Here is a 43,709-nt window from a genome sequence, read left to right as displayed (position 1 = left end):
CGGGAAAGGCTGGTCAGCCTCCTGAAAGACGAACGGCCCGGCCGCAAATGCGACCGGGCCGTCAAGGCAGCGCCGAAGCGCTATGCCGTTCGAAAGGTCAAGAAGCTACCTTAACTGAACGGCATTACCCCGCGCAGGGGCGTTGTCGTATCCATGCCGGCGCCGTCAGATCGCCGCGGTTTCGATCCTGCGCGCCAGTTCCGGCTTGTCCGGACGCAGCGCATCGGTCAGTTCGGACAGGGCGGTGCCGCAGCCGAACACCAGCACGTCTCCCGGCCGGCACAGCGACAGCCCGTGGCGGATCGCAGCGTGCGAGGGCAGCACCACGCTCAGGGAATCGTCGGCCAGCTTGCCCAGCTTGGCGCCGCGCACCAGCAGCGAGGCGGTCTCGCCGCTGGCTCGGCCGCGGTTCTCGGTCTCGTACACCACCAGGTCGTCGAAGCCGGCGGCGCAGGTGCGGCCGATGTCGATCAGGTCGGCGTCGCGGCGGTCGCCCGGCGCCGCCACCACGCCCACCAGGCGGCCCGCGCTCAATGCGCGCGCGCTGTCGGCCAGCGCGGCGTAGGCGGCGCAGTTGTGGGCGTAGTCGACGATCACGGTCACGCCGTCCACGTCGAACAGGTTCGAGCGCATCGGGTTGTGCTTGGCGTCGGACACGAAGCTGCGCAGGCCGTCGGCGATCTCGGCGAGGCCGAAGCCGTGCGCGGTCAGGGCCGCGGCCGCGGCCAGCGCGTTGGCGATGTTGTAGCGCGCGGCGCCGCCCAGCGAGACCGGCATCTGGCGTGCATCCAGCAGTGCTTCGTGACGCGCGCCGGTGGCCAGCACCAGGGTCTGGTCCTGCAGGTAGACCGCGCGCCCGCCATTCTCGAGGTGGCGCAGCAGCACGGTGTTTTCCGGGTCGAGCGAGAAGTAGATCACTTCCACGCCCTCGCGCAGCCTGGCGGCCATTGCCACGCAATAGTCGTCCTCGGCGTTGAGCACCACCACGCGCGTGGCGCGCTGGGCCACCACTGCCTTGACCCTGGCCAGGTCGTCGAGGGTCTCGACGCCGTCCAGGCCCAGGTGGTCGCTGGAGACGTTCAGCACCACCGACACGTCGACGCGGTCGTAGGCCAGCCCGCGTTTCAGGATGCCGCCGCGCGCCGTTTCCAGCACCGCGAAGTCGACGCCCGGATCGGACAGGATGCTGCGCGCCGAGTGGTAACCGGTGCAGTCGCCCTTCCTGGTCAGGACACCGTCGACGTACACGCCCTCGGTGGTGGTGACGCCGGTGCGCAGGCCGGCCAGCCGGGTGGCGTGGGCGATCAGCAGCGAGGTGGTGGTCTTGCCGTTGGTGCCGGTGACGGCCACCGTCGGGATGCGGCCGTCGCACTCGCCGAACAGGGCGTCGACGATGGCGGCGCCGGCATCGACCGGGGCGCCGCGGCTCGGGTACTGGTGCATGCGGATGCCGGGCGCCGCGTTGACCTCGATGATGCCGCCGCGCTGTTCGCGCAGCGGCTTGGCGATGTCCTGGCACACGATGTCGATGCCAGCGATATCCAGGCCGATGGTGCGCGCGGCGCGGATGCAGATGTCGCGGGTTTCCTGCGGCAGCAGGTCGGTCACGTCCTCGGCGGTGCCGCCGGTGGACAGGTTGGCGTTGCCGCGCAGGTCGGCGCTCACGCCGCTGGCCAGCACGGTATCGAAGTCGTAGCCCTGCTTGGCCAGGGTTTCCTCGGCCAGCGCATCCAGCGGAATCCTGGTCAGGATATTCGTGTGGCCTTCGCCGCGCGCCGGGTTGCGGTTCTCGATCTCGACCAGCTCGCGGATGCGCGAGCGGCCGTCGCCGGTGACGCAGGGCGGGCGGCGCCAGGAGGCGGCGGCGACCTTGCGGCCGGTGACCAGCACGCGGTAGTCGCGGCCCTCCAGGTGCTCCTCGACGATGACCTTGCGGCCGTACGTGCGGGCATGGGCGAAGGCGCGCGCCACCTCTTCCGGAGTGGCGCAGTTGGTGGTCACGCCCTTGCCCTGGTTGCCGTCGAGCGGCTTGACGGTGGCCGGACCGGACAGGCGGCGCGCGGCGCGCAGGGCTTCTTCTTCGGTCGCGACCACGCTGCCGGCCGGGACCGGCACGCCGGCCACGTCCAGCAGCGCCTTGGTCAGCTGCTTGTCGCTGGCGATGCCGACCGCGATCGAATTGGTGGCGCCGGTGATGGTGGCCTGCAGGCGTTTCTGGCGGCTGCCCCAGCCGAGCTGGAACAGGTTGGCCTCATCGGTCAGGCGCAGTGCCGGAATGCCGCGCCGCAGGGCCGCCTGCACCACCGCGTTGGTGCTGGTGCCGATCGCGTAGTCCTCGGCGGTTTCGCGCAGGCCGGCCAGGGCCGCGGCCAGGTCGAACGGACGTTCTGCGGCGGCGGCATGGACCAGCTCGAGGGCGACCCGCAGGGCGCGGTCGGCCACCTGTTCGGTGCTGTAGCCGCACACCACGCGGCGGGTGCGGGCGCTGCCTGGCACCGCCAGGGTGGCGCCGAAGCCGCCGGGGGCGCCGGCCAGGCGCTGGAGTTCCATCACGACCGGCTCGACCGCCTCGACCAGCAGGGCGTCGTCGGCCAGGCGCACCGCGGCGTCCGGCGGCAGTTCCGGCAGCAGGGCGAACAGGCGCGCGGCGAAGCCGGGCGACTTGCTTGCGCCATCGTCGATGACGGCCATCAGGCAGGGGCTGCCGGCATACAGATTCGGGCCGCGCAACAGGCGTTTTTCCTTGATCTTCATGAAAGTGGGTTCCGTTTCGTTACGTTTTCCAAAAAATCCAGCAGGGGCAGCGGCAGGCTCTTGGACGGATCGCTGCCGGAGGCGGGCAGGCGGTAGCTGCTGCCGGCCGGGAGCAGGTGCAGGCGCACGTCGATCAGTTCCGGGGTGTCGCGGTCCTTGATGTCGGCCACGTTGGTGATCATGGTGCGGCCGTCGACGATGGTGACCGCGCCCTGGCCCAGCACCTCGATGCCGGAGCCGATGTCGACCACCAGCGCGGTGTCCTCGTCGATGCCGATGCCCTGCAGGTAGGGGTTCTGCGCCACCACGCTGAGCAGGCGCGACAGGCGCTGGCGCTCCGAGAAGTGCTGGTCGACCACCACGCGATGCAGGAAGCCGAGGCCGGCGCCCAGGCTCACCGAGCCTTTCTCGGGATGCAGTTCGACGCGGCCGGTGGCCAGCATGTGGCCCGACATCGCCGAGGCGCCGGCGCTGGTGCCGCCGATGGTCGCGCCACGCAGCTTGAGCGCCACGTGCATCGCGGCGTCGAGGGCGCTGCCGCCGATCAGGGCCAGCAGGCGCTTCTGGTCGCCGCCGGTCATGAAGATGCCGGTGGCCTGGTCGACCCGGCGCACGAAGTCCTCGCTGTTGGCGTCCTGGCGGCTGGTGACCTCGAGGTGGCTGCGCCGTTCCACGCCCAGGCTGCCGAAAGCCTCGTCGTACATGCTCCACATCTCGTCGGCGACGGTGCTGGCCGCGGTGATCACCACGATGTTCGCATCCTCGCCGCCGGACAGATCGACGAAGCGGGTCAGGATCTCCATCTCGCGCTTGCGGTCCTCGTGGCCGCCGATGATCACGAGGTGGCCGTTCTTGTGGGGCTGGTCGCTCATCGTTTCCTTCATCGTTGGGTCATTTTCGAATAGGGCATGCCCTGGTTGCCGTAGGCCGCGGCCTCGGTGCGGGTGACGCCGACCAGGCCGACGGCGACGTCCTGGTCGAACAGCGCGACGCCGCGCTTGAGCGCCTCGTCGAGCGCCATGCCGTGCTCGATCCAGCCGTACACGGTGCGCGCCAGCAGGTGGCGCACGATGTGCTCGCCGATGCCGGTGGCGGCGATCGCGCCCAGCGGGCCGGCATAGAAGCCGCTGCCGATGATCGGGCTGTCGCCCACCCGGCCCAGCAGCCTGGGCGCCGAGCCGCCGGTGGAGCAAGCCACCGCGAAGTGGCCGTCGGGGCCGCGCACCACCGCGCCGACGGTGTCGCAGGCGCTCGACTTGGGCAGCTGCAGCGGCGTCTTGTAGTTCCAGAAGCGCTCGAACAGGCGGTTGTCGATGCCCGGCATGACCGGCACCGAGCCGGCCAGTTCCTGCATCAGCTGGCGGTGCTCGCTACGCTGGCGCTCGGACACCGGCGCGCTGCCGGGCATGCCGATCGAATGCGCGAAGCGCTGCGCGCCTTCGCCGGCCAGCATCACGTGCGGAGTGTCGGCGACGGCGCGCGCCAGCTTGACCGGGTTGCGCACGTCGCGCACGCAGGCCACGGCGCCGAGGCGTCCGCGCGTGTCCATGATCGAGGCGTCCATTTCGATGGTGGCGCCGTCCAGGCCGAGCGAGGAGCCGCTGCCGGCATTGAAGCGGCCGTCGTCCTCGAGGGTGGCGACGGCCAGGATCGCGGCGTCGAGGGCGTCGCGGTTGGCTTCTAGCTGGGCCAGCGCGCGGCGCGCGGCCAGCACGCAGCCGTCTTCGTTCTCCTTCGGCGCGCCGATGCCGCCGTGCACGACGACGGCGCCGGCTTGTTGGGTGTTGCTCATGTGGTCGGTGATTCCTGGTGATGGTCGTTGCTTGTTGTGCGTTGCAATATGGCTGCGTTCGTTATCACGTAGTCAAGACCAGCATTATCCCGAAGCAAGGGCGTGCGCCACATCGGTACAGTTGCCGTGCTTGTGTAAGAGCTTGCTTACAGGAGAGGCTTGCCGGCGGGGTAGAGGAGGGAGGCGCCGCGCAGGGCGGCCCGCAGGGCGCGTACCAGCTCGAGGCGCGCCGCGGGCGTCAGGTAGCGTCCGATCTCGACCCGCACGCCGCGGGCCTCGATCAGCACCAGGGACCGCATGCCGCGGCCCGGCAGGCTGACCCGGGCATGGCCGGGATCGAGCCTGACCGCGGTGCGGCGCGCGCCGTCGGCGTGCTCGACCAGCAGGCAGCCTTCGGCCAGCCGGATCCGTTCGTGGTCGAGCGCGTGGCGGCTGTAGTGGAGCAGGGCGGCGCCGACCGCCGTGGTTTCGACGATGGCGAAGGCCAGCACCATCCAGGCGCCGCGCAGCGTGAACACCAGGGCGATGCCGAGCGTGGCCGTGCACAGCAGCGCATACACGAGCAGCGCCTGGCGCGGCGTCAGCGAGCAGTTGCGCTTCATGAGCCAGTCGAGCGGCGGGGTGTCCATGGTCGCCTTCGGGTTCGGACGCGGTGTCAATACCAATGTGTACGAGTTTGCCACACACCGGAAAAAGGCATCGCCCGCCCGTTTCTTGCAGTCCGTAATCTGTTACCATACCGCCCCCTTCCATTGATAAGCTCCCTATGGCAATCGCATGCGGCCTTGATTTCGGCACATCCAATTCCACCGTCGGCTGGCTGTCCGGCGCCGCCGCGCCGGCCGGCGGCAACGCCCTGCTCGCGCTGGAGGACGGCAAGGAAACCCTGCCGTCGGTCGTGTTCTTCAATGCCGACGACGAGCAGGTGAGCTATGGGCGCGCGGCGCTGGCCGACTACCTGGAAGGCTACGACGGCCGCCTGATGCGCTCCCTGAAAAGCCTGCTGGGCACCAGCCTGATCGACGGCCAGACCGAAGTGGCGGGGCGCGCGCTGCCCTTCAAGGCCCTGCTGGGCCAGTTCATCGGCGAGGTCAAGCGCCGCGCCGAACGCCAGGCCGGCCGCGAGTTCGGCAGCGCCGTGTTCGGGCGTCCGGTGTTCTTCATCGACGACGACCCCGAGGCCGACCGGCGCGCCCAGGACACCCTGGAAGAAGTGGCGAAATCGGTGGGCTTCCGCGAGATCTCCTTCCAGTACGAGCCGATCGCGGCCGCCTTCGACTACGAGTCGCGCATCGCGCGCGAGGAACTGGTACTGATCGCCGACATCGGCGGCGGTACCTCGGACTTCTCGCTGGTGCGCCTCGGGCCCGACCGCGCCGGCCGCAGCGAGCGGCGCGACGACATTCTCGCCAACGGCGGCGTGCACATCGGCGGCACCGACTTCGACAAGTACCTGAGCCTGGCGAGCGTGATGCCGCTGCTCGGCTACGGCAGCACGCTGCTGTCCGGGGCCGCGATCCCGTCGAGCTATTATTTCAACCTGGCCACCTGGCATACCATCAACCAGGCGTATACGCGCAAGAGCACCGCCCAGCTGGCCGACCTGGTGCGCGACGCGGCGGAGCCGGCCAAACTGGTGCGCCTGCAGAAGCTGATCGAGGAGCGCGCCGGCCACTGGCTGGCGATCCAGGTCGAGGCGGCCAAGATCGGCCTGTCCGCCAGCCCGGCGTATACGATGGAACTGGAGCGCCTGGCGCCGCCCGAATCCCTGGCGGTCACGCGCGAGGGCTTCGAGGCCGCGATCGGGCAACTGGTCGACAGCGTCGGCGCCACCGTGCTGCGCCTGTTCTCGGAGGCCGGGGTGGAACCGGACGACGTGGACACGGTCTTCTTTACTGGCGGCTCGAGCGGCGTGGCGCTGCTGCGCGAGCGCATCGCGGCGCTGGTGCCGCGCGCGCGCAAGGTCGAGGGCGACCTGTTCGGCAGCATCGGCGCCGGCCTGGCGCTCGACGCCCTGCGCAAGTTTGGATAAAAGGACAAGACATGAGTGTGTTTGAACGCCCGATCGTGATGCTCGACTTCGAGACCACCGGCCTGTCGCCCGAGGCCGGCGACCGCATCACCGAAGTGGCGGCGCTGCGCATCGTCGGCGGCGAGATCCGCGAGCGCTACGTCTCGCTGGTGAACTGCGGCGTGCGGGTGCCGTCCTTCATCACCCAGCTGACCGGGATCACCCAGGACATGGTCGACTCGGCGCCGCCGAGCCAGAAGGTGGTGGCCGAGCTGCTCGACTTCATCGGCGGCGACGTGCTGTCGGCGCACAACGCCAGCTTCGACGAAAAGTTCCTGAAGGCCGAGGGCTGGCGCATCGGCCGTCCGACCGGCCACTGCGGCCTGGTGTGCTCGCTGAAGCTGTCGCGCCGCCTGTTCCCGGGCCTGCCCAGCTACAAGCTCGGCAACCTGTCCAGCCGTCTCGGCATCGAATTCCGGGGCAGCGCCCACCGGGCCGAAGCCGACGCCGAAGTCGCCGCCCACGTGCTGCTGCACGCGGCGCGCCACCTGGGCAGCACCCACGGCCTGCCGCAGGTGGCGCCGGACCTGCTGGTCTCGGTCAACAAGCTGGCCGCGGCCAAGGTGCCGGTGTTCCTCGACAAATACGCCAGCCTCGAGCGCGAGCGCCGGGCTGCCGCCTGAGGCCTCGCCGCCCGTGCCGGCCGCAAAAAACCTGCCGCGGCTGTCATATTGCCATTAGAATGCGGGCATCATGATCCGCCGTGCCGCGTTCTGCATGCTGACCCGCGTGCTCCTGTCGCTCGTTCTGCTGCTGTCGCAGCAGATGGCGATGTCGCACGCGCTCAGCCACTGGACCAGCCAGCTGGGCGGTCCGGTCGCCCGGAAATTGGCCAATGACGCGGAACTGTCCAGCGCCTTCGCCCAGGATCGCAGCTGCGCCCAGTGCCTCGGCCTTGCCCAGCTGGCCGCACCCCTAGCCAACAGCGCGCGCCAGTTCGTGCCGCCCCACATGGCGGACGTGCTGGCCCTGGAAGCGGGCGCCCGCACGCTGCACCTGCCGCAGGCGCGCCCCTTCGACTCGCGCGCTCCCCCCGTCCTCGGATAGACACCGGCCCGATCGAGACCGCCGCGCAGCGTCGCCTGCCGGCGCGGCTCGCCCATCCCTATCCGAACAGGACGACTCCGCATGTTCAAGCAAACCGTATTGACGGCGGCGCTGGCTGCCGCCTTTGCCGCATCCCATTGCGCCCACGCTGCCGACCCGGCCGGCAATGACAAGGAACTGGCCGCCATCCGCGCCCAGATCCAGGAAATGAAAACCAGTTACGAAGCGCGCCTGCAGGCCCTCGAGCAGCGCCTGCAGGAAGCGCAGGCCGCCGTGGCGCAGGCGCAGAACGCCGCCGCGGCGGCGCAGACCGCCCAGGCGGCGCCGGCAGCGGCGGCCGCGCCCGCGGCTGCGGTCGCGCTGGCCCCGGCCGCGGCGGCGCAGAGCGCATCGGCAAGCGGCGCCAACGCCTTCAACCCGGCGATCTCGCTGGTCCTCGGCGGCACCCTGGCGAACCTGTCGCAGGACCCGGGCGCCTACCGCTTCCAGGGCTTCGTGCCGCCCGAGGGCGAGATCGGCCCGGGTGCGCGCAGCTTCAACCTGGGCGAATCCGAAATGACGATCTCGGCCAACATCGACCCGCGCTTCGCCGGGCAGGCCACCTTTGCCATCACCGGCGAGAACGAGATCGAGGTCGAGGAAGCCTATGTCCGCACCCGCGCCCTCGGCAATGGCCTGAACATCAAGGCCGGCCGCTTCATGTCGGGCATCGGCTACCTGAACAGCCAGCACGCCCATACCTGGGACTTCGTCGACGCGCCGTTCGCCTACCAGGCCTTCTTCGGCGGCCAGTACAAGCCGGACGGCGTGCAGGCGCGCTGGCTGGCGCCGCTGGATACCTTTCTCGAATTCGGTGCGGAACTGGCGAGCGGGCGCAACTTCCCGGGCAACGACCGCAACAAGAACGGGGTCGGCGCCTCCACCGTGTTCGCGCACGCGGGCGGCGACGTCGGCGCGTCCTCGAGCTGGCGCGCGGGCCTGTCCTGGCTGCGCACCCGCGCAAGCGAGCGCGGCTTCGAAGACGGGGGCATGCCGGCCGCTTTCAGCGGCCGCTCCCAGGTGGTGGTGGTGGACGGCGTGTGGAAATGGGCGCCGGACGGCAACGCGACCCAACGCAATTTCAAGCTGCAGGGCGAATGGATGCAGCGCCGTGAAGTTGGTAGCCTGGCCGCCATGGACGCGGAGGGCGGCTACCGCAGCCGCCAGTCCGGCTGGTACCTGCAGGGCGTCTACCAGTTCGCGCCCAACTGGCGCACCGGCCTGCGCTACGACCGCCTGTCCGCCGGCGGCACCCGCATCGACCTGGTCGACGCAGGCGTGCTGGACGCCGCGGCCTTCCCGTCGCTGGCCGCCTACGACCCGCGCCGCACCAGCCTGACGGTCGACTACAGCCCCTCGGAATTCTCGCGCCTGCGCCTGCAGGTCGCACGCGACAAGGCGCGCCCCGAGGCCAGCGACAACCAGCTCTACCTGCAGTACATCATGAGCATCGGCGCCCACGCCGCACACAACTTCTGAGGAGCCAGCCATGACCCGAATCCAACGCCGCTTCATCGCCGCCATCCTCGCCGCCGCCGGCCTCGCCGGCGCCGCCGGCGCCCAGGCCGCCGTCAACGTGCTGACCTGCGAGCCCGAATGGCAGGCCCTGGTCCAGGAACTGGGCGGCGACAAGGTGAGCGCTTCCAGCGCCACCACCGCGCTGCAGGATCCGCACCGCGTCGAGGCCCGTCCCGGCCTGATTGCGCGCACCCGCAAGGCCGACCTGCTGGTGTGTACCGGCCTGGACCTGGAAGCCGGCTGGCTGCCGCTGCTGGTCCAGCAGTCGGGCAACGACAAGATCGAACGCGGCCGCCCGGGCTATTTCGAGGCCGGCAGCTTCGTGCCGCGCCTGGACGTCCCGGCCCGGCTCGACCGCGCCGAAGGCGACGTGCACGCCTACGGGAATCCGCACGTGCACCTGAACCCCCACAACATCGCGCTGGTGAGCAGCGCGCTGGCCAAGCGCCTGGGCGAGATCGACCCGGCCAACGCGGCCTTCTACCAGGCGCGCGAGGCCGATTTCTCGGCGCGCTGGAACGCCGCGATGCGCAAGTGGGAACAAGCTGCTGCGCCGCTGCGCGGCGCCACCGTGGTCGAGCACCACAAGAACATGGCCTACCTGCTCAACTGGCTGGGCATGAGCTCGGTGGGCACGCTGGAAGCCAAGCCGGGCGTCGAACCGAGCGCCGCCCACCTCGGCGGCCTGCTGCAGCAACTGCAGGGCAAGCCGGCCAGGATGGTGCTGCGCGCCGCCTACCAGGACCCGCGGGCGTCGAGCTGGCTGTCCGAGCGCGCCCGCATCCCGGCGGTGGTGGTGCCGTACACGGTCGGCGCCGACGCCCAGTCGGGCAACCTGTTCGCGCTGTTCGACACCACGGTCGCGCGCCTGAACGCGGCCAATAGCGGAGCGGCGAAATAAACATGGAAGGATTCGACTTCATGATCGTGCTGCCGGCCTTCCTGGCCGGCCTGCTGGTGCTCGCCACCCACATCCCGCTCGGCGCCCAGGTGCTGCGGCGCGGCATCGTGTTCATCGACCTGGCGATCGCGCAGATTGCCGCGCTGGGCGTGATCGTCGCCGGCGCGGCCGGACTGGATCCGGCCGGCTGGACGGTGCAGCTGGCGGCCGGCGCCGCCGCCGTGCTCGGCGCCTTGCTGCTGACCTGGACCGAGAAGCGCTGGCCCGACGTGCAGGAGGCCCAGATCGGCGTGCTGTTCGTGCTGGCCGCCACCGCCGGGCTGCTGCTGGTGGCGCACAATCCGCATGGCGGCGAGCACATGCAGGACCTGCTGGCCGGGCAGATCCTATGGGTGAGCTATGGCCAGCTGGCGATGCCGGCCCTGGGCGCGGTACTGATCCTGGTGCTGCTCGCGTCCCTCGGCGAACGGCTGGGACGGCTCGGCTTCTACCTGCTGTTCGCGCTGGCCGTGACGGCGTCGGTGCAACTGGTCGGCGTCTACCTCGTGTTCGCCAGCCTGATCGTGCCGAGCCTGGCGGTGCGCCACTACGCGCAGCGCCGCAAGCTGCCCTTCGCCTACCTGGTCGGTATCGGCGGCTATGGCGCCGGCCTGGTGCTGTCGGTGCTGCTCGATCTGCCCTCGGGGGCGCTGATCGTCTGGTGCCTGGCCGTGCTCGCCATCCTGGCGTATGCGGCCGGCCCGCGCGCCAATACCACGTCTTTGTAGGTGCATGGCGTCCTCACGATTGTGCGGACGCAAACCACGCGCGGGTCGCTATCCTTAAAATTTTAACAACGGCGGGCGATCCTGCGTCCCGCCTTGTCGAACGGTGGCAAACGGCCGCAAGGGGGGTAGGAATGAATCGCCAGAACGCCGCCCGCGAGGGAGTCGAAGTCTTCCAGTGGTTCCTGCCCGCCGCCGAGCGCGGCGATCCCTACGCACAGTTCAACCTCGGCCTGCTCTACAAGCAGGGCGAGGCCGTCGAGCGCGACGACGTGCGCGCCTTCGAATGGATGCAGCGCGCGGCCCGCAAGGGCCTGGCCGCCGCCCAGAACCACCTCGGCGCCATGTACTGCAACGGCCGCGGCGCGCCGCGCAGCGACGAACTGGCCGCGCGCTGGTTCGGCCGCGCCGCCGCGCAGGGCGATCCCGCCGCCCAGCAGAACCTGGGCCAGCTCTACCGCAAGGGGCGCGGCGTGCCGCAATCCGACGAAGCCGCCTTCGGCTGGTTCTACCGCGCCGCCGAGCAGGGCCTGGCCAGCGCCCAGAACCTGCTCGGCGAATGCTATCTGCAGGGCATCGGCGCCCCGGTCAGCCACCCGCTCGCCATGGCCTGGTTCCGCAAGGCGGCGCGCCAGGGCCATGGCCCGGCCCAGCTCAACCTGGCCCTGATGTACCGCCGCGGCGACGGCGTCGAGCCCGACGATGGCCAGGCCGTCTGCTGGTTCCGCGAGGCCGCGGCGCAGGGCATCGCGGCCGCACAGCGCTCCCTCGGCCTGGCCTATGCCAACGGCGGCCTGGGCGTGCCGGCCGATCCGGCGCGCGCCATCGCCTGGCTCCAGCGCGCCGCCACCCAGGACGACACCGAAGCCCAGTATGCGCTCGGCACGCTGCTGGCGGCCGGCCACGGTTGCGGCGACGACGAGCAGGCGCTTGCCTGGTTCCTGCGCGCGGCGGCGCGCGGGCACGCCCAGGCCCAGTACTGTGCCGGCGTGATGTACAGCACCGGGCGCGGCACCCGGCCCGACCCGGCGCGTGCGCTCGATTGCTACCTGCGCGCCGCCGAGCAGGGCGCGGCCAACGCCCAGTTCAGCCTGGGCGTCATGTACGCCAGGGGCGAGGGCGTGCCGCGCGACGAGGCGCGCGCCGCCGAATGGTACCGGCGCGCGGCCCAGCAGGGCGATGCCAGCGCCCAGAACAACCTCGGCGTCCTGTACGCCAACGGCCAGGGCGTGCCGCACGACGACACGCTCGCCACCTACTGGTACCGCCAGGCCGCCGAACAGGGCAATGCGCTGGCCCAGTACAACCTGGGCGGCATGGTCAACAGCGGGCGCGGCGCCGAGCGCGACCCGCTGCGTGCTTACATGTGGATGGTCTTGGCCGCCAGTGGCGGCCAAGACGGCCGCCCTGGCACGGAAGAAGAGCGCCGCGCGCGCGGTGGCGTCGCCACGCGCCTGAGGGCAAAGGGCGGTCCCTGGGCGCGTGCACTGGCCACCCGGGTGCGCGCCGCCCGCCGCCAGCAGCAGGGACAGCGCGTCCGGCAGCAGGGCGAGCATTCCGGCCGCTAGCGCCCGCGAGCGCCGCCGCGGCTGTCCATGCTTGCCCCACACCCACGGGGCGCACGCACTTCTACCCAAATTCATGCAGGGCGCGTGGCGATCCCGGCTGAGTCCTATGGGAGGACCTCGGTGCATAGGCGAGCCCGGCAATTCGCGCTATGATGGCCGGCGGCGCAAGCCGAATCCATGACGAATCCCTGCATACTAGAACGAGAACGACATGACCCTGAGACACGCAACGCTCGTCGCCCTGCTGGCCGCGGCCTTCGGCGCCAACACGGCGCTGGCACAAAGCTGCTCCACAAGCGGCCCTTCCTTGACCTATCCGGTCACGAAGAAGGTCGACCAGCTGGACAACTACCACGGCACCACGGTGGCCGATCCCTACCGCTGGCTCGAGGATGCGAACAGCGCCGAGACCAAGGAATGGGTGACCGCCCAGAACAAGCTGACCCAGGCCTACCTGGCGCAGATTCCGCAACGTGCGGCGATCCGCGAGCGCCTGACCAAGCTGTGGAACTACGAGCGCTACAGCGTGCCCGGCAAGGAGGGCGGCCGCTACTTCTATTCCCGTAACGACGGCCTGCAGAACCAGTCGGTGCTGTACACCCAGAAGAGCTTGCTCGATACCCCGCGCATGCTGCTCGACCCGAATACCATGTCCAGCGACGGCACCGTGGCCCTGGCCGGCCTGGCGGTCAGCCCGGACGGCAAGCTGCTGGCCTACAGCACCGCCGCTTCCGGTTCGGACTGGAACGAGATCCGGGTGCGCGACATCGACACCGGCAAGGACCTCGAAGACCACGTCAAGTGGGTCAAGTTCTCCAGCACCGCCTGGACCAAGGACGGCAAGGGCTTCTTCTACAGCCGCTACGACGAGCCGAAGGAAGCCACCAAGCTGGCCGACGTGAACTACTTCCAGAAGCTGTACTACCACCGCCTGGGCACCCCGCAGAGCGCCGACACCCTGGTGTACGACCGCCCGGACCAGAAGGAATGGGGCTTCGGTGGCCACACCACCGACGACGGCCGCTACCTGGTCATCACCACCACCAAGGGCACCGCGCCGAAATACCGCATCTCGTACAAGGACCTGACGAAGCCCGATGCCAAGGTGGTCGACCTGATCGACAACTTCGACGCCGGCTACGAGTTCATCGACAACGTCGGCAGCGTGTTCTACTTCAGCACCGACCGCAAGGCGCCGAAGAAGCGCATCGTCGCGATCGACGTGAACAACCCGGCAGAGGCCAACTGGAAGGAAATCGTCGCCGAAAGCGCCGACACCCTGGCCGGCGCCGACATCGTCAACAACCAGCTGGTGCTCGAGTACCTGAAGGATGCGCGCAGCGTCGTGCGCGTGCACGACCTCAAGGGCAAGCTGGTGCGCGAAGTGAAGCTGCCGGGCATCGGCACCGTGGCCGGACTGTCGGGCAAGCGGGGCGAGAGCGAAACCTTCTATTCGTTCACCGGCTTCACCACTCCGACCACGATCTACCGCCTGAACCTGAAGACCGGCCAGAGCACCGTGTTCCGCCAGCCGAAGGTCGACTTCAACCCGGCCGACTATGAAACGCGCCAGCAGTTCTACACCAGCCGCGACGGCACCAAGGTGCCGATGTTCATCGTCTCGAAGAAGGGCCTGAAGCTGGACGGCTCGAACCCGACCTACCTGTACGGCTATGGCGGCTTCAACATTTCGATGACCCCGGGCTTCTCGCCGGCCAACCTGGCCTGGATGGAGATGGGCGGCGTCTACGTGGTGGCCAACCTGCGCGGCGGCGGCGAATACGGCGAAGCCTGGCACCAGGCCGGCACCAAGCTGCAGAAGCAGAACGTGTTCGACGACTTCATCGGCGCGGCCGAGTGGCTGGTCGCGAACAAGGTCACTTCGCCGTCGAAACTGGCGATCGGCGGCGGCTCCAACGGCGGCCTGCTGGTGGGCGCCGCGATGACCCAGCGCCCGGACCTGTTCGGTGCGGCGATTCCGGCCGTGGGCGTGATGGACATGCTGCGCTTCCACAAGTTCACCATCGGCTGGGCCTGGACTTCGGACTATGGCTCCTCGGAGAACCCGGACGAGTTCAAGGCCCTGGTCAAGTACTCGCCGCTGCATAACCTGAAAGCCGGCAGCTGCTATCCGGCCACCATGGTGACCACGGCCGACCACGACGACCGCGTGGTGCCGGCGCACAGCTTCAAGTTCGCCGCCGCGGCCCAGGCCGCCCAGGCGGGCCCGGCGCCGGTACTGATCCGCATCGACACCAAGGCCGGCCACGGCGCGGGCAAGCCGACCACCAAGCAGATCGAGGAAGTCGCGGACCGCTGGGGCTTCCTGGCGCGCGAGCTGAAGATGGGCGAGACGGGTACGCCGGCGGTGGGCGGCAGCAAGTAAGCCGACGCCAAGCTGGCGTAAAAGCAAGGGCCGCCCGGGTAATCGGGCGGCCCTTGTCGTTTTCATGCGTCGGCACCGGGCCGGCGAATCGGTTCCCGCCTGCGCGGAAACGACGGTTGATTGGCCAAGCTAGCGAAGAGCTGGCTGTGGTAACGGCCACCTGCCCGGGCACGTCGTGGCGGCGAAGGCCGGAAGCCCATTCCCATGGCCAGGCATAAGCGGTCTGCGCCGCCGCGCCCTTCAGCGCTGCACCACCACCAGCAAGGCCTTCGCCTCGGTCTTCCCCGCATTGCGGATCACATGGTCGTGGTCGGCCGGATAGCGCGCCGTCCCGCCATGCTTGATCTTCTTCTTTTCCGCCCCGACTTCCAGTTCGACGGCCCCGGTAATCACGGTCAGGTGCTCGCTGGTGCCCGGATCGTGGGCCTGGGACTTCAGTTCGCCGCCGGGCGCCAGGGTCAGTTCATACCACTCGTACTTGCCGGCCAGGTCCATCGGCCCCAGGATGCGCAGCGAATAGCCGGCGTGGGCGCCGGGCAGGGTGGGCGTCTCGTGGGCGTCGACCACGCGGATCAGGTCCACCGCGCGCACCTCGGACGAGAGCAGTTCGCCGATCTCGACCCCGAGCGCGTTGGCCAGGCGCCAGGTGATGGCGATGGTCGGGTTGGCCTTTTCGCGCTCGATCTGCGACAGCATCGACTTGGACACCCCGGCGATACGTGACAGATCTTCAAGGGTCAGGCCGCGTGCCAGGCGCAGGCGCTGTAGCGTGGCGCCAACTTCCGGCGGGGCGTTATTTGTGAGAGTCTTCGTCATTGCCTTTACTGTGCGCGTGGCTTGCCAAGTTCATTTGCGAGGGGTAATATTCAATATATTGAATTTTCGTTCGACATAGAGAACAAGGTTTTATACGTCGAACGGATCCAACGATACGACATTCGCCGTGCGCCGGTCAAGCCGGGGCCAACCAGACTACCAGGGAGCGGGAACACCATGAGCGATCAAGCATTCTATAGCGGCCTTCAATCGAAACTCGAGACGCTGCGCAACGACGGCCTGTTCAAGCCCGAGCGCGTCATCGCCTCGCGCCAGGGCGCCGAAGTGGTGTCGCAGGACGGCCGCACGCTGATCAACATGTGCGCCAACAACTACCTGGGCCTGTCGGGCGACGAGCAGACCTCGCAGGCCGCGGCGACCGCCCTGGAAAAATACGGCTACGGCCTGTCCTCGGTGCGCTTCATCTGCGGCACCCAGACCGTGCACAAGGAACTGGAAGCCAAGCTGTCCGCGTTCCTCGGCACCGAAGACACCATCCTGTACGCGGCCGCATTCGACGCCAACGGCGGCGTGTTCGAGCCGCTGTTCGACGAGAACGACGCCATCATCTCGGACGCCCTGAACCACGCCTCGATCATCGATGGCGTGCGCCTGTGCAAGGCTGCGCGCTACCGCTACGCCAACAACGACATGGCCGACCTGGAAAAACAGCTGCAGGCGGCGACCGAGGCCGGCAAGCGCCACAAGATCATCGTCACCGACGGCGTGTTCTCGATGGACGGCACCATCGCCCAGCTGGACAAGATCGTCGAACTGGCCGAGAAATACGGCGCCCTGACCATGATCGATGAATCGCACGCCTCCGGCTTCATGGGCAAGACCGGTCGCGGCACCCACGAGCACTGCGGCGTGATCGGCAAGATCGACATCATCACCGGCACCCTGGGCAAGGCCCTGGGCGGCGCGATGGGCGGCTTCACCTCGGGCCGCAAGGAAGTCATCGAGACCCTGCGCCAGAAGTCGCGTCCCTACCTGTTCTCGAACACCCTGGCGCCGATGATCGCCGGCGCCAGTCTGGCGGTGCTGGACCGCATCTCGACCTCGACCGAGCTGCGCGACCGCCTCCATGAGAACACCGCATACTTCCGCAAGGAGATCGAGCGCATCGGCTTCACCATCAAGCCGGGCACGCACCCGGTGGTGCCGGTGATGCTGTTCGACGCGCCGATCGCGCAGAAATTCGCCGCCCGCATGTTCGAGCTGGGCGTGCTGCTGTCGGGCTTCTTCTACCCGGTGGTGCCGATGGGCCAGGCGCGCGTGCGCGTGCAGCTGTCGGCCGCGCATACCCGCGAGCAGCTCGACAAGGTGCTGGCCGCCTTCGAGCAGGCCGGCCGCGAGCTGGGCATCCTGAAGGGCGCGCAGTAAGCCGCGCGCCGTAATCGCCCATAACAACATCAAGAACGGAACGGAACACACATGGAACGCATCCTCATCATCGGCGCCAACGGCCAGATCGGCAGCGAACTGGTCACCGCCCTGGCGCAGCAGCACGGCGCCGACAAGGTGATCGCCTCGGACATCGGCGCCAACAACGTGTACGGCGCGGCGCGCTACACCCAGCTCGACGTGCTGGACAAGGACCGCCTGGCAGGGCTGATCGAGGCCGAAGGCATCACCCAGGTCTACCAGCTGGCGGCGCTGCTGTCGGCTACCGGCGAAAAGGCCCCGCTCAAGGCCTGGACCCTGAACATGGACGGCCTGCTGAACATCCTCGAAGTGGCGCGCGAACGCGGTGAGGCGGGCAAGCCGCTGAAGGTCTTCTGGCCCTCGTCGATCGCCGCCTTCGGCCCGAACACGCCGGCCGAGGCTACCCCGCAGTACGCGGTGATGGACCCGACCTCGATCTACGGCATCAGCAAGCTGGCCGGCGAGCGCCTGTGCGAGTACTACCACAGCAAGTACGGCGTGGACGTGCGCTCGATCCGCTACCCGGGCATCATCAGCTTCAAGTCGCCTCCGGGCGGCGGCACCACCGACTACGCGATCGCGATCTTCCACAGCGCCCTCAAGGGCGAGACCTACGAGTGCTTCCTGGGCCCGGAAACCACGCTGCCGATGATCTACATGCCGGACGCGATCCGCGCCACCATCGAGCTGATGGAGGCCCCGGCCGACAAGGTGGCGATCCGCTCCTCGTACAACGTGGCCGGCGTGTCCTTCAACCCGCGCGAACTGGCGGCCGCCATCCAGAAAGCGGTGCCCGGCTTCGAGATCGCCTACAAGCCGGACAGCCGCCAGCAGATCGCCGATTCCTGGCCGAAGAGCCTCGACGACAGCCGCGCCGGCGCGGACTGGGGCTGGAAGGCGCGCATCGGCGTGGACGAGATGGTCGCCGACATGCTGAAGAACGTCGACGTGGGCGTCACGGCTTAAGGCCGGCCTCACGTTCATGCACCACAATAATAAAAATCTGAAGAGTCGAGACAAACGATGGACATGAGTGTGTTTGATCTGTTCAAGATCGGTATCGGGCCGTCGAGCTCCCACACCGTGGGGCCGATGGTGGCGGCGCGGCGCTTCCTGGTGGAGTGCGGTGCGCTGGACAATGCGGTGGGTGTCGAAGTGCACCTGTACGGTTCGCTGGCGCTGACCGGCGTCGGCCACGCGACCGACAAGGCCGTGATCCTCGGCCTGATGGGCGAAACCCCGCAGGGCGTGGACCCCGATAGCGTCGAGGACCGGCTGGCCGAAGCCGAGATGGACGGCAAGCTGAAGCTGCTGGGCGAGAAGGAAGTGCCGTTCCAGTACCGCAGCGGCCTGGTATGGCACAAGCAGTCGACCCTGCCGGAACACCCGAACGGCATGCGCTTCGTGCTGCAGCTGGCGGATGGCAGCATCATCGAGCGCATCTACTACTCGGTGGGCGGCGGCTTCATCACCGCGGCGGGCGAAAGCCAGGGCCGGGCCGGCGATCCGCCCTCGGTGCAGGTGCCGTTCCCCTTCAGCACGATGAGCGAACTGCTGGCGCAGGGCCGCGAGCACGGCCTGTCGATCCCGCACATGCTGCGCGCGAACGAACTGTCGCGCATGCGCGAGCCCGAACTGGATGCGGGCCTGGACCGCATCTGGGAGACCATGCGCGACTGTATCGCCCACGGCCTGGTCACCGAAGGCCAGCTGCCGGGCGGCCTGAACGTCAAGCGGCGCGCCGCCAAACTCTGGAAGCAGGCCCACTGCACCGAGGGCAAGCGGGTCAATGAACTGCCGCATGATGCGACGCACCATGTGACCCTGTACGCGATGGCGGTCAACGAAGAGAACGCGGCCGGCGGCCGGGTGGTGACGGCGCCGACCAACGGCGCGGCCGGCATCATCCCGGCGGTGCTGCGCTACTACGCGGAAGACTGCCGTCCGACCGACGCGGCCAGGGGCATCCGCGACTTCCTGCTCACCTCGGCCGCGATCGGCATGCTGTGCAAGAAGAACGCCTCGATCTCGGGCGCCGAAGTCGGCTGCCAGGGCGAGGTCGGGGTGGCCTGCGCGATGGCCGCGGCCGGCCTGGTGGCGGCGCTCGGCGGCTCCAACGAGCGCATCGAGAACGCGGCCGAGATCGGCATCGAACACCACCTCGGCATGACCTGCGACCCGATCGGCGGGCTGGTGCAGATTCCCTGCATCGAGCGCAACGGGATGGGCGCGATCAAGGCGATCACCGCGGCCTCGCTCGCATTGAAGGGCGACGGCACCCACTTCGTCAGCCTCGACAACGTGATCGAGACCATGCGCCAGACCGGCGCCGACATGCAGGTGAAGTACAAGGAAACCTCGCTGGGCGGCCTGGCGGTGCACGTGGTCACCGTCAACCACGCGGCCTGCTGACGCTGAAGTCGACCCGGGTCCCGGCCTGCGCCGGGATCCGCTGGCGCAGGCTTGGCGGCCAGCTTTTTTGCAGCACAGCATAAGATTCCGTTCGGGCGCTATAATTAAAGTTCAATAGGCCCCCGAACCGGATCTCTACCCGTATGCATTACGTCTCCACCCGCGCGACGAGCGCGTCCGCAGCACGCAATCCCCAAGGCTTTTCCGACATCCTGCTGGCGGGCCTGGCCCCGGACGGCGGCTTGTACCTCCCCGAAGCATACCCGCAGGTCAGCCAGCAGGAACTCGACGCCTGGCGCCAGCTTTCCTACGCCGATCTCGCCTTCGAGATCCTGCGCAAGTTTGCCACCGATATTCCCGACGACGACCTGCGCGCCCTGACGGCGAAGACCTATACCGCCGAGGTTTACCGCAACGCGCGCGCCGACGAATCCGCAGCCAGCATCACGCCGCTGCGCGTGCTGGAAGAGTCCGACGGGCGCAAGCTGATCCTGCAGGCGCTGTCGAACGGCCCGACCCTGGCCTTCAAGGACATGGCCATGCAGTTGCTCGGCAACCTGTTCGAGTATGCGCTGGCGAAGAATAACGACGAACTGAACATCTTCGGCGCCACCTCGGGCGACACCGGCAGCGCCGCCGAGTACGCGATGCGCGGCAAGCGCGGCGTGCGCGTGTTCATGCTGTCGCCGCACAAGAAGATGAGCGCCTTCCAGACCGCGCAGATGTTCAGCCTGCAGGACCCGAACATCTTCAACATCGCGGTCGAAGGCGTGTTCGACGATTGCCAGGACCTGGTCAAGGCGGTCTCGAACGACCTGTCCTTCAAGGCGCGCCACAAGATCGGCACCGTCAATTCGATCAACTGGGCGCGCGTGGTGGCCCAGGTGGTGTACTACTTCCGCGGCTATCTTGGAGCGACCACCAGCAACGACCAGAAAGTCTCGTTCACCGTCCCGTCGGGGAACTTCGGCAACATCTGTGCCGGCCACATCGCCCGCATGATGGGCCTGCCGATCGACAAGCTGGTGGCGGCCACCAACGAGAACGACGTGCTCGACGAATTCTTCCGCACCGGCGTCTACCGCGTGCGCAAGGCGGCCGAGACCTACCACACCAGCAGCCCGTCGATGGACATCTCGAAGGCGTCCAACTTCGAGCGCTTCGTGTACGAGCTGGTGGGCCGCGACGCCGAGCGCACCCATCTGCTCTTCCGCAAGGTCGACACCCACGGCGGCTTCGACCTGTCGGGCGGGCCGGGCAGCGACGGCGACGAATGGAAGCTGGTCGGCCAGTACGGCTTCGCCTCCGGCAAGTCGACCCACGCCGACCGCCTGGCCACCATCCGCGACGTCGCAGACGACTACGGCATCGTCATCGATACCCACACCGCGGACGGCATCAAGGTGGCGCGCGAACACGTACAGCCAGGCGTTCCCATGATCGTGCTGGAAACCGCGCTGGCGGCCAAGTTCAACGAGACCATCCTGGAAGCGCTAGGCACCGACGCCGAGCGCCCGGCCGGCTTCGAGGACATCGAATCGCTGCCGCAGCGCTTCGTCGTCATGCGCCCCGAGGTGGAGGCGATGAAAGCCTACATCGCCGAACGCACGGGACTGTGATGGCTTCCACGACCAAGCCGCCCATGCTGTCGGTGCGCGAGGCCCTGACCCAGCTGCTCGACGCCGCGCGTCCGGTCGAGGGCGTGGAGACGGTGCCAACCCTGGAAGCCAACGGCCGCGTGCTGGCCCAGGACCAGCGCGCCACCATCGACGTGCCTTCCGCCGACAACACCCAGATGGACGGCTACGCGGTGCGCGCGGCCGACTGCGCGGGCGGCAGCGCGACCCTGCGCGTGACCCAGCGCATCCCGGCCGGCAGCGTCGGCGTGCCGCTCGAACCCGGCACCGCCGCCCGCATCTTCACCGGCGCCCTGATTCCACCCGGCGCCGACGCGGTCGTGATGCAGGAGCAGTGCGAGGCGGTCGGCGACAGCGTCACGGTCAGGCATGCGCCGCGTGCGGGCGAATGGATCCGCCGCACCGGCGAGGACGTCGCCGCCGGCTCGACCATCCTGCCGGCCGGTACGCGCCTGCGCAGCCAGGAACTGGGCCTGGCGGCCTCGGTGGGCCTGGCCGAACTGCCTGTGCTGCGCCGGGTGCGGGTCGCGGTGTTCTTCACCGGCGACGAACTGGCCATGCCGGGCGAGCCGCTGGCGCCGGGCGCGATCTACAACTCCAACCGTTTTACCCTGCGCGGCCTGCTCGAGAACTTCGGCTGCGTCTTCACCGACTACGGCATCGTGCCCGATTCGCTGGAAGCCACCCGCGCCACGCTGCGCGAGGCCGCCCGCGAGCACGACCTGATCATCACCTCGGGCGGCGTCTCGGTGGGCGAGGAAGACCACATCAAGCCGGCGGTCGAAGCCGAGGGGCGCCTGAACCTGTGGCAGATCGCCGTCAAGCCGGGCAAGCCGCTGGCATTCGGGGAGGTGGCGCGCGAAGGCGGCGCATCGTACTTCATCGGCCTGCCGGGCAACCCGGTGTCGAGCTTCATCACCTTCCTGCTGTTCGTGCGGCCTTTCCTGCTGCGCCTGCAGGGCGCGAGCGGGGCGCTGGAGCCGCGCGGCTATGCGATGCGCGCCGACTTCAGCCTGCCCAAGGCCGATCGCCGCAACGAATTCCTGCGCGTGCGCGTCAACGCGGCCGGTGGGCTCGACCTGTTCCCGAACCAGGGCTCTGGCGTGCTCACCTCGACGGTCTGGGGCGACGGGCTGGTGGACAATCCGCCCGGCCAGGCGATCCAGGAAGGCGACCTGGTACGTTTCATTCCCTTCGCCGAACTCCAGCATTAGGAAGACATGAAGATCAGCTTGCGATATTTCGCCTCGGTGCGCGAACAGCTCGGCGCCGGCCAGGACACCCTCGACTTGCCCGAAGCCGCGACGACGGTTGGCGCGGTGCGGGCGGCGCTGGTGGCGCGGGGCGGTGTGTGGGCCGAGGCGCTGGGGCCGGAGCGCGCGCTGCGCACGGCGTGCAGGCAGGTGATGTGCGGGCCGGACACCGAAGTGGCGGATGGCGACGAAGTCGCGTTCTTTCCGCCGGTGACCGGGGGCTAGGGAGGGGCGGCTGCGCCGCGCCTCCCTGCAAAAGCACCGGGTCAGATCATGGCGATCGACTGCTCCGCCAGTTCCAGCAGCTTCGCGCAGTTGGCGCTGCGCTCGCCGTACTCGCGCCACGCATTCGCGCGCGCGACCGCCTGCCACTTGCGCAGGGCCTCGGCGTTGAGGTCGACGATCTGCGCGCCCGACGCCCGGTAGACGGCCGCCACGTTGGCGTCGTCGGTGCGGGCGGCCTTCATCGCGAAGGATTCCAGCCCGGCGCCCACCGCCATGATCGCGGCCTGCTGCTGCTTGCTCAGGCGCTCGAACACGGTGCGCGACATCATCAGGGGCTCGAACATGAACCAGTAGGCGCCGCCGCGCGCGGTGGTCAGGGCGCGGCTCGACTCCTGCAGGCGGAACGAGATCAGCGAGGTCGAGGAAGTCAGGGCCGCGTCCAGCGCGCCATTGCGCATCGCCGCCGGGATCTCGTTGGACGGCATGTTGACCACCGTGGCGCCGGCGTCCGCCAGCAGGCGGTCCATCTCGTGCGAGCCGCCGCGCACTTTCAGGCCCGCCACGTCTTCCGGATGCAGGATCGGCTTGCCGCGCGAGGCGACCCCGCCGGCCTGCCAGATCCAGCTGACCACCACCAGGCCCTGCTCGTTCAGGATGCGGGTCAGTTCGCGGCCGACCGGCGCATCCTTCCAGGCATAGCCCTGCTCGTAGGAGGTGACCAGGCCCGGCATCAGGCCGATGTTGGCTTCCGGGGCTTCGGCGCCGGCATACGACAGCGGCACCAGGGCCAGCTCCAGGTTGCCGCTGCGCAGTGCGCCGATCTGGGCGTTCGGGGCCATCAGGCGCGAGCCGGGATGGATCGTGAATTTCAGTCCGCCGCGGGTGCGCCGTTCGACGTCGGCCGCGAACATGCGGCACAAGCGGTCACGGAAATCGCCTTCGGCAATGCTGCCGCCGGGGAACTGGTGCGAGATTTTCAGGTTGTTTGGCTGCGCCCAGGCGGACTGCATCCAGAGTGGACTGGACGCGATTGCGCCCAGCATTGTCCTACGGGACATTGCTGCCCTTGTCATTACCGACATACACATCCTCCAAGATGTTGAAACGGACTGCCTTCCCGAATCGTGGCCCCCTCGTCGAGCGGGAAGCCATCGTTCGTTATTGCGCATACAAGAATATTCCTGCCATATCTATTGTCAAGCAGAATCTTATAGCTATGACAAAAATGCATACGCGTCGAGGCGGCAGTATGGCGTCGCCGCCCCTGACCCGTCTTGATCCAGCTTGGAGGAGGGCGACTCAGGCCTTCGGGTCCGGATGGCGGCACATCGCGCACTGGGCGCCGCGCTCGGCGCGGTAGTAGCGCGAGCCGATGAAGATCGCGGCGGACAGCACCGACCAGGCCAGCGACTCGCGCCAGCCGGTCTCGAAGGCCTCGCCGCGCAGGAACACGTCGACCGCGACCAGCAGGGCAAACATCGAACTTGCGGCCAGCAGGTACTGGCCGCTCCAGTAGATCAGTCTTTGCATCGCGTGCTCCCTTGTTGTGCGTGAGGTGTTACAGCTGCTTGAGGAAACGGCGCAGGGCGTCGCGCACCGCTTCGGGCTGGTCGATCATGGCGAAGTGGCGCGCCTTGTCGATCGCCTCGACCTGCAGGCGCGGCGTGCCGGCCATCAGCTCCCGATAATACGCCAGCTTGTCGGCCGCGCTCATGTTGTTCAGGACCGCGGCATCGGGTGCGTAATACGGCGCCAGCACCAGCACCGGCGCCTTGATGGCGGCCAGGCCAGGGCGCAGGTCGCGCGCCAGCACGGCGCCCACATAGCCTGCCACCGCGGCCGGATCGCTGCGCGCGGTCAGCCGGGCGGCGTCGTCGGCCCGGCCCATGTCGACCATGCCGATGCTGCGCATGTATTGCTGCTGCTGGGCGGCGAAGGCGGCGCTGCTCACGCCGGCCATGCGCTGGCGCATCGACTCGGCCAGCGCCGCCCGTTGTTCGGGCGGGGTATCCTCGGTGCGCGGCATGACCGGCAGGCCGTCGATGCTGACCACGCCGCCGATCCGCTCGGGCAGCTGCTCGGCCAGCGCGATCGCCAGCGTGCCGCCCAGGCTGTGGCCGACCAGCACCGGCCTGGCCAGCTTGCGCGAGGCGATCAGTTCCGCCAGTGCGTCGCGCGCCGCGTCGAAGGGATCGCCGGCCACGGCGGGACGGCCGTCGAAGCCGGGCAGGGTCACGACGTAGACGGTGTGGGTGGGCGCGAAGTCGCGCACCAGCTGCTGCCACACCCAGCCGCCGGTCGACAGGCCGGGGACCAGCACCAGGGCGCGCCCGGCGCTGCCGTGGCGCTCGACCAGCATGCCCTCGATCTCGAAGCGCTCGCTCGGGGCGGGCGCCGCGGCGAAGCGGTTGGGCGCGGCCGTGGCCGGCGGGGTGTCGAAGGCCCCGGCGAAGGCGGAAGCGAAGGCGGGCGCGAAGGCGGTGCAGGCGATGCCGAGCAGCGCGGCGTACAAGGGAGATGCTTTCATGCTGACTCCTGGTCGGGGTTGAAGTCGGGGGTGAAGATCGCTTCGATCGGTAGCTGGAACAGCCGGGAAATCGCGAAGGCCAGCGGCAGGCTGGGATCGTAGCGGCCGGTCTCGATCGCGTTCACGCTCTGGCGCGACACGTCGAGCATCTCGGCCAGCTCGGCCTGGCTCCAGCCGCGCGCGGCGCGCAGGGTCCTGATGTGGTTGTTCATCGGTCGAGCAGCTTGCGCACCAGCTGGACCACCAGCACTGAGCCGCACAGCACGCACCATACGGTGAACATCGACAGCTTCGGAAAGCCCGCGGTCTCGAGGAACCCGTAGGTGAAGGTCAGGCCGGCGGTGATGGCCGCGGCCAGCCCGACGTTTTCCAGCTGGCGCATGCGCTGGTATTCGTCGACCCGGGCGAAGTGCCGCACGATCACCCACAGGGCCGCGCAGAAGCCGATCATCGGCGACAGCAGCACCAGGGTGCGCAGCACCCCGTCTTCCATCGGCCGGCCCCAGCGGATGGCGGCCACCAGCAGCACCGTGTACAGCGCGAGCGACCCGAACAGCTCACGGGTATAGGCTTTCGCGATCCGCTTTTCGTGCATGACATGCTCCATGAAGTAAAGTATGCTTTACATCGTAGTCAAGCAAACTAGACATGTCAAGCTCCCTTTACATCATGCCCCACATTTTATGCAGGGCGCAAACTCGACTACAATGCCGCTCCTTTGCCTCCCCTGAATGCCGATGAGCCAGCATCCCAGCCAACCCCCACGTGTCGCCGTCATCGGCGGCGGCCCCGCCGGCCTGATGGCGGCCGAGGTCCTGAGCGCCGGCGGCGTGCAGGTCGACGTCTACGATGCCATGCCCTCGGTCGGGCGCAAGTTCCTGCTGGCAGGCAAGGGCGGCATGAACATCACTCATTCGGAACCGCTGCCGGACTTCCGCCGCCGCTACGGCGTGCGCGCGCCGCAAGTCGCGCGCTGGCTGGACGGCTTCGATCCGCAGGCGGTGCGCGACTGGATCCACGCGCTCGGCATCGATACCTTCGTCGGCAGTTCGGGCCGCGTGTTCCCGCGCGAGATGAAGGCCGCGCCGCTGCTGCGCGCCTGGCTGCACCGCCTGCGCGAGGCCGGGGTGCGCTTCCACATGCGGCACCGCTGGCTGGGCTGGCAGGACGGCCGCCTGCGCATCGCCACACCGGAAGGGGAGATCCTGGTCGAGGCCGACGCCACGGTACTTGCCCTGGGCGGCGCCAGCTGGGCCAGGCTCGGTTCCGACGGCGCCTGGGCGCCGCTGCTGGCCGGGCAGGCGGTCGAGGTGGCGCCGCTGGCGCCGTCCAACTGCGGCTTCGATGTCGACTGGAGCGCCCATTTCAGCGAACGATACGCCGGCGCGCCCTTGACCACCGTCGCAGTCGCCTGGCGCGACCGGGAAGGCGCGATGCACCAGCGCCAGGGGCAGTTCGTGGTCACGCACAGCGGCATCGAGGGCAGCCTGGTGTATGCGATTTCCGCCCCGCTGCGCGACCAGATTGCCCGGGACGGCAGCGCCACCGTATGGCTCGACCTGCTGCCGGACCTGGACGCCGCGCGCGTGGCGGCGGAGGTGAACCGCCCGCGCGGTTCGCGTTCGATGTCCAGCCACCTGCAGGGACGCCTCGGGATCAAGGGCGTGAAGGCCGGGCTGCTGCACGAATGCCTGACGAAGCAGGCGTATGCCGATCCGGACCGGCTGGCGGCGGCGCTCAAGGCGCTGCCGGTGGTAGTGAAGCGTCCGCGCCCGATCGATGAAGCGATCAGCAGCGCCGGCGGGGTGCGCTTCGAAGCCCTGGCGCCGGACAGCAGCATGCTGCGCGCGCTGCCCGGGGTATTCGTGGCGGGGGAGATGGTCGACTGGGAGGCCCCGACCGGCGGCTACCTGCTCACCGCCTGCTTCGGCAGCGGCCGCGCCGCCGGGCGCGACGTGCTCGACTGGCTCGGGCTTACTCCGAGAAAGTAACCGCGCCGCTGCCGGTGCGGCTGACGCTGCGCTCGGCCGGGTTGCCGACCACCTCGATGTCGCCGCTGCCCGAGATCGCCGCGGCCACGGTCTCGCGCGCCTGCACCGTGCTGCGGCCGGAGCCGGTCTGGCTGACCTCGACCTTGTCGGCGCGCAGGTGGCGCGCGTCGAGTTCGCCCGATCCGCTGGCGTTGGCGTGCAGTTCGCGCGCGCCGCCGACGATGCTCATGTGTCCGGAACCGGTGAGCACGGCGTCCAGGCGCTCGACGCCGGCGCCGGCGTTCAGGTCCAGTTCGCCGCTGCCGCTCAGCGCCGCATCGACCTCGCGGAAGCGTCCGTTGAAGCGCAGGCTGCCGCGGCCCTCCATGCGCACCTCGATGCGTTCGCCAGAAAATCCGTTGACCGTGCTCTCGCCGCCGCCGTCCACCGTGACGCTTGCCAGTTGCGGCAGCACCATCTCGACCTCGAGCGGATGGCGGTGGTTCAGCACCATGCCGCGGATGCCGATATGTAGCACCGCGCCGTCCGCGCTGACGTCGATGTTGTCGAGCAGGCGCGCTTCGCCGCGCACCTTGAGCGAAGGCGTGGCGCCGTAGCGCAGGCTCAGGTTGATCGGTCCGTCCAGGTCGACCGCGTTCACCCCGGCCGGGACCTCGCGCGTCTCGCTGGCCACCCGGCGGCCTTCGGCGGCCGCGGTCACGCCGTTGGCGCGCAGCGCCGCGTAGCTCAGGCCGATCAGGACGAAGGCCAGCAACAGCAGGCTGAATCCGACTCTCAGGAGCGCGCGCATGGCTCAGGCCCCCTTCAGCAGCGACAGGTTCATCTTCAGGTAACGCTTCAGGCCGATGAAGGTGTAGCGGGTGATGACCAGCGACAGCAGGAACAGCAGGATCCCGCCCAGCACCATGCCGAGGCCGAAGAAGGTCTGGGTGGTGCGCGATTCGCCGTCCATGTCGGTGGTGATGTGGACGCCGGCATCGGCCACCTTTTCGGCGCGCCGGATCACCACCGAGGAGCCGGCCTCGTCGTCCGTGGCCGCGCCCGCGTCCTGGTCGGGGGAGGCGGGGGCCTTGTCCTCGTCGATATGGATGCCGTGCCGGCCGATCGAGACCCGGGTGCGCGCGTTGTCGACGCGCTCGCGGCGCTCGCCGGATTCCAGGACCTCGATCCGGTGCAGCGGGTTGTTCAGCACCAGCTCGTTGGCGCCGGCCAGGCCGCTGGCGGTGATGGCGATGCCCGACACGTAGAAGCCGAGTGCGGTGCCGTAGACGGCGATCAGCAGCGAGGCATACACGGCGGCGGGAATCGCCATGAACAGGTTGAACACCAGCAGGCCCAGGCCGGCCAGGCTCACGCGCAGGGCATTGGTGGGCGACTTCTTTTCGTTGAAGGCCTTCATGTGGGCGCTGGCGCGCAGCGTCACCGCGACCTTGCGCGGGTCGCCCAGTTCCTCGGCGATGCTCGCCTCGCTGCGCCCGGCCGCCACGCCGTCCACGAAGCGCTGCTCGTACCAGGCCAGGGTCTTGGCCTGGGTTTCCGGCGGCAGGCCGCCCAGCGCCCGCTTGAGCGCGTCGAGATAGTCCAGTTTACCCATCGGTTCGCTCATCTGCAGCAGTTCTTAATGATGACCGACGACCGGGATCGAGCCAATCGCCAGCGCGGTGGCCGGCGCGGAGCCGCCGATGAGTTCGGGCTGCACCAGCACGGCCGTGCTGAACACCACCAGGGCCACCAGGGCCAGGGTCCGCAAACCGATTTGGAGATTGCTCATGGTATGAAATCCGTCAGACCTGTTTCGATGCTATGAGCTTACGGAAGGGGGCGCCACGGCGCCATCGGCGTGCGACAGGCTGCGTTTTTCGCGGGGCAGGGTGCCGTAGGCGCGGATAAGCTTCGCCGCTTCCACCCCGCTGCGTACCGCGGTCTCCAGGGTGGCCGGGTAGTCGCTGGCGGTATAGTCGCCCGCCAGCGCCAGCCCGGGCAGCCCGGTATCGTTGCCGGGCCTGGCCAGGTCCGGGGTGCAGGAAAAGGTGGCGCGCTTCTCCGTGATCACGCGCGTCCAGCGCGGGGCCGCCAGTTCCGGGCGGCGCAGGTCCTGCGCCAGCTGGCCGGCAATGGCGGCGGCCAGCGCGTCCTGGCCGAGCTGGGCGGCGTCGCCGGCGGCGCTGACCACCACCGCCAGCAGGCCCGGCTGGGCCGCGTCGAGCTGGCCGCGGTCGAAGGCGAACTGGCCCCAGCGCCCCTGCGCCGGGTCGTCCAGCAGGGCGTAGAAGGGCAGGTCGAGGCGCAGGGTTTGCTCGTACTGCAGGTAGCAGGTGGCGATTGGCTCGTAGTCCAGCGCCGTCAACTGTTCGGCCAGCGCCGGGGCGTGCGCGGCCAGCAGCGCGGCCGACTGGGTGGCCGGGGTGGCCAGCACCACGGCATCGAACTGCGCCACGTTTTCGGACAGCGCGAGCTGCCAGCCGTCGCCGGCGCGGCCGAGGGCGGTCGCCTTGACGCCGCCAAGCACCCGGCCGCCGTGCGCTTCCAGGTAGCGCGCCGCGGCCTGCGGAAACAGGGCGCCCATGTCCAGGCGCGGCAGCAGCATGTCCGAGGCGGCGCGGCGGCTGGCGCCGAGGCTGTCGCGCAGCACGGCCAGGAACACCTTGCTCGACGCGCGTTCGGGCGGGGTGTTGAGCGCCGCGATGCACAGCGGATGCCACAGCAGCCGGTTCAGGCGTGGGGTCTGGTCGAAGCGCGCCAGCAGTTCCTCGACCGTGCAGTCGTGGTACAGCACCCAGCCCATCCAGCGCGCGGCGCTGGTGAAGCGGGCCAGCGCCAGCTTGTCCTCGCGCGCCAGGCCTTTGGCGCGCAGCAGGGCGCCGAACAGGTGCAGCGGCGCCGGCCAGCGCGGCGCCACGAAGTCCATGCCGCCGCTGCCCTCGGGGTAACGCATCTGCACCGGCAGGCGCAGCAGGGCGGCGTCGGGATCGATGCCGACCTGGCGCAGCTGGCGCAGGGTTTCGCGGTAGGCGCCCAGCAGGATGTGCTGGCCGTTGTCGAGCAGGGTGCCGTTCACCTCGACGGCGCGGGCGCGGCCGCCGAGGCTGCGTGCGCTTTCCACCAGGGTCACGCGGGCGCCGGACGCCGCCAGTTCGACCGCGGCGGCGCAGCCGGCCCAGCCGCCGCCGACGACGGCGACGTTCAGGCCATGCTCAGGTGCGGACATAGGTCTTCCAGGCCAGCCACAGCTTGCGCAGCGGCGTGAGCGAGATGCGCTGGTTCAGTACCTGGAACCTGTCGCGCGCGATCTCGTCGAGCAGGGTGCGGTAGATCGCCGCCATCATCAGGCCCGGGCGCTGGGCGCGCCGGTCTTCCTTCGGCAGCAGGGCCAGGGCTTCGTCGTAGGTGCGCTGGGCGCGCTCGTTCTGGAACTGCATCAGGGCCTCGAACTTCTCGCTGTGGCGGAAGTTGAGGATGTCGGCCGCGGTCACGTTGAACTGCTGCAGCTCGTTCACCGGGATGTAGATGCGGCCCTTGCGCGCGTCGTCGCCGACGTCGCGGATGATGTTGGTCAGCTGGAAGGCCAGGCCGAGCTTCTCGGCATAGGCCAGGGTCGCGGGCCGGGTGTAGCCGAAGATGCTGGCCGACAGGATGCCGACCACGCCCGCCACCCGCCAGCAGTATTTCTGCAGGCCGGCATAGTCGAGGTAACGGCTCTGGTCCAGGTCCATCTCCATGCCGTCGATGATCGCCTGCAGGTGCTGTTCTTCGAGCTTGTAGGTGGCGACGTGCGGTTGCAGCGCCTGGGTCACCGGGTGGGTCGGGCTGCCCTTGTACATGGTCGAGACCTCGGTGCGCCACCAGGCCAGCTTGATGCGGGCCACCGACGCGTCGGAGGTGTCGTCGACGGTGTCGTCGACCTCGCGGCAGAAGGCATACAGCGCGGTGATCGCACGGCGGCGCTCCGGCGGCAGGAACAGGAAGCTGTAGTAGAAACTGGAGCCGCTTTGGACCGTCTTTTGCTGGCAGTATTCGTCGGGGGACATGTATTTATTGCTCTTGGTATGCGATGCGAATCCGCTATCTTAGCCGATGCGGCGCTCGACAGGCGAGGGAAGGGCGGCCGGTTCACATGCGCAGGGCGCGCCAGCCGACCGCGATCCAGTCGGCCGGGGCCAGGGTGGGGCGGCGCCGGAACACGTCGTATTCGGCCTTCTCGATGGCTTCCAGGATGCGCAGGCCGCCCTGCACCATGAGGCGCAGCTCCCAGCCGACGCGCCCCGGCAGCCGGTGCGCCAGCGGCGCCCCGCTCAGCATCAGCGCGCGCGCACGTTCCACTTCGAAGCGCATCAGCGCGCGCCAGGCCGGGGTCGCCGGGCCGGCGCGCAGCTCGGCTTCGCTCAGGCCATGGCGTTCCAGGTCTTCCAGCGGCAGGTAGATACGGCCCTTGGTCAGGTCGATCGCGACGTCCTGCCAGAAGTTGACGAGCTGCAGGGCCGTGCAAATGGCGTCCGAATCGCGCAGGTTGCGCTCATCCACCGCATCGTACAGTTCCAGCATCAGGCGTCCGACCGGGTTGGCCGAGCGCCGGCAATAGTCCAGCAGGGCCGTGTAGTCGGCATAGCGGCCGGTGAGCACGTCCTGGCGGAAGGCGGACAGCAGGTCGTGCATCGGCCCTACAGGCAGACGGAAGTCGCGCACCACCCCGGCCAGGCGCGCGAACAGCGGATCGGCCGGCGTCAGGCCGCGTTCGATGGCGGCCAGCTCCCGTGCATAGCGCTCCAGCTCGGCCAGGCGTTCGGGCGGCGCGGCGTCGCCTTCGTCGGCGATGTCGTCGGCGCTGCGCGCGAAGGCGTAGATGGCTTCGACCGCCGGCACCAGGCGGCGCGGCAGCAGGAAGGAGGCAACCGGGAAGTTCTCGTAATGCTCGACGGGCATATTTGACTGTTGACTCTAATCTCGGGTTCTTCGTTGTTTCCCTGATTATAATTGCTTGTTTACAAATACTCTAATTTGCCACGCCAGGCGGCAGACCACCACAGGGAATCCACGTGTTCGCTCTTTCACAACGTCCGTCCATCCGCATTGCATACCGCGCGCCGCTCGTCCTTGCCGCGCTGGCCTTGCTGGCCGCCTGCGACAAACCCGCTCCCAGCGCGGAAGAGCCGCGGCCGGTGCGCGCCATCACGCTGGCGGCCGGCGGCGGCGCCGAGCGTGTCGCATTCTCGGGCGACGTGCGGCCGCGCTATGAATCGCGGCTGGGCTTCCGGGTGGGCGGCAAGATCGTCGAGCGCAAGGTCGACGTCGGCGCTACTGTTTCAGAAGGGCAAGTCCTGATGCGGCTCGATCCCCAGGACCTGCGCCTGGCCGAGGCCCAGGCGCGCGCCAGCCTGCGCGCCGCCGAAACCGAGCGCGACCTGGCCCAGGCCGACTACCGGCGCCACCAGGACCTGCGCGCCCGCAATTTCGTGAGCCAGGCGCTGCTCGACGCCAAGCAGGCGGCCCTGCGCGCGGCCCAGGCCAATGTCGACGCGGCGCAAGCCGGCCTGCGCGGCCAGTCGAACCAGGCCGGCTATGCCAACCTGGTAGCGGACCGGATGGGCGTGGTGACCGCGGTCGATGCCGAGGTAGGCCAGGTGGTGGCGGCCGGCACGCCGGTGGTGCGCGTGGCCCGCACCGACGAGAAGGAAGTCGTGATCGGCATTCCCGAAGACCGGGTCGAGCAGCTGCGCCAGGCCAGCGAGGTCCAGGTGCGCCTGTGGGCCAGGCCCGACGAGCGCATTCCCGGCAAGATCCGCGAAGTCTCGCCGGTGGCCGATCCGGCCACCCGCACCTACACCGTCAAGGTGGCGATTCCGGCGCGCGCCGAGGTCCGGCTGGGCATGACGGCGACCGTGGAGATGGCGGCGCCGGGCAGTGCGCCTGCGTCCGCCCTGCGGGTGCCGCTCAGCGCCCTGGTGCACGACCGGGGCGCGAGCGCCGTCTGGGTGGTGGAAAACGGCGCGGTGCAGTTGCGCCGCGTGCAGCTGGCCGGCCAGGCGGGCAACGACATGCTGTTGTCCGGCGGGGTGCAGCCCGGCCAGACGGTGGTCACGGCCGGCGTGCACCTGCTCAAACCCGGCCAGAAGGTGCGCATCCTGACGGCCGACGTGGCGCGCCGCAGCGATACCGAGGCTGCCGCCGGCGGAGCCGGCCAATGAGGGGCTTCAACCTGTCGCGCTGGGCGCTGGAACACATCCCGCTCACGCGCTACCTGATCGCCGCCCTGCTGATCGGCGGCATCCTGAGCTACCAGCAGCTGGGCCAGGACGAGGATCCGCCGTTCACCTTCCGGGCGATGGTGGTCAGCGCCGCATGGCCGGGCGCCACCGCGGTGCAGATGGCCGAGCAGGTGACCGACCCGCTCGAGCGCACGCTGCAGGAGACACCCTACATCGACCGCATCCGCAGCTTCTCCAAACCGGGCGAGACCACCATCCAGATCGAGCTGCGCGAATCGACGCCGCCGGGCGAGACCGCGGCGACCTGGTACCAGGTGCGCAAGAAGATCGGCGACATGGCGGCCACCCTGCCGCAGGGCGTGATCGGGCCTTTCTTCAACGACGAGTTCGGCGACACCTACGGTTCGATCTTCGCCTTGTCCGGCGACGGCTTTACCCCGGCCGAGATGCGCGACTACGCGGACTTCGTGCGCCAGCAGCTCTTGACCGTGCCATTGGTGGCGAAAGTCGAGCAGTTCGGCGTGCAGGACGAGAAGCTGTACATCGAATTCTCCAGCAAGAAGTTCGCCCAGCTCGGCCTGCCTTTCGAACAGGTCGTCAACCAGATCGCCACCCAGAACCAGGTCGAGGCCAGCGGCGTGCTGGTGACGCCGAGCGACTACCTGCAGGTGCGCGTGAGCGGCGCCCTGAAGTCGGTCGAACTGCTGGAAAACCTGCAGCTGCGCGCCGGCGGCACCACCTTCCGCCTGGGCGACTTCGCCGTCGTGCGGCGCGGCTACCAGGATCCGCCCAAGGACAAGATGCGCTTCAACGGCAAGGAAGTGATCGGCCTGGGCGTGTCGATGGAGAAGGGCGGCAACATCATCAAGCTGGGCAAGGGCCTGGACCAGGCCGTGTCCCGCATCAAGGCCCAGCTGCCGGTCGGGATCGAACTGGAACGGGTGTCGGACCAGCCGCAGGCGGTCACCGCCTCGGTCAACGAATTCGTCAAGGTGCTGGTCGAAGCCGTGATCATCGTGCTGGCCGTGTCCTTCGTTGCGCTGGGCCTGCACACCAAGCCGAAGCTGCGCATCGACGTGCGCCCCGGCCTGGTGGTGGCGCTCACCATTCCGCTGGTATTGGCGATTACCTTCCTGTTCATGCGGGTGCTCGACATCTCGCTGCACAAGATCTCGCTCGGCGCGCTGATCATCGCGCTCGGCCTGCTGGTGGACGACGCCATCATCGCGGTCGAGATGATGGTGCGCAAAATGGAAGAGGGCCTGTCGCGCTTCGAGGCGGCCACCTTCGCCTACACCTCGACGGCGATGCCGATGCTGACCGGTACCCTGATCACGGCCGCGGGCTTCCTGCCGATCGGCCTGGCCAAGTCGGCCGCGGGCGAGTACACCTTCACGATGTTCTCGGTGAACGCGCTGGCGCTGCTGGTCTCGTGGGTGGCGGCGGTGGTGTTCACCCCCTACATCGGCTACGTCCTGTTGCGCGTCAAGCCGCACGACCATGGCGCATCGTCGCACGACGTGTTCGACAGCCCCGCCTACGAGCGCTTCCGGCGCCTGGTGAACTGGTGCGTCGAATGGCGCAAGACCACCATCGCGCTGAGCCTGAGCGTGTTCGCGATGGGGGTGTTCGGCTTCAGCTTCATCGAGAAGCAGTTCTTCCCGGATTCCAGCCGCCCCGAGCTGATGGTCGAGATGTGGTCGCCCGAGGGCACCAGCTTCGCCGCCAACGAGGCCGTGGTCAAGCGCTTCGAAGGCTTCCTGAAGCGGCAGCAGGGCGTGCAGAGCGTGACCAGCTACGTGGGCACCGGCAGCCCGCGCTTCTACCTGCCGCTGAACCAGATCTTCCCGCAGTCGAACGTGTCGCAGCTGGTGGTGCTGCCGGTCGATGCCGAGGCGCGCGAAGCGCTGCGCGTGAAGATCGAGGAAGCATTCCGCACCGGTTTCCCCGAGGTGCGCGGGCGCGTGAAACTGCTGCCGAACGGCCCGCCGGTGGCCTACCCGGTGCAGTTCCAGGTGCGCGGGCCCGACATCGGCATCGTGCGCGGCGTGGCCGACCAGGTGAAAGAGGTCATGCGCGCCAACCCGAACGCCGTGGGCGTCAACGACGACTGGAACGAGGCGGTCAAGGTGCTGCGCCTCGATCTCGACCAGGACAAGCTGCGCGCGCTCGGCCTGAGCTCGCAGGCGGTACGGCGGGCGATCAACACCACGCTCACCGGCACCCCGGTCGGCCAGTTCCGCGAGACCAACCGCCTGATCGACATCGTGGTGCGCCAGCCGCTGGAAGAGCGCTCGACCATCGCGCGCCTGTCCGAGGCGCTGGTGCCGATGCCGGGCGGCGGCGCCGTGCCGATCGGCCAGGTGGCGCGGGTGGCCTTCGCCTGGGAGCCGGGCGTGGTCTGGCGCGAAGGCCGCGAGTGGGCGATCATGGTGCAGTCGGACGTGGTTGCCGGCATCCAGGGACCGACCGTCACCGCCCAGGTGGACGGCAAGCTCGCCGCGATCCGCGCCAAGCTGCCGGCCGGCTACCGCGTCACGGTGGAAGGGGCGGCGGCCGACAGCTCCGAGGCCGAAGCCTCGATCATGGCCAACGTGCCGCTGGTGCTGTTCATCGTGTTCACCCTCTTGATGCTGCAGCTGCACAGCTTCTCGCGCTCGCTGCTGGTGTTCCTGACCGGACCGCTGGGCATCGCCGGCGCCGCGATGGCGCTGCTGGTGTTCGACCGCCCCTTCGGCTTCGTGGCCAACCTGGGCGTGATCGCGCTGTTCGGCATGATCATCCGCAATTCGGTGATCCTGGTCGACCAGATCGAGCAGGACATCGCCGCCGGAGCCGAGGCCTGGGATGCGATCGTCGAGGCGGCGGTGCGCCGTTGCCGGCCGATCCTCCTGACCGCGGCGGCGGCGGCGCTGGCCATGATTCCGCTGTCGCGCTCGGTGTTCTGGGGGCCGATGGCGGTTGCCATCATGGGCGGCTTGCTGGTGGCGACGGCGCTCACGCTGCTGTTCCTGCCGGCCTTGTATGCGGCGTGGTTCCGGGTCAGGAAGCCGGTCGGCACGAAGCCGGTGTAGGTGTTGGAATCGAAGCCCCGGCCTGGGCCGGGGCGACGGTGCCGCAGGTGATGCCGGGCGCATCTGCATATGGCCGAGTTGGCCTTCTCTATATGGATGAGCTCAAAACCCGCGCACACGGCGCAAAAAACGCCCCAGTAGTGTCAGAAAATCCAGTAAAATAATTGATTGAAGTTGTAGCCCCTAAACAGAGGAGTGCAGGGCGGCCGGTTTCACTGTCGGGCGCCCTTTGTTTTTGTGGCAAAAATGCAATCCTTCCGCGAGGATGGCGAAATTGGTAGACGCACCAGGTTTAGGTCCTGACGCCAGCAATGGTGTGGGGGTTCGAGTCCCCCTCCTCGCACCACGAATAATTATTTTTTTGGACGATTTTTATAATGGCAACTGCAGTCGAAACCCTGGGTAAACTCGAGCGTCGCTTGACGATCACTTTTCCGGTAGCTGACGTCCGTAGCGAGGTCGAAAAGCGCCTCAAGAAGCAGGCCAAGACGGCTAAGGCCCCGGGCTTCCGCCCAGGCAAGGTGCCGCTCAAGATGGTCGCTGCGCAATACGGTTACCAGATCGAATCGGATGTGCTGAACGACAAGGTCGGCCGCGCCTTCAACGACGCCGCCAACGAGAACCAGCTGCGCGTTGCCGGCTTCCCGAAAATCGAGCCGAAAGAAGACGCGCCGGAAGGCATGCTGGCCTTCGACGCGACCTTCGAGGTCTACCCGGACGTCGTGATCGGCGACCTGGCCAATGTTGACATCGAAACCGTGTCGGCCGACGTGACCGACGCCGAAATCGACAAGACCATCGACATCCTGCGCAAGCAGCGCGTTCACTACCACACCAAGGGTGAAGCAGGCGAGCACGGCACCGGCGGCGAGGCCGTGGCTGCCAACGGCGACCGCGTCACCGTCGACTTCGTCGGCAAGATCGACGGCGAAGAGTTCGCCGGCGGCAAGGCCGAGAACTACGCGTTCGTGCTGGGCGAAGGCCGCATGCTGCCGGAATTCGAAGCCGCGACCGTCGGCCTGAAAGTCGGCGAGAGCAAGACCTTCCCGCTGCCGTTCCCTGAGGATTACCACGGCAAGGACGTGGCCGGCAAGACCGCCGAGTTCACCATCACCCTGAACAAGCTCGAATGGGCCCACATGCCGGAAGTCGACGCCGAATTCGCGCGTTCGCTGGGCATCGAAGACGGCTCGATCGAGAAGATGCGCGAAGACATCAAGACCAACCTGCAGCGTGAAGTCAACGCCCGCATCAAGGCGCGCAACAAGGAAGCCGTGATGGACGCGCTGGTCAAGGCCACCGACATGGAAGTGCCGAAGGCCATGATCCAGCAGGATTCGGAGCGCCTGGCCGAGATGACCCGCCAGGACATGATGCAGCGTGGCATGGATGTCAAGGCCATGCCGTTCCCGGCCGAGATGTTCGCCGACAAGGCCGAACGCCGCGTGCGCTTGGGCCTGATCCTGTCGCAATTGGTGTCGGATAACAACCTGCAGGCAACCCAAGAGCAGGTCAAGGCCCAGATCGAAGACTTCTCGCAGAGCTACGAAGATCCTAAAGAAGTCCTGAAGTACTACTACAGCGACCGTCGCCGCCTGGCCGAAGTGGAAGCTCTTGTTTTGGAAGAAAACGTCGTTAACTATGTCCTCGGCAAGGCGAAGGTCGGCACCAAGGCCATCGCTTTCGATGAACTGATGGGCGGCAACGTCCAGGGTTAATGAATGCCAGCCAGCAAGGCTGTTGTGGTTAAATCGTAGGGTGGGCGGGTCTCCCGCCCACGCGGTGATAGTTGGCAGCAAGATCATCGTGCGCGATGACGCAGCCGATAACGATCACCGCGTGGGCAGCGGAGCTGCCCACCCTACGTGTCTGTGCGAACCGCATACACCTGCTAAGATTGGATTTCTGAACCCCTATTTACAAGGAACGAGACAGGTATGATTCGTAATCCGGCATTGGATACCCAAGCACTCGGCCTCGTGCCGATGGTGGTCGAACAAAGCGGCCGCGGCGAGCGCGCCTATGACATCTACTCGCGCCTCCTCAAGGAGCGCGTGATCTTCCTGGTCGGCCCTGTCAACGACCAGATGGCCAACCTGATCGTGGCCCAGCTGCTGTTCCTGGAGAGCGAGAATCCGGACAAGGATATTTCGCTGTACATCAACTCGCCGGGCGGTTCGGTCTCGGCGGGCTTGGCGATCTTCGACACGATGAATTTCATCAAGCCGGACGTCTCGACCCTGTGCACCGGCCTGGCCGCCTCGATGGGCGCCTTCCTGCTGGCCGCCGGCGCCAAGGGCAAGCGTTTCTCGCTGCCGAACTCGCGCGTCATGATCCACCAGCCGTCCGGCGGTTCGCAGGGCATGGCCTCGGACATCGAGATCCAGGCCAAGGAAATCCTGTACCTGCGCGAGCGCCTGGCGCGCATCATGGCCGAGAACACCGGCCAGAGCATCGAGCAGATCCACAAGGATACCGACCGCGACCGCTTCATGTCCGCGGAAGAGGCCGTTGAATACGGTATGATCGACCGCGTGCTGACCAACCGCGCGTAAAGAGCGCTGGTGCGACGCCGCCAAGGTGTTGCCAAAAAACGCCCGGGCGCATGGTCGTTCGGGCGTTTCGTTTTTATTTCGGGTAGCATGTTCGTGTGCGCACTTGTTGCGTGCTCGTATTAGCGTTATATTCAAGCAACTTATTAACTGACCTGCCCCATGTCTGACAAAAAATCCTCCAGCGGCGAAAAACTTCTGTACTGCTCGTTCTGCGGAAAGAGCCAGCACGAAGTCAAGAAGCTGATCGCGGGACCGTCGGTGTTCATCTGCGATGAATGCATCGACCTGTGCAACGACATCATCCGCGACGAGACTTCCAACGTCGAATCGGTGGCGGGCGCCAAGTCCGATCTGCCGACGCCTCACGAAATCACCGAGCTGCTCGACCAGTACGTGATCGGCCAGCAGACGGCCAAGCGCATCCTGTCGGTGGCGGTGTACAACCACTACAAGCGCCTCAAGCACCTGGGCAAGAAGGACGACGTCGAACTGGCCAAGAGCAATATCCTGCTCGTCGGCCCGACCGGTTCCGGCAAGACCCTGCTGGCCCAGACCCTGGCGCGCATGCTCAACGTCCCCTTCGTGATCGCCGACGCGACCACGCTGACGGAAGCCGGCTATGTCGGCGAAGACGTCGAGAACATCATCCAGAAGCTGCTGCAAAGCTGCAACTACGAGGTCGAGAAGGCCCAGCGCGGCATCGTCTACATCGACGAAATCGACAAGATCTCGCGCAAGTCCGACAACCCGTCGATCACCCGCGACGTGTCGGGCGAGGGCGTGCAGCAGGCCCTGCTGAAGCTGATCGAAGGCACGATGGCGTCGGTGCCCCCACAGGGCGGCCGCAAGCATCCGAACCAGGACTTCGTCCAGATCGACACGACCAACATCATGTTCATCTGCGGCGGCGCATTCGACGGCCTGGCCAAGATCATCCAGAACCGTTCCGAAAAGAGCGGCATCGGTTTCGCGGCCACGGTCAAGAGCCAGACCCAGCGTGCGGCCAGCGAGATCATGATGGACGCCGAGCCGGAAGACCTGATCAAGTTCGGCCTGATCCCCGAGCTGGTCGGCCGCCTGCCGGTGGTCGCCACCCTGAACGAGCTGACCGAAGAAGCCTTGATCCAGATCCTGATCGAGCCGAAGAACGCCTTGATCAAACAGTACTCGAAGCTGCTTGAAATGGAAGGCGCCGAACTCGAAATACGTCCTGCGGCGCTGCACGCGATCGCGCGCAAGGCCCTGGCCCGCAAGACCGGCGCCCGCGGCCTGCGTTCGATCCTCGAGCATGCGCTGCTGGACGTGATGTACGAATTGCCAAGCCAGCAGAACGTGGTCAAAGTCGTGATCGATGAAACTACGATCACGAACGGTGCGAAACCTTTGCTGATTTATAGCGAATCCGCAAAAGCATCGGGTGAAAATTAAAAAAAGGCGCGCACTCTTGCCACAAAAGTCTTGCCGTACGGATTCTTGAAGGTACACTACCTCATAATAAGAAGCCGGCTTCAATCGAAAAGCCACTCGCTGGGATAACCCGGCGGTGGCTTTTTTATTTCAAATGCGCTTCTTATTGGAACGGCCATTGATTTTCTTTTACTTGTAGAAAATATTTACTGCAGCGCTCTTGAGATTTAGCGTTGCAAGGCCCAAGTTCAGCAACACGCTTTCTATAAGGTATGCCATGACAACTTCGAAATTAACCGAGCAAACGACGCTGCCTCTCCTGCCGTTGCGCGACGTGGTCGTGTTCCCGCATATGGTGATACCTCTGTTCGTCGGTCGTCCGAAATCCATCAAGGCCCTCGAAGCCGCGATGGAGCAGGGCAAGAGCATCATGCTCGCCGCCCAAAAAGCCGCTGCCAAGGACGAACCTTCCGCCGCAGACATCTACGAGATCGGCTGCGTGGCCAATATTCTGCAAATGCTGAAGCTGCCTGACGGCACCGTGAAGGTGCTGGTCGAGGGCGCCCAGCGCGCGCGCATCGATCACATCACCGATGGCGCCACTCACTTTACCGCCGAGCTGACCCCGGTCGCCTCGGAAATCGGCGACGATTCCGAAGTCGAGGCCATGCGCCGCGCCATCGTCCAGCAGTTCGACCAGTACGTCAAACTCAACAAGAAGATCCCGCCCGAGATCCTGGCCTCGCTGGCCGGCATCGACGACGCCGGCCGCCTGGCCGACACCGTCGCCGCGCACCTGCCGCTCAAGCTCGAGCAGAAGCAGGTCATCCTGGAAATCTTCAACGTCGCCAAGCGCCTCGAGCACCTGCTCGGCCAGCTGGAAGGCGAACTGGACATCCTGCAGGTCGAGAAGCGCATCCGCGGCCGCGTCAAGCGCCAGATGGAAAAGTCGCAGCGCGAGTACTACCTGAACGAGCAAGTAAAAGCCATCCAGAAGGAACTCGGCGAAGGCGAAGAGGGCGCCGACATCGAAGAGCTGGAGAAGAAGGTGATCGCCGCCAAGATGCCGAAAGAGGCAATGGAAAAGGCGCAGGCCGAGATCAAGAAGCTCAAGCTGATGTCGCCGATGTCGGCCGAAGCCACCGTGGTGCGCAACTACATCGACACCCTGGTGTCGCTGCCGTGGAAGAAGAAATCCAAGGTCACCATCGACCTGGAAAAGGCCCAGCAGGTGCTGGAGGCCGACCACTACGGCCTCGACAAGATCAAGGAACGCATCCTTGAGTACCTCGCGGTGCAACAGCGCGTCGACAAGCTGAAGGCCCCGATCCTGTGCTTCGTCGGTCCTCCGGGCGTGGGCAAGACCTCGCTGGGCGAGTCGATCGCCCGCGCCACCAACCGCAAGTACGTGCGCATGGCGCTCGGCGGCGTGCGCGACGAGGCCGAGATCCGCGGTCACCGCCGTACCTACATCGGCTCGATGCCGGGCAAGGTGCTGCAGTCGCTGTCGAAAGTCGGCGTGCGCAACCCGCTGTTCCTGCTCGACGAGATCGACAAGATGGGCGCGGACTTCCGCGGCGACCCGTCCTCGGCCCTGCTCGAGGTGCTGGACCCGGCGCAGAACCACACCTTCAGCGACCACTACGTCGAAGTCGACTTCGACCTGTCGGACGTGATGTTCGTGGCGACCTCGAACTCCTTCAACATTCCGCCGGCGCTGCTGGACCGGATGGAAGTGATCCGCCTGTCGGGTTACACCGAGGACGAGAAGACCAGCATCGCGCAGCGCTACCTGCTGCCGAAGCAGATCAAGAACAACGGCCTGAAGGAAGGCGAGATCAAGGTCGAGGAATCGGCGATTCGCGACATCATCCGCTACTACACCCGTGAAGCCGGCGTGCGTTCGCTCGAGCGCGAAATCTCCAAGATCTGCCGCAAGGTGGTCAAGATGCTGCTGCTGACCAAGGCCGAGAAGCGCGTCATCGTCAACGCCAAGAACCTGGATAAATTCCTGGGCGTGCGCCGCTACGACTTTGGCGTGGCCGAGAAGGAAAACCAGATCGGCCAGGTGGTCGGCCTGGCCTGGACCGAGGTGGGCGGCGACCTGTTGACCATCGAAGCCGTGAACGTGCCGGGCAAGGGCGCGATCATCCGCACCGGCACCCTGGGTGACGTGATGAAGGAGTCGATCGAGGCGGCCCGCACCGTGGTGCGTTCGCGTGCCCAGCGCTTCGGCATCAAGGCCGAAGCCTTCGAGAAGACCGACATCCACATCCACGTGCCGGAGGGCGCGACGCCGAAGGATGGTCCGTCGGCCGGTATCGGCATGACGACGGCGCTGGTGTCGGCCTTCACCGGCATCCCGGTGCGCGCCGACGTGGCGATGACCGGCGAGATCACGCTGCGCGGCGAAGTGCTGCCGATCGGCGGCCTGAAGGAGAAGCTGCTGGCGGCGCATCGCGGCGGCATCAAGACGGTCCTGATCCCCGAGCAGAACGTGAAGGACCTGGCCGACATCCCGGACAACGTCAAGAACAAGCTCGAGATCGTGCCGGTGCGCTGGATCGAGAAGGTGCTCGAGGTTGCGCTGGAGCGCCAGCCGGAACCGCTGGCCGACGTGGCGGCCGCACCCGTCGCGGTCACCCCGACCCCGGCGGCGGAAGGCTCGACGGACGTGGTCAAGCACTGATCGCTGTGTAGGCGATCGACAAGACAGGCGCTGCGGCGCCTGTTTTTTTTGGCGCTATCACCGTTCGTTGTGGGATGCGCCGCCCAGCGCTATCCGCAGCATGCTTTCGGCCGAGTCAATGCGTTGCCCGTCGACTACCCACTGCCAGCCGAGGTAGTTGGGCAGGTAGCGTGAAGCAACGCCATTGAAGCGCGCCAGCCATTGCCGGAAGCGCTGGTGATAGGCATTCACGTTTTGCACGTGCAACGCGCCGCGGACGCGTTCGCCCGCCCGCAGGTTGACGGCTTCATGCGTGATGCCGGCTGACCGTGCAAAGCTGCGGTAGGCCGGGTGTCCGTCGGTAACCAGGAGGACGTCCGGGTCGAGCACGGGAAACAGGTGCTGGTGCAACTGAGCTGCCGTGACCGCGCCGCGGCCGGTAACGAAGTCATGGGTGCCGCCGGCACGGTCGCGCGCCACCAGCACGCAGACGTGTTCGCTGTTGATGCCGCGCCGCCTGGCGACGCCACCGCGCTTCCTCGGCGGCCGGTCCAGCTGGCGCGAACCCTTCTGCGATTCCAGGAAAAACATCTCGTCGGCCTCGGCGATGCCGGCCAGCTGGGCCGGCCGGTCTGCCTTGGCCAGGTGCAGAAAGCGGTGGCGCCAGCGAAAG

The 43,709-nt window shown here is 67.7% G+C and carries 38 protein-coding genes and 1 tRNA gene; 22 read left to right on the top strand and 17 right to left on the bottom strand.

The annotated features are described in order from the left end of the window. Positions 1-165: 165 nt before the first annotated feature. The 4 genes from cphA to AB3347_RS24510 all read right to left on the bottom strand — a co-directional run bounded on the left by cphA (position 166) and on the right by AB3347_RS24510 (position 5,175). The gene (gene cphA, locus AB3347_RS24525) at positions 166-2,754 is read right to left on the bottom strand and encodes a cyanophycin synthetase (RefSeq protein WP_369094315.1); all 2,589 of its coding nucleotides are present in this window, start codon (positions 2,752-2,754) and stop codon (positions 166-168) included. Then, positions 2,751-3,626 carry a cyanophycinase gene (locus tag AB3347_RS24520; RefSeq protein ID WP_369094314.1) on the bottom strand — a complete coding sequence of 292 codons (876 nt, stop codon included), beginning with the start codon at positions 3,624-3,626 and terminating at the stop codon, positions 2,751-2,753. Before AB3347_RS24520 ends, cphA begins: the two co-directional genes overlap by 4 nt. A gap of 8 nt (positions 3,627-3,634) precedes the next feature. Beyond that, entirely contained in the window at positions 3,635-4,546 is a 912-nt protein-coding gene (locus tag AB3347_RS24515; protein WP_369094313.1) for an isoaspartyl peptidase/L-asparaginase, read from the bottom strand. Positions 4,547-4,692: 146 nt separating this feature from the next. Beyond that, complete coding sequence (locus AB3347_RS24510) at positions 4,693-5,175, bottom strand: DUF2244 domain-containing protein (protein WP_369094312.1); 483 nt, start codon at positions 5,173-5,175, stop codon at positions 4,693-4,695. Positions 5,176-5,312: 137 nt separating this feature from the next. Here AB3347_RS24510 and AB3347_RS24505 point away from each other — a divergent pair, with 137 nt between their 5' ends. The 8 genes from AB3347_RS24505 (at position 5,313) to AB3347_RS24470 (ending at position 14,840) form a co-directional block, all read left to right on the top strand. Next, complete coding sequence (locus AB3347_RS24505) at positions 5,313-6,578, top strand: Hsp70 family protein (RefSeq protein WP_369094311.1); 1,266 nt, start codon at positions 5,313-5,315, stop codon at positions 6,576-6,578. Positions 6,579-6,589: 11 nt separating this feature from the next. Beyond that, positions 6,590-7,240 carry a PolC-type DNA polymerase III gene (locus AB3347_RS24500; RefSeq protein WP_369094310.1) on the top strand — a complete coding sequence of 217 codons (651 nt, stop codon included), beginning with the start codon at positions 6,590-6,592 and terminating at the stop codon, positions 7,238-7,240. A 70-nt stretch (positions 7,241-7,310) separates the two neighbouring features. Then, a complete protein-coding gene (locus tag AB3347_RS24495) occupies positions 7,311-7,664 on the top strand; it encodes a hypothetical protein (RefSeq protein ID WP_369094309.1) in 354 nt (117 codons plus the stop codon). Between the two features lie 81 nt (positions 7,665-7,745). After that, positions 7,746-9,182 carry a hypothetical protein gene (locus tag AB3347_RS24490; protein WP_369094308.1) on the top strand — a complete coding sequence of 479 codons (1,437 nt, stop codon included), beginning with the start codon at positions 7,746-7,748 and terminating at the stop codon, positions 9,180-9,182. Positions 9,183-9,192: 10 nt separating this feature from the next. Then, positions 9,193-10,122, top strand: a complete 930-nt coding sequence (locus tag AB3347_RS24485; protein WP_369094307.1) for a metal ABC transporter substrate-binding protein — start codon at positions 9,193-9,195, stop codon at positions 10,120-10,122. Between the two features lie 2 nt (positions 10,123-10,124). After that, positions 10,125-10,889, top strand: coding sequence for a metal ABC transporter permease (locus AB3347_RS24480; protein WP_369094306.1), 765 nt, complete (start codon positions 10,125-10,127; stop codon positions 10,887-10,889). A gap of 131 nt (positions 10,890-11,020) precedes the next feature. Beyond that, positions 11,021-12,454 (top strand): tetratricopeptide repeat protein, encoded by a 1,434-nt coding sequence (locus tag AB3347_RS24475; protein ID WP_369094305.1) that lies wholly within the window; start codon positions 11,021-11,023, stop codon positions 12,452-12,454. A 211-nt stretch (positions 12,455-12,665) separates the two neighbouring features. Beyond that, positions 12,666-14,840: a prolyl oligopeptidase family protein gene (locus AB3347_RS24470; protein ID WP_369094304.1), complete on the top strand. Its 2,175-nt coding sequence runs from the start codon at positions 12,666-12,668 to the stop codon at positions 14,838-14,840. Positions 14,841-15,080: 240 nt separating this feature from the next. Here AB3347_RS24470 and AB3347_RS24465 read toward each other — a convergent pair whose 3' ends face one another. Next, positions 15,081-15,656: a helix-turn-helix domain-containing protein gene (locus tag AB3347_RS24465; RefSeq protein ID WP_369094303.1), complete on the bottom strand. Its 576-nt coding sequence runs from the start codon at positions 15,654-15,656 to the stop codon at positions 15,081-15,083. Between the two features lie 177 nt (positions 15,657-15,833). Here AB3347_RS24465 and kbl point away from each other — a divergent pair, with 177 nt between their 5' ends. The 6 genes from kbl (at position 15,834) to moaD (ending at position 22,611) form a co-directional block, all read left to right on the top strand. Beyond that, complete coding sequence (kbl, locus tag AB3347_RS24460) at positions 15,834-17,042, top strand: glycine C-acetyltransferase (protein ID WP_369094302.1); 1,209 nt, start codon at positions 15,834-15,836, stop codon at positions 17,040-17,042. Between the two features lie 51 nt (positions 17,043-17,093). Continuing rightward, positions 17,094-18,050, top strand: a complete 957-nt coding sequence (locus AB3347_RS24455) for an NAD-dependent epimerase/dehydratase family protein (protein WP_369094301.1) — start codon at positions 17,094-17,096, stop codon at positions 18,048-18,050. Positions 18,051-18,107: 57 nt separating this feature from the next. Next, positions 18,108-19,496, top strand: a complete 1,389-nt coding sequence (locus tag AB3347_RS24450) for an L-serine ammonia-lyase (protein ID WP_369094300.1) — start codon at positions 18,108-18,110, stop codon at positions 19,494-19,496. A gap of 143 nt (positions 19,497-19,639) precedes the next feature. Beyond that, complete coding sequence (thrC, locus tag AB3347_RS24445) at positions 19,640-21,115, top strand: threonine synthase (RefSeq protein ID WP_369094299.1); 1,476 nt, start codon at positions 19,640-19,642, stop codon at positions 21,113-21,115. Further along, positions 21,115-22,347: a gephyrin-like molybdotransferase Glp gene (gene glp / locus AB3347_RS24440; protein ID WP_369094298.1), complete on the top strand. Its 1,233-nt coding sequence runs from the start codon at positions 21,115-21,117 to the stop codon at positions 22,345-22,347. Before thrC ends, glp begins: the two co-directional genes overlap by 1 nt. 6 nt (positions 22,348-22,353) lie before the next feature. Beyond that, positions 22,354-22,611, top strand: coding sequence for a molybdopterin converting factor subunit 1 (gene moaD, locus AB3347_RS24435; RefSeq protein WP_369094297.1), 258 nt, complete (start codon positions 22,354-22,356; stop codon positions 22,609-22,611). Positions 22,612-22,652: 41 nt separating this feature from the next. Here moaD and dctP read toward each other — a convergent pair whose 3' ends face one another. The 5 genes from dctP to AB3347_RS24410 form a co-directional block, all read right to left on the bottom strand. Next, complete coding sequence (gene dctP, locus AB3347_RS24430) at positions 22,653-23,669, bottom strand: TRAP transporter substrate-binding protein DctP (protein WP_369094296.1); 1,017 nt, start codon at positions 23,667-23,669, stop codon at positions 22,653-22,655. A 241-nt stretch (positions 23,670-23,910) separates the two neighbouring features. Then, positions 23,911-24,141 (bottom strand): hypothetical protein, encoded by a 231-nt coding sequence (locus AB3347_RS24425; protein WP_369094295.1) that lies wholly within the window; start codon positions 24,139-24,141, stop codon positions 23,911-23,913. A gap of 28 nt (positions 24,142-24,169) precedes the next feature. Beyond that, entirely contained in the window at positions 24,170-25,138 is a 969-nt protein-coding gene (locus tag AB3347_RS24420) for an alpha/beta fold hydrolase (protein WP_369094294.1), read from the bottom strand. Next, positions 25,135-25,350 (bottom strand): helix-turn-helix transcriptional regulator, encoded by a 216-nt coding sequence (locus AB3347_RS24415; protein ID WP_369094293.1) that lies wholly within the window; start codon positions 25,348-25,350, stop codon positions 25,135-25,137. Before AB3347_RS24415 ends, AB3347_RS24420 begins: the two co-directional genes overlap by 4 nt. Next, positions 25,347-25,733 (bottom strand): hypothetical protein, encoded by a 387-nt coding sequence (locus AB3347_RS24410; protein ID WP_369094292.1) that lies wholly within the window; start codon positions 25,731-25,733, stop codon positions 25,347-25,349. Before AB3347_RS24410 ends, AB3347_RS24415 begins: the two co-directional genes overlap by 4 nt. A gap of 142 nt (positions 25,734-25,875) precedes the next feature. On the opposite strand from AB3347_RS24410, the gene AB3347_RS24405 reads away from it, so the two are divergent. Beyond that, positions 25,876-27,129 carry a TIGR03862 family flavoprotein gene (locus AB3347_RS24405; protein WP_369094291.1) on the top strand — a complete coding sequence of 418 codons (1,254 nt, stop codon included), beginning with the start codon at positions 25,876-25,878 and terminating at the stop codon, positions 27,127-27,129. On the opposite strand, the gene AB3347_RS24400 is transcribed toward AB3347_RS24405, so the two are convergent. The 6 genes from AB3347_RS24400 to hpnC all read right to left on the bottom strand — a co-directional run bounded on the left by AB3347_RS24400 (position 27,113) and on the right by hpnC (position 32,049). Further along, on the bottom strand, positions 27,113-27,919 hold the full coding sequence (locus AB3347_RS24400) for a DUF2807 domain-containing protein (protein WP_369094290.1): 807 nt from the start codon (positions 27,917-27,919) through the stop codon (positions 27,113-27,115). The genes AB3347_RS24405 and AB3347_RS24400 overlap by 17 nt on opposite strands. A gap of 3 nt (positions 27,920-27,922) precedes the next feature. After that, positions 27,923-28,735, bottom strand: a complete 813-nt coding sequence (locus AB3347_RS24395) for a DUF1700 domain-containing protein (RefSeq protein ID WP_369094289.1) — start codon at positions 28,733-28,735, stop codon at positions 27,923-27,925. A gap of 12 nt (positions 28,736-28,747) precedes the next feature. Then, positions 28,748-28,900, bottom strand: a complete 153-nt coding sequence (locus tag AB3347_RS24390) for a hypothetical protein (RefSeq protein ID WP_369094288.1) — start codon at positions 28,898-28,900, stop codon at positions 28,748-28,750. A gap of 30 nt (positions 28,901-28,930) precedes the next feature. Next, positions 28,931-30,337, bottom strand: a complete 1,407-nt coding sequence (gene hpnE, locus AB3347_RS24385; RefSeq protein ID WP_369094287.1) for a hydroxysqualene dehydroxylase HpnE — start codon at positions 30,335-30,337, stop codon at positions 28,931-28,933. Beyond that, positions 30,324-31,157 carry a presqualene diphosphate synthase HpnD gene (gene hpnD, locus AB3347_RS24380; RefSeq protein ID WP_369094286.1) on the bottom strand — a complete coding sequence of 278 codons (834 nt, stop codon included), beginning with the start codon at positions 31,155-31,157 and terminating at the stop codon, positions 30,324-30,326. Before hpnD ends, hpnE begins: the two co-directional genes overlap by 14 nt. 82 nt (positions 31,158-31,239) lie before the next feature. Beyond that, positions 31,240-32,049, bottom strand: a complete 810-nt coding sequence (hpnC, locus tag AB3347_RS24375) for a squalene synthase HpnC (protein ID WP_369094285.1) — start codon at positions 32,047-32,049, stop codon at positions 31,240-31,242. A 113-nt stretch (positions 32,050-32,162) separates the two neighbouring features. Here hpnC and AB3347_RS24370 point away from each other — a divergent pair, with 113 nt between their 5' ends. The 7 genes from AB3347_RS24370 to lon all read left to right on the top strand — a co-directional run bounded on the left by AB3347_RS24370 (position 32,163) and on the right by lon (position 43,057). Next, positions 32,163-33,311: an efflux RND transporter periplasmic adaptor subunit gene (locus tag AB3347_RS24370; protein WP_369094284.1), complete on the top strand. Its 1,149-nt coding sequence runs from the start codon at positions 32,163-32,165 to the stop codon at positions 33,309-33,311. Further along, on the top strand, positions 33,308-36,406 hold the full coding sequence (locus tag AB3347_RS24365) for an efflux RND transporter permease subunit (RefSeq protein ID WP_369094283.1): 3,099 nt from the start codon (positions 33,308-33,310) through the stop codon (positions 36,404-36,406). The genes AB3347_RS24370 and AB3347_RS24365 overlap by 4 nt, the downstream gene beginning before the upstream one ends. Positions 36,407-36,665: 259 nt before the next feature. After that, positions 36,666-36,752: transfer RNA gene (locus tag AB3347_RS24360), tRNA-Leu, on the top strand. Between the two features lie 31 nt (positions 36,753-36,783). Then, positions 36,784-38,124: a trigger factor gene (gene tig / locus AB3347_RS24355; RefSeq protein ID WP_369094282.1), complete on the top strand. Its 1,341-nt coding sequence runs from the start codon at positions 36,784-36,786 to the stop codon at positions 38,122-38,124. Between the two features lie 219 nt (positions 38,125-38,343). Then, the gene (gene clpP / locus AB3347_RS24350; RefSeq protein ID WP_277477554.1) at positions 38,344-38,961 is read left to right on the top strand and encodes an ATP-dependent Clp endopeptidase proteolytic subunit ClpP; all 618 of its coding nucleotides are present in this window, start codon (positions 38,344-38,346) and stop codon (positions 38,959-38,961) included. Between the two features lie 159 nt (positions 38,962-39,120). Beyond that, positions 39,121-40,389 carry an ATP-dependent Clp protease ATP-binding subunit ClpX gene (clpX, locus tag AB3347_RS24345; RefSeq protein WP_369094281.1) on the top strand — a complete coding sequence of 423 codons (1,269 nt, stop codon included), beginning with the start codon at positions 39,121-39,123 and terminating at the stop codon, positions 40,387-40,389. Positions 40,390-40,645: 256 nt separating this feature from the next. Continuing rightward, on the top strand, positions 40,646-43,057 hold the full coding sequence (lon, locus tag AB3347_RS24340) for an endopeptidase La (protein ID WP_369094280.1): 2,412 nt from the start codon (positions 40,646-40,648) through the stop codon (positions 43,055-43,057). Positions 43,058-43,114: 57 nt separating this feature from the next. On the opposite strand, the gene AB3347_RS24335 is transcribed toward lon, so the two are convergent. Then, on the bottom strand, positions 43,115-43,709 hold a 595-nt coding region (locus AB3347_RS24335), incomplete at its 5' end, for an IS1595 family transposase (RefSeq protein ID WP_369094279.1).

It is taken from the genome of Massilia sp. X63 (assembly GCF_041023745.1).
Taxonomy (GTDB): Bacteria; Pseudomonadota; Gammaproteobacteria; order Burkholderiales; family Burkholderiaceae_D; genus Telluria.
Note: the sequence above shows the minus strand (reverse complement) of the source record. Positions and strands in the feature narration are given on the sequence as shown.

Excerpts from the sequence above, each read along its gene's own strand:
- AB3347_RS24405 (WP_369094291.1), top strand. The coding sequence starts at position 25,876 with ATGAGCCAGCATCCCAGCCAACCCCCACGTGTCGCCGTCATCGGCGGC.
- AB3347_RS24420 (WP_369094294.1), bottom strand. The coding sequence starts at position 25,138 with ATGAAAGCATCTCCCTTGTACGCCGCGCTGCTCGGCATCGCCTGCACC.
- AB3347_RS24465 (WP_369094303.1), bottom strand. The coding sequence starts at position 15,656 with ATGACGAAGACTCTCACAAATAACGCCCCGCCGGAAGTTGGCGCCACG.
- AB3347_RS24510 (WP_369094312.1), bottom strand. The coding sequence starts at position 5,175 with ATGGACACCCCGCCGCTCGACTGGCTCATGAAGCGCAACTGCTCGCTG.
- cphA (WP_369094315.1), bottom strand. The coding sequence starts at position 2,754 with ATGAAGATCAAGGAAAAACGCCTGTTGCGCGGCCCGAATCTGTATGCC.
- AB3347_RS24490 (WP_369094308.1), top strand. The coding sequence starts at position 7,746 with ATGTTCAAGCAAACCGTATTGACGGCGGCGCTGGCTGCCGCCTTTGCC.
- AB3347_RS24410 (WP_369094292.1), bottom strand. The coding sequence starts at position 25,733 with ATGCACGAAAAGCGGATCGCGAAAGCCTATACCCGTGAGCTGTTCGGG.
- AB3347_RS24415 (WP_369094293.1), bottom strand. The coding sequence starts at position 25,350 with ATGAACAACCACATCAGGACCCTGCGCGCCGCGCGCGGCTGGAGCCAG.
- AB3347_RS24475 (WP_369094305.1), top strand. The coding sequence starts at position 11,021 with ATGAATCGCCAGAACGCCGCCCGCGAGGGAGTCGAAGTCTTCCAGTGG.
- AB3347_RS24425 (WP_369094295.1), bottom strand. The coding sequence starts at position 24,141 with ATGCAAAGACTGATCTACTGGAGCGGCCAGTACCTGCTGGCCGCAAGT.
- AB3347_RS24395 (WP_369094289.1), bottom strand. The coding sequence starts at position 28,735 with ATGAGCGAACCGATGGGTAAACTGGACTATCTCGACGCGCTCAAGCGG.
- AB3347_RS24400 (WP_369094290.1), bottom strand. The coding sequence starts at position 27,919 with ATGCGCGCGCTCCTGAGAGTCGGATTCAGCCTGCTGTTGCTGGCCTTC.
- AB3347_RS24480 (WP_369094306.1), top strand. The coding sequence starts at position 10,125 with ATGGAAGGATTCGACTTCATGATCGTGCTGCCGGCCTTCCTGGCCGGC.
- AB3347_RS24520 (WP_369094314.1), bottom strand. The coding sequence starts at position 3,626 with ATGAGCGACCAGCCCCACAAGAACGGCCACCTCGTGATCATCGGCGGC.
- AB3347_RS24500 (WP_369094310.1), top strand. The coding sequence starts at position 6,590 with ATGAGTGTGTTTGAACGCCCGATCGTGATGCTCGACTTCGAGACCACC.
- AB3347_RS24485 (WP_369094307.1), top strand. The coding sequence starts at position 9,193 with ATGACCCGAATCCAACGCCGCTTCATCGCCGCCATCCTCGCCGCCGCC.
- glp (WP_369094298.1), top strand. The coding sequence starts at position 21,115 with ATGGCTTCCACGACCAAGCCGCCCATGCTGTCGGTGCGCGAGGCCCTG.
- hpnC (WP_369094285.1), bottom strand. The coding sequence starts at position 32,049 with ATGCCCGTCGAGCATTACGAGAACTTCCCGGTTGCCTCCTTCCTGCTG.
- AB3347_RS24390 (WP_369094288.1), bottom strand. The coding sequence starts at position 28,900 with ATGAGCAATCTCCAAATCGGTTTGCGGACCCTGGCCCTGGTGGCCCTG.
- kbl (WP_369094302.1), top strand. The coding sequence starts at position 15,834 with ATGAGCGATCAAGCATTCTATAGCGGCCTTCAATCGAAACTCGAGACG.
- AB3347_RS24455 (WP_369094301.1), top strand. The coding sequence starts at position 17,094 with ATGGAACGCATCCTCATCATCGGCGCCAACGGCCAGATCGGCAGCGAA.
- AB3347_RS24515 (WP_369094313.1), bottom strand. The coding sequence starts at position 4,546 with ATGAGCAACACCCAACAAGCCGGCGCCGTCGTCGTGCACGGCGGCATC.
- tig (WP_369094282.1), top strand. The coding sequence starts at position 36,784 with ATGGCAACTGCAGTCGAAACCCTGGGTAAACTCGAGCGTCGCTTGACG.
- moaD (WP_369094297.1), top strand. The coding sequence starts at position 22,354 with ATGAAGATCAGCTTGCGATATTTCGCCTCGGTGCGCGAACAGCTCGGC.
- AB3347_RS24505 (WP_369094311.1), top strand. The coding sequence starts at position 5,313 with ATGGCAATCGCATGCGGCCTTGATTTCGGCACATCCAATTCCACCGTC.
- AB3347_RS24450 (WP_369094300.1), top strand. The coding sequence starts at position 18,108 with ATGGACATGAGTGTGTTTGATCTGTTCAAGATCGGTATCGGGCCGTCG.
- clpX (WP_369094281.1), top strand. The coding sequence starts at position 39,121 with ATGTCTGACAAAAAATCCTCCAGCGGCGAAAAACTTCTGTACTGCTCG.
- thrC (WP_369094299.1), top strand. The coding sequence starts at position 19,640 with ATGCATTACGTCTCCACCCGCGCGACGAGCGCGTCCGCAGCACGCAAT.
- AB3347_RS24470 (WP_369094304.1), top strand. The coding sequence starts at position 12,666 with ATGACCCTGAGACACGCAACGCTCGTCGCCCTGCTGGCCGCGGCCTTC.
- AB3347_RS24365 (WP_369094283.1), top strand. The coding sequence starts at position 33,308 with ATGAGGGGCTTCAACCTGTCGCGCTGGGCGCTGGAACACATCCCGCTC.
- hpnD (WP_369094286.1), bottom strand. The coding sequence starts at position 31,157 with ATGTCCCCCGACGAATACTGCCAGCAAAAGACGGTCCAAAGCGGCTCC.
- dctP (WP_369094296.1), bottom strand. The coding sequence starts at position 23,669 with ATGTCCCGTAGGACAATGCTGGGCGCAATCGCGTCCAGTCCACTCTGG.
- AB3347_RS24495 (WP_369094309.1), top strand. The coding sequence starts at position 7,311 with ATGATCCGCCGTGCCGCGTTCTGCATGCTGACCCGCGTGCTCCTGTCG.
- lon (WP_369094280.1), top strand. The coding sequence starts at position 40,646 with ATGACAACTTCGAAATTAACCGAGCAAACGACGCTGCCTCTCCTGCCG.
- clpP (WP_277477554.1), top strand. The coding sequence starts at position 38,344 with ATGATTCGTAATCCGGCATTGGATACCCAAGCACTCGGCCTCGTGCCG.
- hpnE (WP_369094287.1), bottom strand. The coding sequence starts at position 30,337 with ATGTCCGCACCTGAGCATGGCCTGAACGTCGCCGTCGTCGGCGGCGGC.